This window comes from Pseudomonas sp. UBA7500, from assembly GCF_002478435.1.
GTDB lineage: Bacteria > Pseudomonadota > Gammaproteobacteria > Pseudomonadales > Pseudomonadaceae > Aquipseudomonas > Aquipseudomonas palmensis.
The window spans coordinates 113,883-171,553 of record NZ_DLNW01000047.1; the positions used below are offsets into that span (position 1 = coordinate 113,883).

Below are 57,671 nucleotides of genomic sequence, written 5' to 3' on the forward strand. Positions count from 1 at the left end.
CGTGGACCTGTTCATCGGCGCTACCCTGCAAGTGGACGGCGACGGCCATTCCTCCACCGTCACCCGCGGCCGCCTGGCCGGCTTTGGCGGTGCGCCGAACATGGGCCACGACCCGCGTGGCCGGCGGCATGCCACCCCAGCCTGGCTGGACATGCGCCTTGAGCAGGATGGCGCCCCGCAAGCACTGCTGGAGCGCGGCAGAAAGCTGGTGGTACAGATGGTCGAAACCTACCAGGAGGGGGGCAAGCCGACCTTCGTGCCGACCCTGGACGCCATCGACGTCGCCAGAAAATGCGGCATGCCGCTGGCGCCGATCATGATCTACGGCGACGACGTCACCCACCTGCTTACCGAAGAAGGCATCGCCTACCTGTACAAGGCGCGTTCGCTGCAGGAGCGCCAGGCCATGATTGCCGCCGTGGCCGGGGTGACCGCCATTGGCCAGCAACACGACCCCAAGGACACCCAGCGCATGCGCCGCGAAGGGCTGATCGCCTGGCCCGAAGACCTGGGCATCCGGCGCACCGATGCCACCCGCGAGCTGCTGGCGGCCAAGAGCGTCGCCGACCTGGTGCAATGGTCGGGCGGCCTGTACGCCCCGCCCGCCAAATTCAGGAGCTGGTAATGCACGCACTCAATCTGAACACCCGCCCGGTGTCGCTCAGCGAACAATTGGCCGACTTTGCCGTTGATGCGCTGATCGACGAAGCGGACCTGTCACCCAAGCCGGCCCTGGTGGACCGGCGCGGCAGTGGCGCGCACAGCGACCTTGACCTGGGCCTGATGCACGCGTCGGCGCTGACGCTGTGGCCGGCCTTCAAGGCCATGGCCGATGCAGCCCAGGGCCTGGGCGAGATCGGCCTGGCGCTGCGTGAGGCCATCGGCGCCGTGGGCCGCGAAGGCGAACAGGCGATGCTGGCAACCACCGCCGGCGTCAATACCCACCGTGGCGGCATCTGGGCGCTGGGCCTGCTGGTGACTGCAGCCGCCCTGGCGCCAGGCCAACTGGGCGCCTCGGCGGTGTGCACCCGTGCCGCGCGCCTGGCCTTGCTCGATGATCGCCATGCCCCTTGCGTTGCCAGTCACGGCCGGCAGGTCAGCCAGCGGTACGGCACCGGTGGGGCCCGTGAACAGGCGCAACAGGGGTTTCCAGCGGTGCTGCTGCACGGTTTGCCGCAACTCAAGCGCAGCCGCGCTGCAGGCCATGGCGAGCAGAACGCCCGGCTCGATGCCTTGCTGGCGATCATGGCCCGGCTGCAGGACACCTGCGTGCTGTACCGCGCTGGCCTGCACGGCCTGGCACTGATGCAGGACGGTGCCCAGGCCGTGCTGGATGCCGGGGGCAGCGCAAGCCTGGCCGGGCGGCGGCGTCTGCTGGCGCTGGACCGGCAACTGCTGCAGTGCAATGCCTCGCCCGGTGGCGCCGCCGATCTGCTCGCGGCGTGCCTGTTGATCGATCGCCTGGAGCAGGGCGAGCTGAATGTTCAGGGAGCATGCTGATGGAAACCTTGAGTTTTGAATTCCCCGCCGGCCAGCCTGGCCGCGGGCGCACGTTGGTGGGCTGTGTCGGCTCCGGGGACCTGGAAGTGCTGATAGAGCCTGGCCCTGCCGGCACCTTGAGCATCGCCGTGCAGACATCCGTCGATGGCAGCGCGACGCGCTGGCAGCAGGTGTTTGCGCGAATTTTCGAAGGGCGTACGCCACCGGCGCTGCGCATCGATATCCATGACTTCGGCGCCACCCCCGGTGTGGTTCGCCTGCGTCTGGAGCAGGGCCTGGAGGAGATCGACCATGACTGACCCTACCCAGTTGCTGCACAAGCGCAGCTTCGTCGAGCTGAGTGCTCGCCAGCGCGCTCGAGCGCTGCTCGACAGTGGCAGCTTTCGCGAGCTGATCGACCCGTTCGAACGGCTGATGTCGCCCTGGCTGGCCAAGCAGGGGGTGGTGCCCCAGGCCGATGACGGGGTGGTGATTGCCAAGGGCCTGGTCGACGGCCTGCCGGTGGTGGTTGCGGCCATCGAAGGTGCTTTTCAGGGCGGTAGCCTGGGCGAGGTGGGGGGCGCCAAGATCGCCGGCGCGCTGGAGCTGGCTGCCGACGACAACCGCAAAGGCATTGCCACCCGCGCCCTGCTGTTGCTGGAGACCGGCGGCGTGCGCCTGCAGGAAGCCAACCTCGGCCTGGCGGCGATTGCCGAGATTCATGCCGCCATCGTCGACCTGCGCCAGTACCAGCCGGTGATCGGCGTGATTGCCGGCAGTGTCGGCTGCTTTGGCGGCATGTCGATTGCCGCCGGCCTGTGCAGTTACCTGGTGGTTACCCAGGAGGCACGCCTGGGCCTGAACGGGCCGCTGGTGATCGAGCAGGAGGCGGGTGTGGAGGAGTACGACTCCCGAGACCGGCCGTTCATCTGGAGCCTGACCGGAGGCGAACAACGTGTTGCCTGCCAGTTGGCCGACCGCTATGTGGCCGACGAGGTCAGCCAGATTCGCAGCGAGGTCAGTGCGCTGTTGCAGCAAGGCCTGCCGCCTGTGCCGCGCAGTCAGCAGTCTGGCTATTACCTGCAGCGCCTGAAAGCGCTGGACACCACGGCGCCAATCGACCCGGCGACGGTTCGCCACCTGTATCAAGGAGAACGCTGATGACTGCCTGTTCACTGCGTGGCCTGCACTGGTTCCAGGCCCTGGGCCGCGACGCCGTCGAGGCCAACGACGTACCGCCTTCGTTGAGGGTCGCCGATGGTCGGCTGGGGGAGTGGCCGGTGCGCTATCTGGCCGTGGTGGCCGATGCGCATAACCGCTTTGTTCGCGCACGCCAGGGCGAAGTCGGCCTGGTGGAAGGCTGGGGCCTGGCCCAGGCGGTGGAGCAGGCCATCGCCGCTGACCGCGACCAGTCTTGCAAGCGGGTGCTGGTCGCGATTGTCGATGTGCCGAGCCAGGCCTATGGTCGGCGCGAAGAAGCGCTAGGCATTCATCAGGCCCTGGCCGCTGCCGCCGACAGCTATGCCCGTGCTCGCCTGGCCGGGCACCCGGTGATCGCGCTGCTGGTAGGCAAGGCGATGTCCGGGGCGTTTCTGGCCCATGGCTACCAAGCCAATCGGCTGATCGCGCTGGCCGATGACGGAGTCATGGTGCATGCCATGGGCAAGGCCTCGGCGGCGCGGGTCACGCTGCGCAGTGTCGAGGAACTCGAAGCCCTGGCTGCCAGCGTGCCGCCGATGGCCTATGACATCGACAGTTACGCAAGCCTGGGGCTGTTGTGGCGAACCCTGACTGTCAGCGATGCCGAGCACCCTTCGATGGCCGATCTCGGGCGGGTGGTGGAATGCCTGATCGAGGCGGTCAAGGACATCCAGCACAGCGGCCCCGACCTCAGTTGCCGGCTTGGTGCCAGCAATCGCGCCGCGTCGAGCCGGGTGCGCGAATTGTTGCGCGCCCAGTGGTAACGGCCATGAACCCGTATTTGCCTCACGACCTGCTCTGGACCACCTGCCTGGACGGGTTGCCGGCCGATGCGCCGGTCTGGGCGGTGAACGTGCTGCAGCAGGGGCGACCGGTGGTGGTGCGGCGGGCCGAGGGTGCGCCGGGCCAGGTGGCCGTGGGCCTGCGTGGCAGCAACCGCGAACAGCGTTACGCGAGCTGGATACCGGCAAGCAGCGTGCAGCGTCAGGTGAGCCCTGAACAGCTCGCGGCGTACCCGACAGGCACCCGGCAATGGCCGGCGCTGCAGGCCCTGGCGCAACTGAGGCCGGTGCTCGACGCGACGGGGCTGGTGTGGGGCGTCAGCGGTAGCGCGGGTTATGAGCTCGCCTGCGGGGTGGCGGTTCTGCATCAGCACAGTGACCTCGACCTGATTCTGCGTACCCCCGCGCCGATGTCGCGGCTGGCGGCGCGGCAACTGCTGGAGCGTCTGCGGACTCCGCTGTGCCGCATCGATGTTCAACTGCAGACACCCGGCGGCGCCGTAGCCCTGGGCGAGTGGGCCGGCGATGCGCGCCAGGTACTGCTCAAGGCCAGCACCGGCGCCTGCCTGGCGGCTGACCCGTGGCAGATAACGGAGCGCCGGGCATGAGCTGCTGGCTGGTGTTCCCGGGGCAGGGCGCGCAGAAGCCGGGGATGCTGCATGGCTTGGCCGATGAACCGCTGGTGCGCGAGAGCATCGCCGAGGCCTCGGCGGTACTCGGCGAGGACGTGATGCAGCTGGATTCGGCAGCGGCGCTGGCGTCTACCCGTGCAGTGCAGCTGTGCCTGCTGGTGGCCGGGGTGGCCTGTGCCCGATTGCTGTTGCAACAGGCACCCGCACCAGCCTATGTGGCGGGGCTGTCGATCGGGGCGTATCCGGCGGCTGTGGTGGCGGGTGCGTTGAGTTTTGCCGATGCCCTGAAGCTGGTCAGCCTGCGCGCAGAATTGATGCAGCAGGCCTGGCCCTATGGCTATGGCATGACCGCCCTCATCGGCCTGGAGCCTGCGCGCGTCGAAGCGTTGCTGGCGCAGGTGCACAGCGCGGCGACACCGGTTTACCTGGCCAACATCAATGCCGATAACCAGGTGGTGATCGCCGGCAGCGATGCGGCCATGGCCGATGTTGTCGACCGCGCGCGCAGCGCCGGCGTGGTGGTCGGCAAGCGCCTGGCCGTGAGCGTGCCGTCGCATTGCCCGTTGCTGGAGTCCGCCGCACGGTTGCTGGCCGCAGCGTTCGAACAGGTGAACGTGCGCGCACCGCAGCTGGGTTACCTGAGCAGCAGTCGGGCCAGGCCGCTGTACAGCGGCGAAAGCATTCGCGATGAACTGGCCTTCAACATGTGCCGGATCGTCGACTGGCGCGCAACGCTGCAAGGCGCCTACGAACGCGGTGTACGCCTGCAGATCGAACTGCCGCCGGGGCAGGTCCTCACCGGTCTTGCCCGGCGCGTGTTCAGCCAGGGCACCACCCTGTGCTTTGAAGGTACCCGCCTGGATACCCTTGTTTCCCTCATGCAACGGGAGGGCCTGCGCCACCTCTGAACCTGCACTGTTTTGCCCGATACAAAAACAACAATTGAAGGCGGTACACCCTGGAGGACAACAACAATGATTATTTACGGTGTGGCTTTACTGGCGATCTGCACGCTGGTGGGCATTGTGGCAGGTGATCTGCTGGGCGCGTTGATGGGCGTGCAATCGAACGTCGGCGGGGTCGGTATCGCGATGCTGCTGCTGATCTTCGTGCGCCTGTACATGCATCGTCATGGTGGCCTGAGCAAGGAGTGCGAGCTGGGCGTGGGCTTCTGGGGCGCAATGTACATTCCGGTGGTGGTGGCCATGGCGGCGCAACAGAACGTTGTCACGGCCCTGCACGGCGGACCGATGGCGGTGCTGGCGGCCATCGGCTCGGTGCTGCTGTGCGGCGCGACCATCGCGCTGATCAGCCGCACCCACAAGGGCGAGCCGTTGCCGGCTGAACCGCTGGATGTACTGCCATCGACCAACGGGGGGCATTGATATGCTGGACGTCATCATCAAGGGCCTGGAACACAATGGCCTGATCACGGCCTTCGCGTTTGTCGGGGTCATCATGTGGGTCTCGGTGGTGCTGTCCAGGCGCCTGACCTTTGGCCGCGTTCACGGCTCGGCAATCGCCATCGTGATAGGCCTGGTGCTGGCCTGGGTGGGTGGCACCCTGACCGGTGGGCAGAAGGGCCTGGCGGACCTGGCGCTGTTTTCCGGCATCGGCCTGATGGGCGGCGCCATGCTGCGCGACTTCGCCATCGTGGCCACCGCGTTCGAGGTGCAGGCCACCGAGGCGCGCAAGGCCGGCATGGTCGGGGCGCTGGCCCTGGTGCTGGGCACCCTACTGCCCTTTATCGTCGGCGCCTGCGTTGCCTGGGCGTTCGGCTACCGTGATGCGGTGAGCATCTCGACCATCGGCGCCGGCGCGGTGACCTATATCGTGGGGCCGGTGACCGGTGCCGCGATTGGGGCCAGCTCCGAGGTGGTTGCGCTGTCGATTGCCACGGGGCTGATCAAGGCAATTCTGGTGATGGTCTGCACGCCCTTCGCGGCGCGCTGGATGGGGCTGGACAATCCACGCTCGGCCATGGTGTTCGGTGGCCTGGCGGGTACGGTCAGCGGTGTGACGGCGGGGCTGGCGGCGACGGATCGGCGGCTGGTGCCCTACGGCGCGCTGACAGCCACGTTCCATACCGGGCTGGGTTGTCTGCTGGGGCCATCGCTGCTGTATTTCGTGGTTCGCGGCCTGGTCGGGGCATGAGCCTGCGCCCCTTGCCCGACAGGGCAGGGGGTTCAACCCTGGGCGTGACGGCCAGCATACAGGCGGCATTCGGCCAACAGGGCCAGCAGGTTCGGATCACGCTCCTTGGCCTTGAGAAACACCACGCCGATTCGCTGCTGCAGGCTGTAGCGCGCCTGCAGCGGTATCAACTTCACCCGGTTCTCATACACCGCGGCAATCCGTCCTGGCAGCAGGGCATAGCCCACCCCGGAGCTGACCATGCTGAGCAAGGTGAAGATATCGTTCACCTGCATCGCCACCTTCGGCGCGAATCCCGCCTGATCGAACACCCTGACGCCATCGCGGTGCGTGGCAAAGCCCTGGGTCAGGGTAATGAAGGTCGAGTCGCGCAGCTCGGCCAGGTCGACATCGGCGTGGGAAGCGAAGGGCGAGTCGACCGGGGTGGCGAGAAAGATATCGTCGCTGAACAGCTCGATCGACTCGCAGTCCGGGTCATGGGTGGTTTCGTCCAGTGAAACCAGAATCGCATCGGCCTCCATGTTCTTGAGCTTGTACAGCAGGTCGAAGTTGGAGCCCAGGATCAGGTCGATGTTGAGCTCGCTACGGCGGATCTTCAGGCCCATGATCAGCTGCGGCACCGTCTTGACCGTCAAGGAGTACAACGAGCCCAGCTTGAATCGTTCAGCGGAAAAGCCTGCGGCCTCGCGGGTCAGGCGCACCGTATCGACCACATCCTGCACCAGCTTTTGCGTACGTTCCTCGAGCACATAGGCGCTTTCCAGCGGCGTGAGGTTGCGCCCCTCATGCTTGAACAGCGGGCAGCGCAGGGCGCTTTCCAGCGAATGGATGGCCCTGTGTACGCTCACATTGCTGGTTTGCAGCTCGGCCGCTGCCCGGGACAGGTTGCCAGTGCGCATGAATGCGAGAAACACTTCGAGCTTTTTCAGGGTGAGCTCTTCATCGATCAGCATGATCGGGCCCCTAGCGAAAGTTGAACCACAGGCTGTGAGTGGAATAGCCCGCGCATGATGGATGGGCGGGCACACAGTAATCAATGTTCGGATGGTTAATGCCAGCGTAACGAATCGAGCCTTGGGTTGAATGATGGGCGGGGTTGTTCGTTGCAGGAATATGCGTGCCGCCCACGTGTCAGCGATTCGAGACGATAGCCCGTACCCGTTAGCAATCAACATAACCATCTGTGTACCGTGACTGTACCGGCAGTAACTTCTGACTGCTCCCGCCCAGTGGAGATTCATGAGATTTTTACTTTGGTCAAGGTGCAGGTATTAGCGATCATGCTGATTTGACACGTAATGAGAGGTGGGGATACTTCGGGCAAGGCTCCGCTGTAGCCCTGAACACTGAACTACCAAGGATTCGCGCAATGTTGACGGCAGTACTGCATGGCAAGGCAGGGAGGGTCGAGGTGGAAGGGAGGGCCATTGGTTGGCGTGAGCTCTTTCGTCAGCGTGAAGACTTGCTCACGGGTGTATTGTTCGGGAGGTTGCCTTACCTGAGCGATGGCGCGCAGGAGCAGTTCCTGACGCTCCTGCTAGGCGCTGAGATCGCCAGTGAGCTGGGCACCCTCCAGGAAATCACGTTCTGGCCCAAGTTGCGCGCTGGAAAGTATCGCGGGTTTGTAGAGCCTGATGTGCTCATGGATTATCCCAACCACCAGTTGCTGGTGGAGGTTAAACCACCGTATTCAGGCTCCCAGCGACTCGAACAATGGCGAGCAGAGGTTAGAGCACTTCAACAAGAGGATGGAGACCCCAAACCCATTGTTTTGCTTGCTCTGGGCAGAAACCCCAATCACTCAAGTGACATGGCAACGAGTCTGCAGAGTGAGTTTTCTGCGGTACGTCTGCGGGTGGTGTGTAGGGAGTGGCAGGAGGTAATGAAAGGATTGACAGCGATTCTTGCGAGCGCCGATACCAGGGATGCGCACATTATCGAAGATTGGCTGCAGGCGTTTGGGTTGTTCGGCATGACGAATGAATGCGCTCCATTCATCGACCTGCTTCCTCTCGCTGAATCGAATGGAAGACTTCTTTCCGCCCTTGATTCACTCAAGGGCTGGCGCTCTGTGAGCGCTGTCAAAGCAGATAGAAAACCGATTGACTGGCATTCTTTGATGCCGTTGGTGAAGGCATTTGAAAAGGACGAAAATCAATGGAACTGAACCGTGAACAAGCGAATCAGCTGGTTGAACAGGTACAACGATCACATCGTTTATTGGCGGGCTTCTACAAACGGATTCTTCCTGCGATTGACGAAGTGGCAGCAAAATTTGGCGCAATCTTCTGGTCCTGGGACCCCATCGACCTTGGGCGTCCACCACGCGCAGCTACAAAGCCGTCCCGCAATTGGGCCTGGGACTACTTGCCGCTCATGAATGCCCAGTTCCTGTACATCCGCACCGAAGGCGTGCAGCACGCCTTTTTCGAATTTCATCTCAACACCGAGCCTGCGGTACTCAGAAGGCATCGCGTGGGTAATACGCAGCCGGATCCGCTCGAGCTTGAAGAAACAACGCCGAGCATAAGAATTTATGTTTACTGGCTCGTCGGCGAACCGCGTACTGATATCGATCAAGAGTGGAGGAATGCCGATTACCCGGGCGGTGACGCTTTTTCGGTATCGTCACTTACGGATGTGCTTTTAGGCACGTGGTGGGAGGTCGATCTGGCGGAATTCATTGCTGCGCCGCAGAAAACCATCGAACAGCTGAATGGGTTTGTATGTTACCCGCAATCCTGAACTGCGCCAGGCATGTTCGAAGTTGGGTAGGGTCGCAGAGGGCATCAGGCGGGTAGTGTGGGGAGTGCCGCTGACTAACGAAAAGTGCGCAAACTGTTCGCCATTCTGGCGTTATGTCTTAAGATGGCCGGTTGCCGAAAGAACCGTCATGGCAATCGCCATGAAGGGCTTTCATCCTTTGCATATCAAGTGTGGTGAAGATGAACAGGCCTTTCATTTCGCTGTGCCCTGAAATTACCCGGGCACATGCGCTGACGTTGATGGACTGGTTGGAAGACGAACGTGTTACCTGCTATCTGAGTGATTCGCGTGATGTTTCTCGCTCCATCGAACAAGCCATCGATCGGACTCAATTGCCGATCCTGACCCATCTATTCAATCGGGGCGGCCGATTCTTCATGGCCTATGACCGACATGACGCCCCCGTCGGCTTTGTCCGCCTCGTCAAGACTGGCTCCAACTGCGAGATCGTCCTGGTCATCGGAGACAGCGACAAGTGGGGCCGAAACCTTGGCGCCCGTACGATTCGCGAAGGCATGAAACTGGCCTTCCTCGACATGCGGGCCAAGAAGCTCATCGCCAAGATCCACCCCGACAACACGCGCTCGCTGAAAGCCTTTGTACGCAGCGGCTTTGTGCTGGAGAGCGAAACCCCGACATTGAAGTCATTTGCCATGACGATGGGGCGCTACCTCACGTTCTTGCGCGAAGGTGCCGTGGGCGACTCCACCGGGATCTACATCACAGAAATCGACAAGGCCAGGCTCGAGGGCCTGATCGCGCTAGAGGAAGGCCCGACCGTGGTGGAACTCGAGCATGAGCTCGAGCGGGCCATCGTCGTGAAGCCGCAGCAGGTGGCGCGCAATGTCGTCACGATGAACTCCAGGGCCTTGTTGCAGCTGGACGACGAGGAGATCGAAGTGGCGTTGGTCTACCCCGAAGACGCGGACAGCAGCACCGGCAAGCATTCGGTGTGTTCCGACATCGGCGCCGCCATCCTCGGCTATCAGGAGGGGGACGCCATCGACTGGCGAATCGCTGATCGAACCCGCCGGATCGAGATCCGGAAGGTGCTCTATCAGCCCGAGGCTGCGGGGCATTTCCACCTGTAGCTGCACTTTCAGTGGATGGTGGCGATAGAGTGGCTATGCTAGGCGTTTCGCAACCCGGCTCCACGAGCCACCTGATGCTCGATTCCAAGGACGGACCATGCACGCTGAAAGGGATAGTACAAACATAACCGGTGTGATTCGAGCCTACGGCGCAAGGTCTCTTGAGACCGAGCCTGCCTGGGCTGCATTGAATGACACTGGCGGTGCGAGCGCCGCGATTGGCGATGACGGGAATGAGGCTGCTGAAAGTACCGACAAGGACGCTTTCGGCCGCGCCATGAAGATGAAGGCTGCCCTTGACCCGTTCAGAGGCTTTGCGTGAGTGCGCAAGTCTGGATGGCGAAATATGGTGCCCTGCGCACCACGCCAGAAGCTGCAGGCAATGGCTGCGCGCAGCAGACCGTATCGGTGCTGCTGGAGGAAGGCTGTACCCTGTGCGATCAGGGCGAGTTCGATGCCGCACAGGCATGCTTTCGTGCCGTAGTGCAGCAATGTCCTGACTGGGCTGTTGGCCATAACAACCTGGGTTGGGCCTTGCAGCAATCGGGGCGCAATGAGGACGCAATTTCGAGCTACAAGGCTGCGATCAGCCTGCAGCCTGCCTTCGACCTGGCCAGGGCCAACCTGGCCTTTTTGCTGGCCACGCTGTATGGCCACATGGGCCAGCACGATTCGGCCCGTGGCATGTGGAAGGTCCTCGGCGAACTGTACCCGCGCGATCCAGAGATCCTGGAGCAACTCGTCAGCACTTCATTGCGTACTCACGACCTTGACGCTGCGGGCCTGTGGGCTTCGCACTATGCCTCTGTAGTTCGTGGTGACGAGCGCAGCCTGTCTCAACCCGGTGCCTGCGAAGGGCGTGGTGCTGTACCGAGGGCTTCGCGGGCGAAGCTGGCCCACGACCTGGAGCAGTTACGCTATCTGCGAGACCACCAGCTGATTGGTCCGCGTCTTGAGGCGGAGATTGCTAGCTATGAGGCAGCTCTCCAACCATTCGAACAGCCCAACAGTTTGGCAACACCCCCGGCCAACGTCGCTGCGCTGCCCCCGAGCTACGGGCGTAATGTGCACCAGTTGCAGGCTCCGCGACTGCAAGAAGGGGCCTTGAAGATGAGCCAGGCGCTGCTGCGAGCTGAACGCGATTACCTGGAGAGCCCCCTGGGCCTGGTCGTGATCGACGACTTCCTGTCTGCTGATGCACTGGCGCTTGTGCAGGCGTTCTGTTTGCAGTCCACCATCTGGCATACCGACCGATATGCTCATGGTCGGCTCGGCGCGTTCTTCAGGGAGGGTTTCAATTGCCCGCTTCTGCTGCAGGTTGCCGATGAGATTCGGCGTTGCTTCCCCCAGCTTATCGGCAAGCATCACCCATTGCTTCAGATGTGGGGGTTCAAGTACCAGCATGACCAGCCTGCGACACACCCCCATGCAGACTTTGCCGCTGTGAACGTGAACTTCTGGATCACGCCGGACGAGGCAAACCTTGACCGCGACTCGGGAGGGCTTGTGGTCTACGACGTCGAGGCACCCTCTGACTGGGATTTCGAAACCTACAATCGCCAAGGTGATCGAATTGCCGCCTTTCTGAAGGAGGCTGGAGCCCGGCGCACAGTCATCCCTTACAGGTGCAATCGCGCTGTGATTTTCAACTCAGATCTGTTCCATGCCACCGCGCCACTGGCTTTCCGGCCGGGCTACCTCAATCAACGGGTCAATGTGACGCTGCTCTTCGGGGAGCGTGGCAGCGCGCCGGGGCAATGAGACTGCCAGCCCGGTGAGGTAGCCACCGGGCTGGCAGCATCGGCTATTCGCCTTGCGTGCGGATGTCTACCTGCATGCTACCGACGTTGTCCGTCAGGCCCGCACCATAAATCCCGTTGAGGTCATCGTTGATGCACAGTTGCAAGGCCCCCGACTGTCCTGCCGGCACCTTGACCTGAGGCCCAACCAGAAACGGTGCGTTGTCGCCAATGCGGCCGATCAGGGCCCCCTCGAACTGGCCTGGCAGGGTATAGCCTTGCTTGGCGCGATAGTTCGTGTTGCCGGCCGGGCCTGTTTTCCCTGTTGCCGGGTTGGAAGTCCAGGAGCCTTGCGCTGCAATCAGGGTGACCTGGCGGCCAGTCACTGTCAGGCCGCTTTGCTGCCAGGCTTGATTGGCCTGAATGGTCACGGTAACCGGATACAGGATGTTCACTGCATCACTGACGCTGGAGGCGTCGAAACCCGCCTTGCCAAGGGCTTCATTCATCTCGGTGGCCGGTGTGGCTGGCAGCACTTTCGGGTTGAGAATGGTTTTCCCGACGTCAAGCGCGGTCAGGTCCGGATAGGTGGTGTGCAGGATGATTGCGAGTTGGGTCGCGGTCAGGGGCGAGAAAACCTCGATCACGGCTTCGGCCACTGCGGTGTTGTCGGTGGTAGCCCCTCGGGCACGTGACTGGAGCTGGGCCAGTGCCTCTTTGACCGCCTCAAGGGGGCTCAGCCCTTGTTGCTTAAGAGACTGCAGGATGCTGATCAGGGTTTCGGTGCTCATGCTGTTTACCTCTCGTAGTCGCTGTTTGTAATGGGGTGAATGACGCAGTTGAACGGTGGATCTTCTTGCTCGGCATGGCGGCGTCACTGATAAGCGAGCACCAGCGCAGTTGATAGCTCCACAGGCGAGATGGCGGGGTACGCCACTTTGAGGCCTGTCGCGGTGTCCGTTGCGGGGTAACCTGCCTTTGCCATGGCGCGCGCCATCTCTGATACGCCAAGCTGTGGGAATGCCTTCAACAGATTGACTGCGCACAGCTCTCCAGGCACGCCCTGGTCACGCTGGGAGGCGGCAAACTGCAACGGATCGGGATACGCCAGGGCAAGTACGGTCGCCAGCTCAAGAGGTGGGGTATCAGGCCACACAGCAAGCAGGCCATTGCTGGTCTCAATGGCCGGGTAGCCGCCTTGCGCCATGGCGATGGCCAAAGTGTCCGGTGTCAGGTTCGGGAATGCCGCTATCAACTGTGTACCGCACGCGCTCCCCTCGATAGTGAGGGCATGCAGCGCGGTGGCCATTTCTGATGCGGTTGCATAGGGCGTAATCGTCACCTCGACGACGGCCGACGGCACGCCCGCTACGTAGTTCACCTGGTCGGCGCCAGGCAGCGCCCAGACCTGCACCTGGTAAACGGAAGGCGAATGCGAAGGGCAGGGTAGAGCGAAGTCTGCATGCTCGACGCCGCTTTCCTCCCGGGCATGCAGCTCAATAACCAGAGGGGCAGCCCCTTTCTTCTGCGCCAATGCCTGGTAGCGCAATGCACCGGCAACCGAACGCCAGCGCAACGCAACATTGCTGCCGATACTGCTGGCCTGGAAGTCCTGGGGCTGGCCTGGACGTACAAGCGTCAGCGGCTCGCTGTCTGGACTCGCTACGGATGCATGCCCACCCTTGGCCGTTACGCTGAAGCGATAATCCCCCGCTGGGGAAGCCTCTTCGAAAATGAATGCGTATGTCGCAGGTGGGAGCGACTGATCTGCGCCGGGCTCGATCTGGACCCTATCGGTCGCACTCCCGGGCAGGCGGGTAGAGAGCTCGTACGAGGAGGCCCCGGCAATCGGTGGCCAACTCACCTGCACTCCATATGCTGGCGCCGGGACCGTGGTGTCTGCTTGAGCGCTGGGTTGGGCCGGCGCTGTCAGCCGGTTGAAGGGAGCCGCCGCCCAGCGGGTGGCCGATTGTTCATGAACACCCTGGACCTGGGCCGTGTAAGGGCCTGAAGGCCACTCTGGGCCAAACTCGAACTGGGTCTGCCGGGCCGCACCCGCCAGGTCCGGGTTGTTCAGCAGGATGGTCGCGGCACTGTCGAGCAATTGCGCGTGATAGCGCGCATTGCCCTGGCCACCCCCCCAGGTCAGAGTGACCACACGGTTGGTGATGGTGACTCGCGGATCAACAGGCGGGCTCTGTGTCGCGGTTCCTGTTCCTGTTCCTGTGCCGCCAGTGCCAGTGCCAGTCCCTGTGCCTGTGCCTGTGCCAGCAAAGAAATCTGCAACCGCGACTACGGCCCCGGCGACCAGGGCCCCAGCAGCGCCGGCCCCCGCCTCTGCGGCCGTGGCTGCGGCAAGGGTCTCTGCAGCTGTCGCAACAACAGCATCTGCTGCTACACCGTCGATCAAGGCCTGGCAGGCAAGAGTAGCGGCATAGGAGGCCGCGGCTTTTCCCGCGGTGAGACCAATGACGGCAGCAATGGCCTCTCGGTTTTTCACCAGGGCTTTGACAAATGACTCAGCTGCTGCAGCCAGAGCACGTTCGATGTAGTTGCCCAACTCGGAAAAGCTGATCGAGTTGGGTAGGGGGATCGACACCAACCCTGGAAATGGAATCGCTACCGCGGTGAGGGAGGTCTGCGCGACGCAGAGCGTATAGGACCCATCGAGGACCAGCGTTACCCCCTCATCATTTTCCTGGGTACCAAACGAGACACTCACGCGGAATTTCGACTGTAGAAGCTTCTCGAAGGCGAACCCGACGAGTTTGCCGCACCCGGCGCTGCCCTGGTCGGAGAGTTTCTGCAGTGTCTTGATGAAATCGATGGCGTTGGTCAGATACTCGAAACTTGGCCAGTTCGTCACCTGGAAGCCACCGTCCTTGCTGTACCGAAGCCCCAGGGATGTGCCAGCGGGCAGGAACGGTGGGTAGTTCGATAGCGCCGTGAGCGTACCGTCGACCTGGGTGTTTCCCTTCGCGTTTCTGGTGGCTTTCACGCGGACGTCGACGCCAAATTGTTCCTGCATGAACCATAGGCTGCCAACGAAACCCATAGAGGATTTCTTCTCGACGGTAGACAGCTCGAACGCAGGCCCGCCGATGGGCTGTGAGGCGCGTGATGCCGCGATGGTCACGATGAAGAGGTCGATGGGCTTGCCCAGGCTGATATCGGCAGTGACGCCATCCTCGGCAATCTGGATCGTGCCGACCACTTCCAGGGTCTTGACGAGTGTCAGGTCGAACAGCGCCCTTATGTTGAACCCATTCTGGTAGTCGAGGCTGGCGCTAAGTTGACGATCGAGCAGGTCCCCCTCGGCAGGGCATGAGAATGTCTCCAGTCTTGCGAGTTGGCTTCCAGCGGCCGAGCGGTAATACAGCTCGCTGCCTGCCTTGAAGGTGATGTCGATGAGCGAGGTCGGCCACGGGGCCCCCGGGATGCATTGGTTGAACACATCACCGATCGACAGTGCCTTGTCGACTTTTATGCTGGCCACCTGGGGTTTGCCGTTGTGCAGGTAGATGTACCCGGTCAGCTGGGCTGAGCCGACTCTGACCGTACCCTGGACCTGGAATGTTCGTTGATCTTCGTTGTCGCCATAGCGAGCGAATATCCCGAACACCAGGCGCTGGAAGGTAATGCCACGCATCTGGTCGCCGAAGAGCCTGGTAACGCTTTGATCGGGTTCGGCACTTTTCAAGCAGGCTGAGAAGGTTCTGTTGACCTCGTCCGAGTTCAGTACCCCTTCGAACAGATACTGCTTCTCATCAAAAAGGGACACACGCAGCTTGCCTTTGACATTGAGCTGTCTGGCTTCCTTGAAGCGATATCGAACCTCGACCTCTTCAAAGCCGAACAGCTTGAACAAGCGGAAGCTCGGCAAGCTGGCCAAGTAGATCGCGTCACTCACCGCCTTGCCGGCGACAGTCCCTCTAGCCAGCACCGCGGAGAGTGAAAGTTTGTCACCGTCGCCAGAGGGCGAGGCGTACCCTATTTCAATCAGGCTGCCGAACAGCTTGATATCGTCGAGGCTTACCGTCAGCCAAAACCCCGCTGTGTTGGTCATCGGCTCGGTGGCCCTGGAGACACTGAGTGGAACCGGCGATTGCGGGAAAATCTTGTCCAAAGAGGTGTTCGGGGGGACCGCCCCGTTGCCGAAATGACTGAATGTGAAGAACCCGGCATCCATCACCCTCAGATATTCGGCCGGAAGCTCGATATCGAAGGCTTTGTTGAGTTCAGCGAGAACATTCCACCCCTGTGCATCCTCTGTTCCCAGGTCTGCATAGATCAGGCTGTACTGGCGTGACAGGTCCAGCTGGCACTTGCTTCGGGCGGCGATCTTGCGACCAAAAATCTCCGACCAGGCAAAGTGCGCCGTAACGCGGATATCCATGGGCGAGGGGCCCTCCCGCAGGCAGGTACATCAATGCGGTGGGGCATAGTGACATGCCCCACCGTGGAGGAGTCAGGCCTAGGCTTCGAATTTCCCGTCTTTGTATTTGCCTTCGGAGACTTCAACGTTGAGCGCCTGGACGACCTTGGCGTCACCACCAATGGCGTCGGAGATCAGGTCCATGGGGGGTGCAACTGCAACGTATACCTGGTCGGTAGCGCCGACAGCGACTTCGAGAAGTGTCTGCAGTACCGCGTCTGCGGCTTCGCCTTTGGAGGTGACAGTGAAGATGAACGGCTTATCGGCAGTCGGTGCGGAGTTGGGGATGTTGAGCGAAGCTTTGTAGGTCTTGTTGTCGATCAAAAACTCAGCATTTACTTTGGCACTGATACCCATTCTGAGAGCTCCTTGCTGCATGGACTGGGGGGGGAGGTGGCCACCTTCCTGGTGACGCGACGGTGGCGCTTGGAAAAGTAGTAGGCACTCGGCGATATAGCAAATGGCCACAATCTTTTTTTGCCTCGCTGCAGGTGCGTTGCGGGCGCGGCATTGCTTCGCTCGTGGGCTACCGGGGGCGGCCACGCAGGTAAAGAAGGTGTCTGCAGCATCCGTGGCGATTCAATCCTTCTGGAAAAATCTGGGAGCACAACGCTGTGCGTCGATCTGCGTCGCGATTTCATGGGCTGCGAAGTTTCGGCCAACTGCCGCAATTGCCCATATTGCCTGCTTGATCAGGTTGCTCACTGCCATGTTCTTGAGTTCAGGTGCTCTGCATGAAAAACAAGAAAACTCAATTGATCGCTTCGTACTGGACACTGGCTGGGAACACGTTTCCTGGCGCGCCCAGTGAGGTCGCCACTTTTAGCCTTCAGGATCGTGTATCTGCAGCAAGTAAGGCCGGTTGGAGTGGGCTGGGGTTCACCTATGCTGATTTGCTTCACTTGGAGCAGACCATTGGTATTCGAGAAGTCGCCAATCTGCTCAAAGAGCATGGCCTGGAGTACGCTGAAGTCGAATTCCTGACCGATTGGCACTTGCAAGGAAGCAAAAAGCAAGCTTCCGACTACAAGCGAAAGCAGCTTCTGGAGTTCGCGGCGGCTATCGGGGCCCAGCGACTCAAATGTGGGGCTGGTGTGTTGGAGCAGGGCGACCTTGATGTAGCGGGCATGCGGGCCTCTTTGCTGGCCTTGTGCGAAGTCGCAGCTGAATTCTCCATCGACGTAGCTATCGAGTTCATGCCGTTCTCCAAAGTATCGACTATCGACAAGGCCATGGCAGTCACCCAAGGCTTGCACGATAACGCAGGCATGGTCATCGACAGTTGGCACGTAGCTTATGGTGGCATGGAGATGTCCGAGATTGCCAAGATCCCAGCACCTTTGATCAAGGGCGTGGAGCTGAGTGACGCCATGTTCGTGATGTCGGATAACCTGATAGAGCAGTCCAACCACCAGAGGTTGCTCATCGGCGACGGAGAGATCGATATCTGCGGGTTCATTCACAATGTGAGGCAGACGGGCTTTGACGGGCCCTGGGGCGTCGAGATCATATCGGGCATTCATCGTGGGCTTGCGGTGGATCAGATGGCTGAACTCGCTTACCAATCTGCGATGCAGTTCTTCGAACCCCCCTACGCCTGACAGACTGAGTTCCGATGTTTTTCATCGGGCTTCATCTTGTGGAGCTTGGGCTCAAGCGTGGGTGAGCCCGAACGTGTGCGTCTCATTGCGTCGATTTTTCAAGGGGTGCGAAATGGAGATCTCGCCTGATGGGAAAAATAATCTTCGGTCCTGGAAGTGTTCCCTGCAGCAGGCTCGCACCTCGTCATCGGCGTTCAACAAGAAGGTATTCCAATGAAGCTCACTGGGGGCCAGATTCTGGCAAAAGCGCTAAAAGCCCACGGGGTACAGTACGTTGCTGGCATTCCCGGCTACGGTTCTTGGGCCATGGTGGATGCCTTCCTTGAGCCTGGATCCGAGATTCCCTTCATCCAGGTCATGCAGGAACAGAGCGCCGTTCATCTGGCCGATGGTTTCTTTCGAGCCTGCGGACGGCCGATGGCAGCGTTACTGCCAGCCGTTCTGGAAACGTCTAAAGCTGTCTGTGCGTTGGCTACGGCGTCAGCGAATTCTTCTGCCGTACTGGTTCTGAGCGGGGATAAGGAAAGGTCGTTGGTTGACGCTGCGAAAACCGCGTCTCGAGGCGATAGAGCAACACTTTGCAAGGTCGATTGCTACGTGAACGAGGTCGACGCAATTCCGGAGGTTCTGAGGCAGGCATTCGTTAGCATGCTATCGGGTCGGCCTGGCCCGGCCAGCCTTGCATTGTCGGTCAGTGCGCAGATCGGCACGTCAGAAGCCAAACTCGATTTCTCGGTTCAGCGGCAGGCCAATCTCAAGTCATGTCCGGATGCGCAGGTGGTGTCGAATGCTGCTGCGCTGCTTTGTGATGCCCAGCGCCCGGTGATTCTGGTGGGGGGTGGCGTCATCAATGCTGACGTCACTGATGAATTGGTGAAACTGGCCGAGTACCTGCACGCTCCGGTCGTCAGTACATCCGGTGGCAAGGGCGCATTCCCTGATGATCATGCCCTCAATGGCGGCGCTATCGGCCGTCTAGGCAGTACTTGTGGCAACTGTCTTTTGAGTAGTGCAGACCTGATCCTGGCTGTTGGCACCCGGCTGGAGAATGTGTTGGACCTGGGGTGGGGCGGGGGACGAGATTCTGCCCTTGCTCATGCGTGTCTGGTGCACATCGATATCGATGCAAAGCAAATTGGCAAGCGCCATGACGTCGACCTGGCAATCGTTGCAGATGCGAAGCTGGCCCTGGATGCAATTGGATCGGCAATCACCGCGGCTCAACGTACGCAGTTGGCCACCAGGCGGGCGCCCTATCTGAAGGAAATTATTGCCCTGAGACAGCAGTGGGATGAGCAGGTCGAGTTGCTGAGTAACAGTGACTGTGCTCCTTTCAACCTGCAGCGACCGCTGCTGGAGCTTCGCAACTGGATCGAAAGCGACGCAATCATCGTTGTAGGCTCAGGCGGCGTCAAAGGGGCGGTGCACCAGATGTTTCCCATCTACCACCCGCGCACTCACCTCACGTGTGGTGACTCGTCATCGCTCGGTTGGGCAGTTCCTGCTGCAATCGGCGCCAGGCTCGCCATGCCCGCTCGCCAAGTCATCTGCCTGGTCGGTGATGGCGATTTCCTCCACTCGCTCCAGGAACTGGCGGTCTGCGTGATGCATACCATTCCTGTCCTGTTCGTCGTGTTCAACAACAGCGGATACATGTCGCTGCGCGACGGGCAGAACGGGGTGTTCGGGCGCCATTATGGTTGCGAGTTCAACTTTCCAGATGGCAAACCATATTCTCCACACTACGCAGAGGTTGCGAGGAATTTCGGGCTCGATGCCTGGCGTGTGGAGCACGCTTCGCAATTGAAGTCGGTGTATCAGAAGGCGCTGAAAAGCAATGGGCCGTCACTTGTTGAGGTGATCGTTGCGCGTGAGGGGGCAGGGCCGGTGCTACAGAATGACCTTTCTTTCCCGGCCCCGCAGTACGCACGCTGAAGCGCTCTTACCTGCGTCGCACGTCACACCTGACGCACGATGCAAGGTCTATGCGGCCTATCTCGATTTTCTGCCGTTGGTCTTGCCTGATCTCTGTGGCTACTACGCCGGGACTTGAGCCTGCCGTACGGGGACTGCTGGGTTTTTTCTCAAACTACGCCTGCAAATGCGTCACTGTGCGTCAATCAGGTTGGAGCTGCGAAATTGAGCGCGCTATGGACTCTTGGGAATACTTCGCTCATCGGATGGGAGAACCAAGCTCATTTTGAGCGCATCCGTCCTAGGCGAAGCAAATCAACAAAAGGGAACAACCCATGGCGTACTATCTGAAATCTTCAACCACTCAGCCAGCTGGAGAGGCGGACAGCGTACAAGTACGCCGAATCGTCGAGGAGATGATTTCCGACATCAGCAACCGCGGCGAAGTGGCAGTTCACCAATACTCGGCAACGTTTGATAAATGGGACCCCGCCAGCTTCCGCCTGACTCAAGCGCAAATCGACGAATGCCTGGCCGAGCTGACCCCGCAGCAGATTGATGACATCAAGTTTGCTCAGGCACAGGTTCGTAACTTCGCTCAGCATCAGCGCAACTCGATGAAAGACATCGAGGTCGAGACGCTGCCTGGCGTGATCCTGGGTCACAAGAACATCCCGGTTGAGACGGTTGGCTGTTACATCCCGAGTGGCAAGTACCCGCTGTTGGCCTCGGCTCACATGGGCATCATTACTGCCAAGGTTGCCGGTGCGAAGAAGGTTATCGCGACTTCCCCTCCCTTCGAAGGTCGTCCAAGCGCTCCGGTGATCGCTGCAATTCACTTGGCCGGCGCCGATGAGATCTACTGTATCGGTGGTGTGCAAGCCGTTGCTTCGATGGCCTTGGGTATCGGTGAATTCCCTGAGGTCGACATGATCGTTGGCCCAGGTAACGCCTACGTTGCAGAAGCCAAGCGTCAGCTGTTCGGCAAGATCGGTATCGACCTGATCGCTGGTCCTACCGAGACCCTGGTTGTTGCGGATGACTCGGTTGACGGCGAGCTGGTGGCAACCGACCTGCTAGGTCAGGCTGAGCATGGCCCGACCTCGCCGGCAGTGCTGATTACGACCTCGCGCAAGCTGGGTGAAGACACCCTGGCTGAGATCGAGCGTCTGCTGGGGCTGTTGGACACTGCTGAGATCGCGCGCAAGGCTTGGGACAACTACGGTGAGGTTATCATCTGCCAAAGCCAGGAAGAGATGATCGTGGAAGCGAACCGTCTGGCTTCCGAGCACGTCCAGGTGATGACTCGTGATCCGGACTACTTCCTGAACAACCTGCAGAATTACGGCGCGCTGTTCCTGGGCGCCCGCACAAACGTTGCGTATGGCGACAAGGTGATCGGTACCAACCACACGCTGCCTACTTCGCGTGCTGCTCGTTACACCGGCGGTCTGTGGGTTGGCAAGTTCCTGAAGACCTGTACGTATCAGCGCATCCTCACAGACGAGGCCTCGGCCATGATCGGTGAATACTGCTCCCGTCTGTGTATCCTGGAGAAATTCACTGGCCACGCCGAGCAGGCCAACATTCGTGTTCGCCGCTACGGCGGTAAGGATGTTCCGTTCGGTGCGGCTGCTGAGTAACACCGTGCGCTCATGAAAAAGGCTGGTCAGTGATGACCAGCCTTTTTTCGTTTGCCCGGTTTGCGAGTGGCGCGCGTGCTGATTCAGCCCTCACCACCCCACAGGATGGTCGAGCTATCCCCTGTCATGTACTCGCGCACTTCCAGCGGCACGGACAGGTCGCTGGGCAGTATCACAGTCGCGTTCCTGAGGTGCTCGCGGCGGATCAGCCCTTTGTCCACGTATCCAAGCGCCATGCGCGTAGAGAACGGCTGCCGGTAGGACGTGGACGCTACACCGGTTATCAGGCCGTAGAGGAAGCGAATGGGGCGTCGGTGCTGTGGCGTAAGGATCGAGCAGGTAATCTCGTTGCGCTGCTTGCTCTCAAAGTCGATCATGAAGATTCGGTCGCCCAGCAACAAGCAGAACCCGTGATAGGTGAACGAGCAGCCGATTTTTCCACTGCCATCCAGCAGCGGGAAGCGTTCCACGGTGACGTACTGCACCATCGACTCAGCGCGGTACAGGCAGGTGACCGAGCGAAGAATGCGACCCTTGTAAATTGACGAGTTGTGATAGCGGTAATAAACACCCAGATAATCGTTCAATTGCTCAGGCGAGTTTTTGGCCAGTGGCAAGAAGTGCGTGAACTCTTTTGATGAGCGGAGCCCCATCGGCAGTTCGTTTTCAAATCCTTCGTAGAAGCTTTTAAACTCAAGGGGCGATCGGAATAAGTCGTCAACCTCCATCATGAAATACCTGGAGATTTTCTGCAGGATTTTCTGAGAAGGCAGGTGCTGTCCCGCGAGATACTTGTTGAACTGTTGCCGATTGACATCAACTTTTCGACACAGGTCTGCAACAGAACGGCAGGACTCTACAAGCGTCATTAAGTTTTTCTGAAGATTGAGCTGCAAGTCGTACCGGTTTTGACTGCGTTCAACTAGATTGGGCGTAATCGTTACAGGCATTTCTTATAATCCTCCACTACGAATAGCGGCCCGCCCAAGCTGTAAGCTTCGGCAGTATCACTCCCAATACTGGAGGAAACTGGGGGCACACACTTCATCGAGCTACACGGTGATTGAAAACTCAAGCATGCTTCGTGCCATCTGAAGCAAGGCAGGGTTTTCAATGGCATTCTCCGATTTTTGAGTTTTGCTGTCTCAATCCTGTACATTCTGCGTCAGAATCGACGTTCGGTCTACTGTGTCGAGCAATGTATCCGCTCTGTTTCAGGTCTTTGAGGGTGGGCACGCCGCTGCATGTTCCGTAACTGGCTTATGACAAAATGGTGTTTTGAATGAGTGAAAGTAACACTGGCAGGATTAAGGGATCCTCCATCTCGCGCGTCATGGAGATTATCGAGGCTGTCGCGCTGGCCAAGGCGGCCCTGTCCCCGGCAGACCTGGCATTTATGTTGGATATTCCGAAGCCAAGTATTCATCGCTTGCTTCAACAGATTCAGGCTGATGGTTATCTCCAAACCAATATGCGTGGGCTGGTTGTGCCAACAGCGCGGCTTCATAAAATAGCCATGGGCGTCATTTACGCCAGTCGCTACAAGGCGCTCCGGCAATCAATTTTGCGTCGACTGTCAAGTGAGTTGGATGAGACTTGTGGCATCGCGATGCCCGACGGTATTGATATGGTGTATTACGACCGTGTTCAAAGTGACTGGCCGTTGCAGTTGCACCTTCCTGAGGGGGCGCATGTTCCCATGTGGTGCACGGCCAGTGGGAAGTTGTACTTGAGCACGTTCTCTAAGTCTCGCCGTCAGCAAATACTTCAAAATCTCGCCCTCAAGCGGCTCTCGAAAAATACTATTACCAGTGCTGAGCAACTGGAGCTTGAGCTGTTGAAGATCAGGTCGACAGAGATCGGTATCGATAACGAGGAGTTTGTAGAGGGCATGGTGGCTTGCGCGGTGCCTATCAAGGATGCAAGTGGGCGCCTCATGGCGTGCCTTTACGCGCATGCACCGACGGTGAGGAAGAGCCTGGCGGATCTGCTCCGATTCCAGCCAAACCTTCAGCAGGCGGCGGCGGAACTGTCGAGCCTGGTGGAGGAACCCTTGGGGGAGGAGTAGGGCGTCCTGATAACGCATAAACCAGGGAGCCCCTGGTTTATGCGGGTGGTGCTGTGACCTGGCGAGCCGGCGCTTAACGCACGGCGAGATTTCCGGGGGTGGTGCACGCCTGGTTAGCTGCCTTGGCGCGTACGCTCAGCGGGGCGATGACGGTGACGATCGCCATGAGTACCAGCGGCAGGTAGAAGAGTGCTTCGATTCCGTAGGTGGTAATGATCAGCGAGTAGATAGCTGGGCCGCCGAGCATGCCGAAGAAACCGATGCCGTTGACGATGCCCACGTTTCGGCCTGCGTTCGCAGGATCCTTCTGGCCGGCAGCACCCAGCATCAGAGGAGCGATGCAAGCCAGACCTGCACCCAGTAGCGCACAGCCGACGACGCTCATGAGCGGCTCTTTGCTAAGGGTGGCACAGAGCATGCCGACGATCGATACGACGCAGCTCAGGAACAGCATGCTTGCGCGGCCAATTCGCGCCGCCAGCCAGTCACCGGTCAGGCGAGCAATGAAGCCGGCACCAGTGTAAAGGCTGATGGCCATGCCTGCGGTGGTGATGCTCATGCCGCGCTCGCGGTGCATGAATTCCTGTCCCCAGTCGCTGACAGAGCTCTCACCAATCATGCCGGCGATCAGGATGAGGCCGAATACGACCATCAGAGACAGTACGCGCCAATCCATCTGGCTGGTCGAGGCAGCAGCACCGGTTGGTGTTGGTACAGGCAGAAGGTCATCTTTGCCGAGCATGAATTTGCTGGTAATCAGACCCAGGATGGCAAGTGACACGCCTGCGGTTGTGAAAGGAATAATGGCACTGTCGGTGGAGAAGCCGGCCAGGTAGCTGGCGATGAAGCCGAACAGGAAGCCACCCAGTGAGAAGAAGGCGTGGAAAGAGGACATGATGGGGCGTTGATAGTACCTCTCTACCTCCACACCATGCGCGTTCAGGGCTGTGTCTGTGGCGCCGCGCAAGAAACCGAGCATGCAGGCGAACACCATGGCGAACCAGTATTCAGGGGCCACCGCCAAGCAAATGAACGAGACCGGATAGGCGCAGAGGAGTACTCGCAATACAGCTCGCGGACTGAAGTAGTCGACCGCGTAGCCGACCAGGAAAGCGCCGAACGCAGCACCCACGGCGATACCCAGTGCCAGCATGCCGAAGTCCATGTCGCCCAGGCTCCCGGAGAGGCCAAGGTGATTGCGAAATGCAGTGACGCCGACAGACCACGTGTAGAAGAGGGCGCCCAGAAGCATGAAGCCAGAGAAGGTTGCCATGCGCGCATTGCGGATTTTGGGTGTCACGAGAGAACTGTTTTGATTGTTGGATTGCATTTTATCACCTGCCCGGAAGTAGCTTGGGATTGCTCTTCCTTGATTGGATTGTTATTGCCTAAGGCTTTTAGACAGTGATGAATCTTGACGTCTACTGCTTGTTGTTTTGGCTGTTATCGCCACTGTTAGCTTGCGCGCTTGATTCGCAACGGTGCTGCTCGCTCTATCTTGCACCTGGTTGATTCCTCAGGCTCGATCTGCTGGTCGAGTGACCAGGCAGCTCCAGCTTCCCGGGTTCTCCGTGCGCTCTACGCATCCCTGCAAAGAACCGGTGACTCGATTTTTAACTGACGGAGTCACTGCCTCACAATTTCGCATCGCGATCCTGATAGACGCACTCTGAAGCAACCTCGACGCACTCCGCGAACAATCCCGCAGCACAGTCGCAGCGCATGGTTCGGTGTGAATCGCCGCATCGCCGAACATCTGAGCCGTGCATCAAATCCTGAGAGCCCTGTAGCAGATGGGTTTGAAGCTTTTTTGCCCTTCGCAATCGAGAGTGCCGGCCTTGCAGGCACGAAAAAAATCACCAAGACACCCTCGACATAAAAAGCCAATAGCGATACGTTTTGTCTCGTTATATAAAAATATTGGCTTCTGAAAAGCCTGGAGGTGTGATCCATGTCGGTACAAGCCATCCTGCCGCGAATCATGGAAATCGGAGGCGATGCCAGCCTCAAATTGCCAGATGTGCTCAACTCGCTGGGCTGCCGGCGACCTTTGATCATCACGGACAAGGTGATGGTCAAGCTGGGCTATGCCGAGCGCCTGACCTCGTTGCTGTCGGAGCGGGATATCCCTTCCGAGGTGTTCGACGACACCGTGCCAGAGCCCACCGCTGCTTCCATCGCTGCCGGCGTAGCCCGGGTGCGAGAGGGGAGCTTCGACTCGATTGTCGCGCTTGGAGGCGGTAGCCCAATCGATAGCGCCAAGGCGATTGCCATCCTGGGCAAGTTCGGCGGCGAGATTCAGGACTATCGTTTCCCCCGCCAGGTCAACGAGGCAGGCCTGCCGATCGTCGCTGTTCCTACAACGGCAGGCACCGGGTCGGAAGTGACGCGCTTTACGATCATCACCAATGAAAAGACTGACGAGAAGTTGCTCTGCGCAGGTGTCGGCTTCATGCCTGTCGCCGCGTTGATCGACTACAAGCTCACGCTGACTCTGCCTGTTCGAACAACGGCCGATACCGGCATCGATGCGCTGACTCATGCCATCGAGGCATACGTCAGTCGTAAGGCCAACCCTTACAGCGATACGCAAGCACTGGCAGCAATGCGCTTGATCGGGCCGAACCTTCGCCGGGTTTACGAAAACGGATCTGATGAGGAGGCGCGCGAAGCCATGATGATCGGCTCAACGCTGGCCGGTATCGCGTTCTCCAACGCTTCCGTTGCCCTGGTGCATGGCATGAGTCGTCCCATCGGCGCTTTCTTCCATGTGCCTCACGGTCTGTCGAACGCCATGCTCCTGCCGTCCGTGACGGCGTACTCAATCTCGTTTGCGCCGGAGCGCTATGCCCAATGCTCGCGTTCCATTGGGGCGGCAAGCCCAAGCGATCCGGATGCGGTTGCCAATGCACGGCTTGTCAGCTTCCTGGAAGCGATCAATCGCGACCTGTCGGTGCCAACTCTCCAAGAGTTTGGTGTGACCCGCGAGCGCTTTGATGAAGTGGTGACGACCATGGCCGAACAGGCACTGGCTTCGGGCTCTCCAGGCAACAATCCGCGAGTACCGAGCGTAGAAGAGATGGTGGAGCTGTACCAGGCTCTCTGGCGGTGAACTGTCCCGTTTGTGCTTAACGCTGGTGTCGCGACTAACCGTAGTTATCGCATTTTTTGAATTCGAAGTAGGAGATTACTAGATGAACACGATCGGGCATTTGATCAACGGCGAAGTTCGCCTGGATGACAACCGTACTCAGGATGTCTTCAACCCGGCTACCGGCAAGGTAGAGAAATGGGTCGCCCTGGCCAGCAAGGCCACTGTTGAGGAGGCGATTGCCGCGGCAGAGGCTGCATTCCCCGCCTGGCGGGATACCCCGCCGATGAAACGGGCCCGCGTCATGTACCGCTTCAAGGAATTGCTGGAGCAGCATGCTGAGCGTATCTGCACTCTCATTGGTGAGGAGCACGGCAAAATCTCCCACGACGCCGCTGGCGAACTGCAGCGCGGTATTGAGAACGTCGAGTATGCGTGTGGTGCTCCTGAACTGCTCAAAGGTGAGCACAGCAAGAACGTAGGCCCGAACATCGATTCCTGGAGCGAGTTCCAGCCTCTGGGTGTTGTGGCGGGCATTACCCCGTTCAACTTCCCCGTGATGGTACCGTTGTGGATGTTGCCCATGGCCCTGGTCTGCGGCAACTGTTTCATCCTCAAGCCTTCCGAACGCGATCCTAGCTCAACCCTGCTGATCGCTCAGCTGCTGCATGAAGCTGGCCTGCCAAAGGGTGTGCTGAACGTGGTTAACGGTGACAAGGAGGCAGTTGATACCCTGCTGCATGATCCTCGTATCCAGGCCGTCAGCTTCGTGGGCTCGACCCCGATCGCGGAGTACATCTACTCCACCGCCACTGCGAATGGCAAGCGCTGCCAGGCCCTTGGCGGTGCGAAGAATCATGCGATCGTGATGCCCGATGCAGACCTTGATAACGCGGTGAACTCCCTGCTTGGTGCGGCCTTTGGCTCGTCCGGTGAGCGCTGCATGGCATTGTCGGTCGCTGTCGCCGTTGGTGATGCAGTAGCAGACGCGCTGGTCGAAAAGCTGCAGGTGGCAATGAAGCCTCTGAAGGTCGGTAATCACACCGAGCGTAGCAATGACTTCGGGCCGGTTATCACTCGCCAGCACCAAGAAAAGGTTGTCGGCTTCATCTCCAGCGCCGAGGCTCAGGGGGCCAGCGTGGTCGTTGATGGTCGTGACGTCATCGTCCCTGGCTTTGAAGATGGCTTCTTTGTTGGTGCAACTTTGATCGACAAGGTCACCGCCGACATGTCCAGCTACAAAGCCGAAATTTTCGGCCCTGTTCTGCAGGTCATCCGTGTGAACACCATGCAAGAAGCCATGCAACTGATCAACGCTCATGAGTACGGCAATGGCACCTGCATCTACACCCGCGATGGCGAAGCCGCCCGTTACTTCAGCGACAACATCCAGGTGGGCATGGTTGGAATCAACGTGCCGCTGCCGGTACCGGTGGCTTCACACAGCTTCGGCGGTTGGAAGCGCTCTCTGTTTGGCGACCTGCACGCCTATGGCCCGGATGGCGTCCGGTTCTACACCCGTCGTAAAACCATCACGCAGCGCTGGCCGTCGGCAAGTGTTCGTGAAGGCGCAGAGTTCTCGATGCCAACCATGAAGTAGTGATCGAGTCGCAGAATAACCACCGCCTGGTGCGGTGGTTTTTTTTGCCCCAACCAAAGTGCTTCACTTCGCGTCGATGTGGGCCGGGCTGCGAAATGGTTCGCATCGGGTGGGCTGATCAATACTCTTCAAGGCGTGGTGAGCACTGCAATGGCCGCTGTCAGCGGAGTTTACGGAGGATGGTGTGAGTTCCATTGATATTGCGGTTGAGAGAGCTCCAGAGGGGCTAATTGACGCCACGATTTACAAGCGCCGTCGAGCGCTTTTTTCGCTGTTTTTCATCATCGGTCTTTGCATGGCGACATGGGTGTCCCGCACACCAGATATTCGGGACAGCCTCTCTGCCACAACCGCAGAAATGGGGATGGTGCTGTTCGGGCTTTCCTTGGGCTCGATCATTGGCGTGTTAAGCGCTGCGGTACTGGTTCGGCACTTCGGAACCAAACCCATCGTATCGTTTGGGGTGTCATCAGTTGTTTTGAGTTTATCGATCATGGCAGTGGGTGCGTCACTTTCCATTGCCCTGGTTGTGGCGGCAGGCTTGTTTGCCTTCGGGCTCGGCATGGCAACCGCCGAAATTGCTCTCAACATAGAGGGAGCGAATGTCGAGCAGATCATTCGACGATCAGTGCTGACGCAACTGCACGGCTTTTTCAGCTTCGGGACGTTTCTAGGGGCTGTATGCGGAATAGCGCTCACTGCAATGAAGTTTCCCGTGGCCCTGCATCTGCTTTGCGCGGTGGGAGTGGGCATGGTGATCGCGGCTACTGCCTTGGGACACATCCGACCGGGACTTGGCAGGCGACCGGTGGCGGGGCAGGGGAACTCGACGGCTGAATCACCCAGCCTGGCTTTGCACTTGAAAGATGTTCGGCTGCTGTTGATCTGCATCCTTGTGCTCGCAATTGCACTGGCTGAAGGGGCGGCGAGCGACTGGCTGCCGCTGTTGATGGTGGATGGCCATGGCTACAGCGGCGCTGCCAGCTCGATCGTCTATGCCGGTTTTACCGCCGTGATGACCATAGGGCGATTTGCTGGAAGCTACTTCATCGAGCGTTTTGGTCGTGATCGCGTGTTGCGGGCCTGCCTGGGGCTAGGCGTGGCGGGCCTGGCAGGTGTGATCTTCATCAACCACCCGATACTTGCCGGGCTTGCAGCGTTGCTCTGGGGGCTTGGCGTCTCCATCGGATTCCCGATTGGTATTTCTGTCGCGGGTGATACGCCCAATGATCCGGAGGCTCGCGTGTCGATTGCCTCAACGGCGGCCTATTTCGCGTTTCTGGTCGGTCCCCCGATGCTTGGTTTTTTGGGAGAGCACTTCGGGTTGCGAATGGCGATGACTCCGGTTCTTGCGATGTTGACGATCGTGTTCTTCCTGGTTCCAGCGGTTCGTTCCCGCAGCCGTACATAGTGTTCGGTGTCATCCGGTTTGTTGAGGTGCAAAAGTGCGTGTAAGTCTGAATGGAGAAAACTTCAATCTCCCCTTGGATGCGACGGTTGAGAGACTGATCGAGCTTCTTGGGCTTTCCAATCGGCGCATAGCTGTCGAGCTCAATCAGGATATCGTTCCTCGAAGCCTTTATTCGATTACCGAGATTTGCGAAGGCGACAGGCTTGAGGTGGTGCACGCCATCGGCGGGGGTTGAGCGAGCGTGCAACTGTTCAGGCGATTAGTCGAGGCGAGCGAGCAGATGGCTGCTATACCCGCTGCAGCTGGCCGCAGCCATGAAGCATGCGGTGATAGACGCTTGACTGGCCCATCTGGCAGACCGGATGCCTCGAAATCCGTACACCAGTGCGTCACCTGCGATGAACATGCCAATCACTGACCGGGGCTTGTGCTCCGTAGTCGACGCGTTCCAGCGTTAAAGCACAGTTAGGCGTGTGCCAATCACGTCATGGGCGGCTCCAGCAACGTTGCTAAATCACACGCAACCCCTCTAGTTCGGGGGGCTGCGGCGTGCCGTGCTGGGGGACTCACTTAGTGCGTCAGTGTGCGTCGCCTTTGGAGGGGGCTGCGAAATTGAGCTCGAAAGCCGTAGTGCAAATACTGGCACCACTAGCGTTGCTTCATGGGCCCGAGATGAGCCTGTGGGTAGAGGTTGGAGGTTCAGCCCTGTGACGCATCAGTTAGCTGCCTGTTACGTGATTAGTGAGGCTAAGAACAAGATGGAAACAAAACCTGATGTCATTGTAATAGGCAGCGGGGTCGGTGGCGGGGCCACTGCCCGTCGTCTGGCTGAGAATGGTGTGAATGTGCTCATCCTTGAGCGCGGCGACTGGGTTCCTCGCGAGCAGGACAACTGGAGTGTGTCTTCGGTCTTCTTCGAAAAGAAGTACACCGCGCACGACACCTGGCTGGACGCCAAGGGCGAAGCGTTTCGCCCGAGCATCTATTACAACGTAGGGGGTTGCACCAAGTTCTATGGTGCATCGCTGATCCGTTTCCGTGAGAAAGATTTCGACGACCTGCTTCACGTTGAAGGCCTGTCGCCAGCCTGGCCCTATCGCTACAAGGACATCGAGCCTTACTACCAGGAAGCCGAGGAGATCTTCAACGTTCACGGCGACGACACGGACGATCCAAGCGCGCCCTGGCGTAGCCAGGCCTACCCGTACCCTGCGATGGCCACCGAGCCCGTCGTCGCCAAGATGGCGAAATCGATGCGCGAGTACGGCGCACGCACTTCGGCACTTCCGTTGGGCCTGAATCACTTTGAAGGTGGCAATTGCATACGCTGCAAGACCTGTGACGGCTTTCCTTGCCGCGTAGGTGCCAAGAGCGAAGCTGAGACGGCCTTGATTCAGCCAGCTTTGGCCACCGGGCGAGTGACACTGTCGACCAATACGCTTGTTCAACGCCTGCTGCTTTCCGAGGACGGCAAGCAGGTGACAGGCGTTGAGGTCATGCGTAGCGGCAAGGTCGAGGTGCTGACTGCGAAACTGATCGTCGTGGCATGCGGTGCGATCAACAGTGCTGCGCTTTTGCTCAGGTCGGCCTGTGCCCAGGCGCCAGACGGTGTGGCGAACAGCTCTGGGGTGGTAGGCCGCAACTACATGGCGCACAACCAGACGGCGCTCATGGGCCTCTCGTTGAAAGAGAACGACACGGTGTTCCAAAAGACGCTTCAGATGAACGAGTTCTACTTTGGCGCTGATGACTACTCGTTCCCGTTGGGACACGCCCAGATGCTGGGCAAGCTTCAAGGTGGGATGCTCTCCGCCAATGTGCCATACCTGCCGAAGATCGTGGGCGTGACAATGGCGAAGCACAGTATCGATTGGATTGCATTTACTGAAGATCTGCCTGATCCAAACAACCGGGTGCTGTGGAAGGATGGAAAGGTCCAGCTCGACATCCGTCGTAACAATCTCAAGCCGCATAAAGTCCTGGTTAAGAAGTTGGCGTCGCTGATTAGGTTGAGTGGCTATCCGGTTGTACTGACCAAGCCGTTGTTGAAGCACTCCACTTCGCACCAGTGCGGAACTGTGAAGTTTGGCAATGACCCGGCGACGTCGGCGTTGGACCAATATTGCCGCAGCCACGATCAAGACAATCTTTTCGTGATTGATGCTTCGTTCATGCCGTCGTCTGCCGCTGTCAACCCGGCGTTGACCATCGCAGCGAATGCCTTCCGGGCTGCCGATCACATGCTGAAAAAAGATTTCGGCATCGATGTCACCAAACAGCCCGCAGAAGCCAAGGCCAAGGCCTTGATCTATGGAGCCGCCGTGAGGCGTTAAGCGTTCCGCCAGCGCCGCTCTGGCGTGAATGCAGAACTGATGTGTGCGACCAGCTCGCAGTAGCTTTTATTTAATAATGAGGAACAGCAAATGGCTGATACAAAAAAGAAAATGACCGGCGGCGAAATCATTGTCGAATACTTGATCCGCGAAAAAGTGCCTTACGTATTCGGCATTCCTGGTCATGGTAATACTGCGCTGCTCGACGCTTTTGTTGATCGCAAAGACGAAATCACACTTGTTCCTGCTATGCACGAGCAAGGCGCTTCGCACATGGCCGACGGCTACTACCGTGCGACCGGCCAGATCGCCGCAGTCTGCGCATCGATCGGCCCAGGTGCCACCAACACACTGACCGGCATCGCCACAGCGTTCGCCGACTCCCTGCCGCAATTGGTCATCAGCGGCGGTGTGCACACCTACATGATGGGTAAAGGCGTTCTACAGGAGCTGGATCGTCCGCATCCGGACAACTTCCCACGTATGGCCGAGCCGGTGGTCAAGCGCTGGTGGCAGCCAAGCCATGTTGATCAGATCCCTGGTGTAATGACCCAGGCCTTCAACGTCATGCTGGAAGGTCGTCGTGGCCCGGCGCTGATCAACATGCCGCAGGATCTGCAAGCCGAAGAGGCCGCAATTGATCTGCCAGCACCCCAGACTCACCGTTCTCACGGTCGTCTGCATGGCGACCCCGTCGACATCGCAAACGCGGTCAAGCTGTTGCTTTGCGCCCAGCGCCCGGTGATTGTCGCCGGTGGGGGGGTAATTGCTGCCAATGCCAGCCCTGACCTGGTTGCCATTGCAGAACACGTCGGCGCCGCTGTAACCACTTCCTTCATGGGTAAAGGCTCCATCCCTGAAGACCACCCGCTGTACGCGTGGCCGTGTGGTGACCTGGGTTCGATCCCGGGTAATGCCATGACCCGTGAAGCGGACGTCATTCTGGCCGTTGGCTGCCGCTTCAGCGACCGTATCACCTCGTCGTATCGTCCAGGTGTGACCTTCGATATTCCGAAGACCAAGTTGATTCAGATCGACATCGATGGCTTCGAGATCGGCAAGAACTACCCAGCTGAAATCGGTATCGTGGGCGATGCCGGTGCCATCCTGAACGCCTTGCTGGCAGGCCTGCGTGAGGCTGCACCGGCCAAGGACTACACCAGCGATCCTCAGTTCCTGCGCCTGCAGGAACTGAAGGCGAAGTGGGAAGAGCACCTGCATCCGCTGCGTACCTGCAACCACTCGCCGATGAGCGTATCCCAGGTGCTTTTCGAGGCACGCAAGGTACTGCCACGCGATACTGTGGTCGTTACCGACTCCAGCAACCCGCAAAACCAGGTCTTCAACGAGTTTCCGGTATATGGGCCTAAGCAGCACATCACCCCGGGTGGTTTCTCCGGTATCGGCTTCGCTGTACCAGCCGCAATCGGCGCCCAGATGGGCCTGCCAAACCAGCACGTTGTAGCGGTGTGCGGTGATGGTGCCTTCCTGCAGACCGGGCAGGAGCTGGCGACTGCAGTGATGATGGGGGTTCCGGCGATCTTCCTCATCATCAACAACGGCGGTTGGGGTGCTATTCGCAACCTGCAGCTGAACATGTTCGGTGAGGACCGCGAAATCATCACCAACTTCAGCAAGCCAGACGGCAGCAGCTACATGGCCAACATCGCAGATTTCGCCAAGTCGCTCGGTGCACAAGCCGAACGCGTTGAAGATCCTGCACAAATCGGCGCTGCGCTCAAGCGCGCCATGGCATCCGGTCAGCCGTACCTGGTTGAGGCCATTTGTTCCATCGAGCGTCCGTACAGCAACATGCACCCGACTGGCTGGTGGGACATTACTGTTCCCGCCTACCTGGGTGACCTGCGCGACGAGTACGTCAAGAACCGCGGCTTCTAAGCCGTCTTGTAGTACGGGCCGGGCCGCTTCGGCGGCCTGTGTCTTATCACCGTCAGAATCCATAAAGATTAGAACTTCGCTTTTATGACGCGCGCAATGCGTGTCACGTGCTGCCAATCCGAATTAATGACAAGAAAAAAGGAAATGGTATGAATCTCGGTAAGCGTATTTGCTTGGCCGTTCCGGTCTTATTCAGTGTGTCTGCGGCGTCAGAAGCAGTGCAGTTTAGCGGCTATATGCGTAGTGGGGTAGGTGGGGCAACGTCGGGGGGCACGCAATCCTGTTTTCAATTGCCCGGCGCACCTTCAAAGTATCGTTTGGGTAACGAATGTGAACAGTATATAGAACTTGATTTGCGGCAAGATGTCCTGACGCTCGATGACGGTTCTGTTGTCAGTCTTGAGGGCATGGCTCAGTTATACAATGCGTATGGACATTCACTGGATTTTACCGGCGACTACGGCTATGCCAGGATGAACCAGATGTACACCGAGTGGAGCAATGTCAGTTTCTTGAACGGTGGTTCGCTCTGGGCGGGTCGTCGTTTCTATAAGCGCAATGATATCCATATCTCGGACTTCTATTATTGGGATCAAAGCGCTACCGGCGCAGGTCTCGAAAACTTCGAATACGACGGCTTGAAATACAGCTACGCATTCTCGCGAAAAGACAGCGTGTTCCAGAAGAACGATGTCAGTCGGCACGACTTCAACGTAAGTGGCTTTCGCTCCAACCCCAATGGTCACCTTGAGTTCGGCGTCAGCTTTCTTGACAAGCCGAGCAGAGACGACAGCAACAGTGGTTGGGCCGTGACCGCGCAGCACAAGCAGGATGCGTTTCTGGGTGGGGTCAATACCGTCGCGTTGCAATACGGTGAAGGGCCAGGAACCGGCTTGGGCAACACCGGTGACGTCACCCTGGATCGTACTAATCGCAGTTGGCGGGCGGTCGAGTACTTTGACTGGAAAATGTCAGAAAAGTGGAGCGGGCAGGTTCAGGCGGTATATCAGAAAGATATCCGGGAAGATGGTGGAAGCCAAGAGTGGACATCCGTGGGTGTGCGCCCCATCTATGCAATCACGAACCAATTCAAAATTGTTACAGAAATCGGGCGAGATCAGATAGAGGCTTCGGATGGCACCCGCAAGCTGACGAAATTCACTGTCGCGCCGACCTGGTCGCCTAAAGGCCCAGGCTTCTGGGATCGACCTGAAATCAGATTCTATTACACCTACGCCTGGTGGAACGATGTTGCCCAGCGTGCAGCTGATGCCATTGCAGAAGGATCAGCCTTGTCTACCACGGGGCCGTTTGGAGGTGCTAATCATGGTAGTAACTTTGGTGCGCAAGTAGAATATTGGTGGGAATGATGATGGTGTGGCCGCTGGCTAGTTGGTAAACGGCCGCGAGCAGACTGCATGTTTATAACCCATTTGCTTTTGAAGATTGAGGATGACCACATGGAAACTAACATTCAGCGCCCATTGCAGTTCTCGGACGAGTTTGTAGAAAGTTATCTTGTTGAGAACGTCAGGAATTTTACCGTGGCAGGGGGTGTCGTGGTGAACCTCGACCATGAGCCCATGCACATCGGCGGCCCGGTACCGAGTGTAATCCCAGGGTGGAAGTCGGCCACCTTGTTCAACGGCATCATTACCAGCGCCAAGCGCGTCGCGGTCTTGCGTGTTCAATCCGAAACCAATCTGGGCGGGCTGGTTTTTGGAGAATGGGATTGGTTCGGCAACCGCTTTGCCAAATTCCCTCGTACGACTCCGCTGTACATCTCTCGTTATGACCACGTGGGGTCGGTGAAGCTTGATCCGTTCGTCTTCGCCAATCAGCGTGAAGAGGCATCTGATGTCCGGGATTACAACGTTCGCATCAACCTGTGGTGGGCGCCGACAGGTACTGATTGCTACATGCATAACGAGCACCCCTTTCTGGAAATCCATACTCAGATCCATGGGGTAGGGCGCATCCAGAAGTTTGTGGACCGTGACGAGAGCACGCTCTACGAGCAGATCGTCATGGCGCCTGGCTACACCCATGACCCGTTCTCTCATGTTGAAGAGAACGGCCTTCCGACGTACCCATGGCACCGTTACTACTCCGATTCGGACTGCATCTGGCTGGCTATCGAGTTCCACCCGGAGTGTTGATCAGGTTTGGATCGTGTGCACCTGACTGTTGATTCAGATGAGATCTCCCCATGAGAAGGCGCCGGCGACTGGCATGGTGTGGGGAGGAGCAAGGAGCCTACATCGGTGCAGCGCATCGATGCAGGACCGGCTGAGCGACCGTGTTGAGCTCCAAGGCAATCGCCAGGCCGAATGATGAGCATGTCTAGGTCATGAAGCAGTATGCCGGCAGTACGAAACATCACGAGACATCACATACATGAACTTACCAACGCTACACATGATTTAACATAATATACATTATGCGTACTACCGTATCCTCCGCTCAAGACTACGCCAGGCCAGATTTCAACCCTGAGCCCCCCGTGCTTTCCCACCACGAATCGCTTTGCGGCATACTCACAAGCTTTGTACCGCTTGCACGCACTTCAAGGGACGACATGGTAAGAACATTTAGTACGCCGAACCAACCTTGACCCCAAACCTGGAAGTAATCGCGTTTTCTTGAGGTCTAGGCTCCATAGGGTTCACTTTACTTCTCGCTTCATACGTTTTTCTCGGAATCACTTCGGCACGCTTGTCAACCGTTCAATGTCTCTGCGTGACCATCCTAGATTTGAATCATCCTGAGAAAGCGCTTGGATACGTTGAGAAAGTCATTCAGGAATCGACGCTTGTAAATTTGCTTCCATGTTTCATGAAACCACGCTTCGTTAAACATGCCGAAGAAATCGGACAAATGGTTCTAAAAGTTTGCTGGAAGCGAACATGGATGCTTGGCATCAAGGAAGTAATCTGAGATGCATGGCATCAAATCTGAGGCGCAGTACCTTTAATATTTAATGCGTCAAACTCCAATATAGCCCTTAATTACCGCATGCCGAGTTCAGGTGGATAATCAGGTCATCGAGGATACATTTTTTGCCATCCCACCAAGCGGATCGACGCCATTGGGTAGGCTGGACACCCCTCGCACCTTTCGATTTAGCTTGCCGATATCGCCGCCACTGCGGTCTAGCCGTCCTGCGTCCTAGATTCTGAGCAGAGCCCACGCCAACATCGATTACAGCAGCCATTTGGAGATTTCTACCGCTATTAAATGGCTCCTTACAGAATTCATCGTCCAGGTTTCCGTTATCCTTCGCCGCTGCATCGTACTAACATGGGGTTCAAAGCATGGCCTCCATATAACTCGACTAAATATTCATTTAGTTGAGTTGGGCGATAATGCTTCATTGAGATAGATCTCAAGGTTTCATCTGAGGCTCAGACCCCACCGGCTCTGATCTTTCTATCACGCCCTCTTTGTCCTCCGCATTCAGCAGCGCAATGATTTCGCTCGGACTAAACCCGTACTGAAGTGCTAAGTGATCGAGCTCCCCAAGAAACCTTAAGCAATCCGCCACTCCCGGATCCTCCATCAGCTCGCAGGACAAACGATAACGCAGCCCGATGTCCTGATTCAGCTCGATCAGCCGGCCTAGCTTCTGATGGATCGTTTTGCCTTGGCTCTCACCCATCTTCATGCCCCCCTCTCTACCCGGGCCTCACCCTCGATCAGGCTGAAGATGTGCCTCAGACGCGATACGGTTAGGTTCGGTGCAAGCTCTAGATCTCCCCTCAACATCAGCAGCTCCACCACATCCTGAGAGGTAAATCCGAATTTTTGCATCAGCCCCTGAAGCTTTCCGTAGAATTCCACGTCCTGCGCATAGCCTGGATCCTGCTGGAGCGTATCAATCCGTTGCTTGAGCGTTTCGATCTGCTTTTCTGCGAGGCGGATGCCGACTAAACCGTGTGGTGAGGGGCTCATAAGGACTCCGATGCTTGACCTTCGTGATCCGATAGGGAGAGTGTACTGCGCCACCCTCCCCCCTAGTACCGCCCGTCCGATTCAAAATCCAGATTGTTGCAACCTTGGTAACTCAGACCTGGCGTTAAAACGGGGCTGCAATAGATTTTTACAGATCTCGGTACAATGCCGAAAATCCGTAGGCGCCCTGCAATATTTGTGGCTCCAACCAAGGACTGCTTTAAGCATATATTGAAAGAGAAAAACTGCTCAGAAATTGGCCCCAGGTGCCGGGGGGCCGAAAATTCAGCTCCCTCAGCGATGACACCCCACCAGGCCTGAGCCGCATGTCTTGATCGCTCGCAGACCCGTGCGGTTGCGAGAGATCGTCTATGCCAATGATTGACCTTTGACGTTCTTGGTTGCTATGCCGAGCCATCGTTGCACCGGTCAAGCGCGACAGTTTGGGTGTCTAGCCGCCCGTCCTGCACAGTTTCAAATGCCCAGTCAGCCATACCTTCACAGCCAAGAGCCATCAGGACGTTAACGCATCGGCGCTTCAAGCCTGATTTCGCAGGGGAGAACTGCTACGCCAGGCGGTCATCAATCCGAGTGGGAGAATGGGCGCTAATGGGTAGCGGCCCCTGCTACTCAGCCTTATCCGCTTACCCACTGAAGCCAGCCTGCGCTTAACGCCAACTATTTGTCAGGTAATGGAAAGCACCTGTAACGCTGCCCCCGAATGCGCCGCTCAGCTCCAGCGCAATGCTATTCGACTTAGGTCTAACATCAGATCTGAGTGCAGACATCTGTATTTACAAAAAGCCTATATAAGATCCCTCTGCACACCGACGAATTACACGCGTCGCATCTAGCCTAAGAACCTGCTCTATAGTAGCTTTCGGCTATCACTCCAGATGTGCCTCCCCGCATGCTGCAAGACTACCTCGATCGCGCAATTGCGGTCGCGCTGCTCTGGGGCGCGGGTTACAGGGCCCAGTGCTGGCAAGCCACTTTTTCATCCGATATGGATATCAAATGTCGAATTTGATTTTCGCTGCAGACGTTGACCGTTCTCTGATTGATCAATTCTCCTCCGAAGGCGCTGGCCTCCCTGACCAAACCATGCTGAACCCCAAGGGGGAGCGTGATCCGTCTGAGCTTGAGCGGATCATCGGCATGACTCGCGCGATCCGCCGGCGAGAGCAGGCAAATGTGAAGCCCGGATTGCGAGTGATGGACTTCCACGCCACGTCTTGCGGACGATTGAAGTTACTGCTTCAGGACTTGTTCAACGCTCAACAACGACTGCTTAAAAAATCAAAAAGTATTGCGGGGTTCCATAGCTGGGAGCGGGTGATCTTCAGCAAATTCGATGAGAGCTGGCACGATCCCAAAGGTGCAATCGCACAACGCTTCGATGCCTTGTCCCAGGAAGACCGCGATGCGCTGGACGGCTTGCTCGAAAAGCAACTCGCATGGGTAGAGACCGCTAAAAAATGGGATGCCGATTTACGCGAGTTCATTCAGGGGCGCACCTACATCAAGCAATTGGGCGGCATGGTTGCTCTGTTGCTGGATCAGTTGGCAAGGTGGGATGACCTCAGTGCGGATGAAAAGATCGCTGTTGCAGACGGTGCCTATGCAGTAGCAACGCCTTTTAGCAATGAGCTGCTCGGCATTTTCATCACCCGTCAGCCCGCGCTGATGGGGTATTACACTGCCCTGCTGGAAGATGAGCAGAAAACCAGGAGCGTCGGCGATCACGCCTTGTCAGATGACGCCCCTCAGGCGCAGCAGGTAGCCGAGCCGTCAACGTCAGATGAAAATCCAAGCGCTCCGTTGAGCTTGTTTGGCCTCTACAGTGAGCTGTTCCAGCTGGCTCAGCAGGCAAAGGCGGATGCAGGCAACCTTCACTATGCCGAGCAGATCGAAGCGCTGATCACCTCCAACCTTCCTCGGCTGAAGCAGGAGTACGCGCTGAGCGAGGACTCGGTTCGAAAAATCCTCGCAGAGTGCATCGATGTCTTGATCAAAATCGGCCAAGAATTGGCCCTTCAAGACTTCCTGGACGTCGAGTTCCTGAAGGCGTTCAAGACAGCTTGGCTGGAGTATTTCAATGAACAGCTGCAGGAGGAAGTGTCAGAAACCTTCCTGACCGACCTGACGGAGGAGCGCGAGACAGGATCGACTGAAATCAAGGAGAGACTGCTTCAAGCCGAAGCGGTTACGGTTCGCATCGAAAGCGACCTCACAGGCTTCAATGAAAAGCTCAAAGTCGCAAATTTCCGCGAGAAGTCCGAGCTGCGCAACAGTATTGCTGAAGCCGAAGAGTCCCGAGTCAGAATCAAGCGACAGCTTCAGGAGGTCGAACAGGAAGGCTGCGATCTTTTGCTACCTCCAGGTCACCGACTTGAATCCCTGGACGCCGACGACCGAGACGTCGCTCTTACACCTGATGACTACCATCCGACGGCACGCTCGGCGCTCAAGGCTTGGGAGGCAATGGGTTATACCCCCGAACAGCCACCTACCCCTACCCTGTCTGATGTGGCTCCTATGCCGTCACCCTCTCAGCCGATCGTGGAACAGGTCAGTGAGCCCGGTACAGCGCATATGCCGCTGGTGGCAGATGTAGATCCAGACAGTGTGATGGATGAAGAACCCAACCTTGACGAGGTGCCAAAGCCGATAGCCGACTGTGAGCCGGCAGATGAAATCACCTCTGAGTCAGAGCCTGATCTGCCTGGACACGCTGCGTTAGATGAGACAATCGCTACGGGTCTGGCCACCGTCGTAGTAGCTGAGCCAGAGGAACTCCCCCCGTCTGATCCGGCTGAAGAAGAAGTCAATGTCTCGCAGTTTTACACCACCCCTACTGCGGCCCGTGAGCGCCTGGAGGACTGCAGACAAACGATGGATGTCGTTCCTGCAATCGCAGTCGAAAACATCGCATTGTTGTGGATCAAGAGCGGCCAACTGCCGTTGGCCAGCAAGACATTAGAAATCTCAGGACGCATGCATCTGGCCGGCGATCTGTTGTCGCTGCCGTTGGTGCAGTCAGCCTACCACGGCATGCACGTGTGGCGTGGCGACACAGCAACGGTAATTCGGGTTCAGCAAAACCTGCATCAGCTGTCCTCCGAGATCATCGAGAGCTGGATCTATCGACGCCCAGGTGGACGCATCGTCCCCTACCTCGTGTTAGCCGCCACTCTGCAGCCCACCCTGTTCTGCGGCGTAATGACCAATGCGTCACGCTTGCTCGCATCCGTTGCGGGCTACTTCGACGGCCCTGTTGCCAAGTTGATCGACGAGGTCGTCAGCTTCTCTAGCCATAACATCCGACTGGATGTGGATGCGCTACGCGAGCAACCTACAAGCAACGATAAGGAATTGCGCGACAAGCTGGCCGCGCGCCTCGTCGAGTGGCAAGACCGCATTCTGAACAAACAGACGGGTTGGGCCCCAGCCCGTAAAGCGATGAAAGAGTGCTTGGGGCGCGACGATTTCGAGCTCACCTACCAGAGCATCGTCAAGGACGATGCATCTCGAATCAATGAAGTGCGCGCGTTCGTCGATCAGTACCGAGACAAAGACGAGCAGTTCCGACTGATGGCCGCTGAAATTCACAAGATGATGAATGAAAGCACTGCTGCCCCTCAGATCGAGGGTAACGCCAGAAATTGGTTCCTGCGATCGATTGACGAAATCGTTGAGGTTGCAGATCAGTGGGTCGAGGGTCATACGCTCCTGGGCCAGCGTACCAGTGAGGTTACCAGGTTCGCGCCTCGCTTCCTTACGATGCTCAGTGCGGCCATCACTCACTTGTCGCAACGTTTCCAAAGCACAGAAGATCCGGAGCACCAGGCAGGTCTACACCTTGCCATGACCGTGCTCCAACGCTTGAGCAAAGTCGGCGAGCGGCATGATGAAACCATCTGGGAGGTCTCTCGAATCACGGGCTGGCTCCAATGGCCGACGGAATGGTTGGCCACGTCGGCAGATGACACGCCCGCCCATCAATTGACGCTGCTCACCCATCTGCTTGAGCAGGGAATGGACGATTCGACGCTCGCGAGCGAAGCTCTTGAGAACAAGAACTTCCGACATGCGCTATTGCTGACGCTCAATGCTCAGGACAGCAAGAAGGGCTCAAAGGCGCAGAGCATCGAAGCGATCAAGCGCTTGTTCCTGGAGGAGGTTCACCGTTGCAATATCCGCAGTGACCAGATGAGAGGCCTGCTGGATAACGCAAACATTGCTTCGCTGATTGACGATGAGCGGCACTATCAGTTGCGCGGTGAATTGGAGCACCTTCAGGATCAGCTCAAAAACCTGCGAGTGCTGGATGACCTAAGCGAGATTCACAGCAGCCTGGATGACCTCGAATCCAGCATCGTCAACAAGTTCACGGCCAAAAAGGTGGAGCTTGAGGCGTCTCTGGAGGCACTTGTCAATCAAGCCCTGGTCGACCGCGGGGTTGACTGGATACCTGCTGCCTGGATGGAGCAAATTCGCTCGGCCCTCAATACGCATGACACTACCGTCGCAGAAGAGATGCTGGAGCACCTCAAGCACTCTCTGGACAAAGGCGAGCCGCTGCAGAGCGAGACAGAGACGGGAACTGAGCTGTTAAAGCGTTTCCTCTCGCTTGAACCTCAGCTCCATGCTCTGCTGAGCGAGAACCATAATCCTCGTGAAGTGGTTCGCCACCTCTCCGGTTCGACTGTGAGCGGGCTGTCTTTGGACAGCTTGCCTACCCACTTCAAGCAGGCTCTTGAAGGGTTGATCAACCTGCGTCGCCGGATCAAGACGCTGGATAAAACAACCTATGACGAGCTTGTGCATATTCTGGCAGCGTTGGGCCTGGAGGCTGTAACACCATCCTTCAGCGCAGCAACGGCACAGCGCACAGCCTTCTCCGCGCGAAGCCGCATTGCACATCTCACCTTGAACGTGAGGCGATGCGACACCGGGCGAGGCATTGTGTTCTTCAACCAGAAATCCGAAGAACAAGCCATCAACGTATTGCTGGCTAACGGCGATTGGGCGCTCTCGGAGCTGAAGGTGCTGCTCACCGAGCAGACCCAGTTCCTGCATGATCGTACGGTGCTCATCTCAGCCAAGGAGCTTTCGAACGATGATCGCAACGAGCTGGCCAAATTCTCCAAGCAGCAACGACATGCTCTGCTCCATATAGACCCCGTCATGCTGACCATGCTTGCCGGGCTTGGAACTCCGGATCACCAGCGTCTTAAAACGTTCCTGCAGCTCAGCTTGCCATGGACATTCAGCAATCCGTACACCGGCAACCAGATGCAGCCCGCTCCGCCGGAGATGCGCTACGGGCGTCAGAGCGACGTCAAATCGCTGATCACCATGCGCAATGGCGCCGCCATGATTTTCGGTGGCCGCCAGCTGGGTAAAACGACGCTCTTAAACGAGACGCAGCGACGTTTCCACAACCCGTCACAACGCCACCACGCCTTCCTCTACCAAATGGATGGAGACCTTGACCGCGCGAATCTGTCTGGCAACGAGCTGGAAAAGCATCGCAAGCGCGTCTGGCAGATGATCTATCAGTCGGCTGTCAGTGGCCAGCTGATCAAGAACTCCTATCCCGTAGACGCTGACGCAATGATCGCTGAGCTGCGCGAGTACTTCGCCAAAGACAATCCTGACGCGCTGATGGTCTGTCTCGACGAAATTGACCCTATCCTGGGGCTCGATGCTGCCAACGGCTTCCGCATCTTCCGTGATCTCACTGGATTGGTGAACAACAGCAATGGCCGGTTCAAAGTGGTCATTGCAGGCTTGGAGAACGTCCGACGGTTCGCTGATGCGCCAAACTACCCGCTTCATCAGCTCGGCAGCGCAATCCAGGTTTCGATCATGAGCCCGGCAGAGGCACTGCAACTGATTCGCGAACCATTGGGGCACCTGGGCTACGAGTTCGAATCCCCGTTGCTGATGAACAGGATTCTGGTCGAAACAAACCGCCATCCTGGCCTGATTCACATCGTCTGCCATGAACTGATCCTGGCCTTGAACGCACGCCCAAATCGCCGCGTGGGCTCCGTCATGATTACGGCTGATGACATTGAGCAGATCCGTAAGGATCCGAACATCCGTCAGCTCATTTGCGACCGTTTTGACATCACGCTCAACCTCGACTTGCGCTACAAGCTGATCGCCTACAGTCTGATTTCGCAGAGCACCAGCAGCTTCTCCCCCAACCGTGCGAAATCCATCGTCCAGGAGTGGGCCCCGCACATCTTTGAGCCGATGACCGATGCACAGTTTGAAGCTTTCCTGGATGAGCTGTGCGGGCTCGGCGTTCTCCAATACATGCGTCGTACCGAGGGCGGCAAAGAGTATGCCCTTCGCAACGCCAACATCATGAACCTCGTGGGAGGACAGCCCAATATCGAGGACAAGTTGTTGGCGGCGGTTGAAGCAATCAATGAGAACGATCCATTGTCAGCACATGCGTTCCCGATCGACGCTATGCGCCCTTCCCCGCTTACGTTGCGAGACGAAAAGCTGCTCATCAGCGAGGAAGTGCGTGACAAGCCCATGCTGGGCGTGATTGAGGCCCGTTCCTCGAACTACTCCGTTGGCATTATCGCAGGCTCGGAAGCGTTGGGCCTTGATCCTCAGTGGATGGTCGAATCGCTTTTGGCCATTGGGGAAGAAGAGCCAGCGCTCAACAGAAATCAGAAGCCTGGTCGCTATTCGCCTGTCCACAAGCGTGACACGGATCTGAGTTCCGCCAGTGAGTTCAAGAAGCTGCTGGTAGATGTGATCATTGATGTCCAGGCCGTTCGCAAAAACGTGATGTTCTTTGTGGAAATCACCGGTAATCAGCCTGTTGGCATGATGCTGGATCTGCTCGATGTTGCGCACGAGGCGCGGCTGAACACCAATGCTAAACGCCACCGCGTTCGTGTCATCTTCCTAATGTCGCCGCGTGCCCTATGGCAATGGGAGTCGAATCCGCAGCTCACCCAAGGGCGCGAGACGATGCAGCCTTTCATTGCCTTGGACATCTGGAAGAAGACAGCGTTGGCTCACCTGCTGAACAAGCTCAACCTTGAGAACACTTCGACCTCCACCGACATCCTGGAAGAGTACAGCCAAGGCTGGTACTTCTCTCTAGACAGACTGCTGGCCGCCAAGAACAAAAAGACCGAAGTGGTCAAAGTGAACGCTTTCGGTGCGGCTTATACCTCGTTACTGCAGGCCAAACCCAAGAGCATGGACGAGTTCCTGAGCAAGGCTGGCGTTACCGCAGTGAGCTGGGGGCGTCCCGTACTGAGCGCACTTTGCGAGGAGGAACGCTTCGATGAAGAAGACCTTGAGATACGGCTCATGGATGACTACGGCGATGTTGACCCACAGCAAGCGCTGCGTTGGCTGACTCGCTTGCGCATTGTTGTTCCGTGCCGCGGGGCGATGAAGAAAAATTACTACCGCATTCCGCTGAGCATCAAGGCTGCACTGCTCATCAAGGCCCCTCAAGAGTCCAAGGCCTGATCATGACCCAGCAAACAACACCACCAATTGGCTGGGTGCAGGTCATGCAGGGTGCGTGGGGAGCTGTTCCAGCAAGTGAACTGCTCCAGCCCGGCGCCGATGCCTGGTCATCGATCAAGTTGCAGGCCCCCGACGCTGCGGAATGCGCGAGTATGGCGCTGGTTGGGCGTGCGCTGAAGTACGGTCAGTCCGTGGCGATAGCCTTGCCGCTGATGAGCGGTGAAGGGCTCACCCGTTTGATGGTGTACCTGCACCGAATCCGCTGGGATGCCTTACAGGGTGGTATACGCTCGCCGTGGCTCAACCCAGCCAATATGGAAACATGCCCAGACATCGTGTTTATCTCCCGTCCCCGGGTCGGTTACCAGGATCTGTCGAGGGTAGCTGCCTTGCGCGCGCGAGTACTCCGAGCAGCAGACCTGAAGCGCCATAAGAAGTCCGCTTCAGAAACCCTGGTGGTTGACGGCTCCGCCGATGTAATGGAAATGGTCGAAACGATCAGCAAAGCCAGCAAGCCTTTCGTCCTGGTCATCGACGGTACGCGTGGCGGTAATGACAATGCCGCTGCCGTGGACAGCGCACTGTCTGAGTCCTTCCCTGAGATTCCCCGGATCACGCTCCTGTCCCTCGGTGATGGTGAGTCCCTGGACAAAATGCGATCCAACGGGACGATGAGTCATCTATGGCTGATGAGGCTGGGCGATAAAGCTGCACTGGCCAAGGCGCCTGCGGCCAATAGCCAGTTCCAGCTGTCGGTCATTCAGGATCGTAGGGCGAATCACGAATTGGGGCAGATAGCCGACCGGTTCTTCGCCCTTCGCCGCGACCTCGATCGTAAAGACTCCGTGCTGAAGGATCGACTGGCCATCGTGGGAAAGGTCTTTCGGAGCCTGAACGAACTGCCCGTGCCACTCCCTTTCCTAGAAGGTGCATTACAGGCAGCGACACGCCCGGGGCTGTTTCCTGTTCGCTGCCTGGAACGATGGCTTGAGATCGCTAAAAAAGGCAGCGGTCTGTACGGAGAGTCAGACGTCGCGTCACTCAACCTGATTCAACAACTGGATGATATCCACGCGCTCTTTTTGCAATCGGTTGCCGGCAAAGCCGGATGGTTGCTCAATCACCTGTCCAGTTCGTGCGCGGCCAACCGACAAACCCTAGTTCTATGCGGCAGCCAGCATGAAGTCGCAGCGCTGGAAGCCTGGTTTGACAACGAGCTTGTCGAAGGATGGAGCAGTACTGTTCAGATTACGGCCATGGACGGCGTTAAAGCATATCGCCAGTTCCGCTCTGCTGTAGACGAAGTCATCATCACCGGCATGCTCTGGCCAAGTCGTCAGCACTGGTTAGCTACACCCTGCAGCCGTCTGATTGTACCGGCGTACGAGTATGAGCAGCCGTTTGTGGAGCGCATGCTCCACCTATGGTGGGCAAAGCACGGTGTAGAAAGCTGCCCCATGGGTGACAAACTGACACACTGGCAGCTCGGATGGAATAAGCACAGGTGCGAGGATTTACGCACCTTGGATCAATCGCTGGCCCTTGAAAGGCTGACCCCTGCTGATTCCAGCGTCTATCCCCCCAAGGAACGCCATGTTTCCGTACCACTGGACATGGCATTCGATAACTGGCTGGAGTTGCTGTTGGAGGAGCCGGTTGAACCATGTGCACCTGCTCAGAACGGTGATGCACTCGCACCGGATCTGATCTGGATCACACTTGAAGGGGCTCACACTGAACTGCCTTGGAGCAAGACCCGCCCGGTGCTCGTCCTGCGAGATGACGAAATTCATCCAACACCGGCAGAAGAGTTGACTGAGGGCGATCAGATCATCCTACTCCGCCATGTCTATGAGCGAATCGCCACGCAAGAAAAGCTTTTTGAGATGGTGGCCCTTTCAGAAGGTATGCAACAGTTTCTCCGAGCTGCCAACCGTTGGAAAACCATGGTCGATAGCGTTTCCGCTCGAATGACTGTGGCGCAGGTGCAGATCCAGCTTCGCAAGGAAAAGGTAAAGGTGTGCGACGCAACGGTCGGCAACTGGTTCCGACACAAGGTCTATGGCCCCCGCGATCGGGCGGCGATATCCGTGTTCGCACGACTTTCTGGCGCCAAGACCCCCGAGCGATCAGCCCATTACGTCGCCAACGGCATTGAGCAAGTGCGCGTTGCTCACCAGCAAGTTGGTAAGCAGCTTCGCAAAGCAATTCTAGAGCGCGGCAAGGGTGCAACCACCGTCGAGATTGGCGAACTGACAATCGACGGAAAGGCGTTTGACGACATGATTGAGGTAGGGACTGTCACCTCAATCCGAGCTGCGGCCACTCAGGTAATTTCGGCGAGAACGGACAATTTGATCGACATCGCCAATCAAGTCGCAAGCGCCCACCCAGGGCGCCTTTGCATGACCAATCCAGCCATCAAGTCGATGCGTGATTCGGTGTACCGGGATTACGGCAAATTCCGTTCTTGCCTGTCACTAATGGCCACCAAGCTCTACGAGCACTACAGCGAGCGAAATGGGCGGCTGCATGATGTGCTTGAGCACTTCAAGCAGGAGAACATCAGCTTCGAGCCCAAGATGTCTGCCGTGACAATGGGGATGTTCGCAGACAACCGGCAGTACAAAGGTAAGCCCGCAGACTTGAACAGGCACTTCCGTCTTGGCCGGGCCCGTGACCCTGCACTTACATTGCGCATTCATTTCGATTGGGATGCGGAGGACAAGCTCTTGGTGATCCACCACGCCGGCAAACACCTGGAAACAACACAATCTTAAGGACGAACCATGTCTCTAAACTACCGGGAAGAAATGAGCCTGACGGCTGCGTTTCTTGAAGAGATGCGCCTGCGACTGAGTGACAAGGACGTGGATGTGCTTCCGCCTGAAGGCAAGCTGTATGACGGGCTTGAGCCCAGCCGCGTCAGCCTGGTTGGTTGCCTGGGCGCTGCTCCCGACCCAGCTTATACCGGCCCGCAGCCGCCAAACTCAATCGGTATCGTGCTCTTGGTATCGCCCAATGAAGAGGGCTGCATCAAATGCGAGTTGAGCGGGCAGTTCGATGTGGTGCATCGCTATACGCCGGAACTTCGCAGCGTGGTAGAAAATCTGGTGCTTGATGCAGGCTCCCCCAAAAGAGCCCAGACCTTGCCTTTGGCATTCAAACGGTACACGGTGAGTTTCTCATCGATCCTGCTTGATCTTGATCCTCGCAAACCCAATGAATGGGTCTCAGGGCAAGCCGCGATCTCCAAGGTACTCACGATTGAGCAACAGCGCTGGCTCAGCGATCCCCGTGTCATGCGACGCTGCCATACGAATGGGAATGGCAACGCAAGATTCGGGTTCAACTGGAGCGATACCGCTCTTGCTGATCAGGCGAGCCTGAACCGCACGGTGCTTGAACAAATCGCCAGTGACCGAACTGCGATCCTCAATTACACGGTTAACCTGAGGGCACGACTGCGCCCTACTCCATCAGCCTTCGGTACCAACGCCCACGGCAGCTTCCTGCTGGAAGTTTTCCTGGAGAACCAGACCACCACCGAATATGCCCGGGCATTCGGTGTCGACTCACCTTACTTACTGGACGCCCGTTTGGTCACCCGGCTTGTTGCCGGCCAGAACTACAAGGTTCCCCATCGCCTGCAGCCGGAAGAGTATCGTTACCGGGATGATGACGGCCTCCCAGGCTATGGCATCAGTTGCGCGGTTGTAGAGGTGGCAGAAAAGCTATTCATGACAGACGGCATGCCTACTTCCGCGCAACCACGGGTTGATGCCCCCTCTCCTGCCGAAGTGGGAATGGACTACGCCCCAAGTTATGAAATGCTCGCGCGCGATCCGCTGCTAGTGTGTGACAGCTTTCTGAGGACGCAAGAACGCTACCTTGATGAGTGGGCGTTGCGTATCAATACGCTTGAGTCAGCGGGCCTGATGGCGGACAGAGATGTGGCCATCGCTGACCGACTTGCCTTTCAGGAGGAAACCAGCCGCATTCGCGATGGTGTAGAACTACTGCGCAACCATGACGACCTGCGGCGGTGCTTCCAGTGGATGAACGAAGCAATGGGCGCCGCCATCAAAGTCCAGGGGAAAAGGTTTACCGGATGGCACCTGTTCCAGCTCGGATTCATTCTTTCCCAGATCCGCTCAATCTACGAAAGGCACGCCACCTCGGCAGAGATACGAGGCAGCATGGAAACAGCGGATGTTCTCTGGTTCGCCACAGGTGGCGGGAAGACCGAGGCCTACCTCGGGATCATCAGCATGGCTTTGCTTTATGGTCGGCTGAAAGGACGCGATTTCGGCACGACTGCATGGCTCAGGTTTCCGTTGCGGATGCTGTCGGTTCAGCAGTTCCAACGCCTTTCCTATGTGCTAGCCCAGACCAACATGTTGCGCCAGCGGGAGCGCCTTGGTGGCTGGCCATTCACGATTGGCTACTACACAGGAGAAGGTACGCCAAACCGTGTCAGTAGCACCTATGGCGAAGACGTACAGAAAGGGTTCCTGCCATCCTTCAGTGACGAGCGCCTAAAATCCTACCAATTCATCTCTGATTGCCCCTACTGCGGCACCGCCGGATCCATCAGCATTGCGACCGATATGGCGCGGGCCCGTATCAAACATGTCTGCGGCAATTCGCAATGCTGGTCAAATTCAGCAGCTGAACCAGGAGAACACGGACAGGGTATTCAAGGCGAAATCGGTATCTACGTCTCGGACGAGGAGTGCTACCGATACCTGCCTTCGGTACTGGTAGGAACGGTGGACAAACTCGCGGTCATCGGCCACAACCAACGCTTCGTGAACTTCTTTGGGGGGGCGCGGTTCTTCTGTCCGGAGCACGGATTTTCCCAGAAATCCAAATGCCAGCATCGACGGATAGAGCGACGGGCTGACAAATGGGAGGCGCTCGACTGCGGCAACAACACCCGCACCAGCATCGTCAGGGTAGTGCCCCTCCCCGCCATGAAAGACCCAGGCTTCTCACTGCTGGTACAAGATGAGCTGCACTTGCTGCGTGAATCTTTGGGCAACTTTGACGCTCACTACGAGACACTGCTTAGCACCCTGCAGATCAGTCACGGCGGCAGAGCGCCCAAGGTGCTCTCCGCAACAGCGACCATCAAGGATTTTGAAGACCACATCCATCACCTCTATTTGCGTAACGCGGCTCGGTTTCCTGCGCCAGGTGTGAATCAAGGTGAGTCGTTCTATGCCCGAAAGGCGAAGGATCAAGAAACAGGATCACCTCTGATTCGGCGTTGGTTTGCTGGGATTCTTCCTATTGGTCGTGGCCGTGTCGCTATGAAAGCGGTGGCCGAAGCCAGCTCCCGTTTCCTGGATCAGGTAGATGACTGGCGAGCCAGACTTGCGAGCGGTGACGCACAGCTGCTCCAGGCGATCGGCCTGACCGCAAGCCAGACACAGGACGCCCTGCGCTATATCGAGAAAAACCTGAATACCGACCTGGTGTACGCGAACAGCAAGCGCAGCATCACCGAAATCATGCGGTATATGGAAGAGGTCAATGGCAAGTCCACCGCGGAACGCAAAGCACGGCTACTGGACGGTGAAACGCGTCTGGACATGATCCTCGATGCCATTCGCCATGTTGAAACCAAGCATGCCGATGACACCTGTCGGCACATCATTGCAACCAGCGTGGTGTCGCACGGCGTCGACATCGCAGAACTGAACTTCATGATCGTCGCTGGCTGGCCAAAATCGACAGCTGAGTACATCCAGGCTTCGGCTCGAAGTGGACGTGTGCACCCGGGAATCGTGCTCTGCGTTTTGTCATCACATCAGCTGTTCGAGTCTGGTGTCTTCATGAACTTCGGTGACTATCACACCTTCCTTGATCGGCTGGTGGACTCGGTACCCATCAACCGGTTCGCCCCGAACATCATCGACAGGACGTTGCCCGGGGTCATGTCGGCGGTTTTGCTCAACTGGGCTCCTCAACAAAAATGGGGCGGTGACTTGAGCCACAGGGTGAACGACCTGGTCGCGCTGCTGCGCAGCGACATCGGCAAGGTCGCAGCCGCGGAAATCAAGAACGTTGTAATCAATGCGCTGCGTATCCCAGCAGCGCTGAACAACTCCTTCGATTCGCGAGTCATTGCAGGCTTCGACGCCGCGTTGCACTCGCGAGTCGAGAACGCGCTCTTCGAGCTGGGTCGGTGGCCAGGAAGCAAGAACGACCAGACATTGGGCGAGGCGTTGGGCGATATCTTCGGGTATGCCCCGTTCCGCTCGTTCCGCGACATCGAAAACCAGATCCTGATAAAGCCAGTCAACAGCTCGGCTGATCAGATATTCATGGCATTGGCCAGGTAAGGAAGGAAAAATGGACAAGGAATATGTGAGCCGCAGCCGCCTCTTCAGGGAAGCCTTCCTCCCTGGCGCCTTTACACGCCTTCGAAATCAGGCCTACGGGCGCGTCATGGGTATCCTCAACAACAGCGGGTCAGTGTTGGAGGGCGTTGATAAGGAACAGCTGCGCGAAGCCGTTCTGACATTCGTACATGACTGGGAGAGCGCAGGCGGTCAGGTAGACCCTACGTTTCTGACCGCGGCGGAAAAAAAGCGGCTGGAAATTCAGTCTCCTTCCGAGATTTTCGTCTCTCCGGCGCCGCTGATCCTCACCTGCAAACGGTGTCGGGTGCTTGATTTTTACGACTCCCGTGAAGCCGATGACCGGACGCTCGCCAAAATGCAGGCCCGGATCAAGACGCACAATGGCCGGGATTTCATCCCTTGCAAGCGCCCAAGCTGCTCAGGCGAGATGATCCAGTTGCCTTACGTTTCGGTACACCGCTGCGGGTACGTGAATCCGGTCTACATCCCACACGCTGCGCGCCGATCGACCAACATTGGTTACCGAGATGCCGGCTCATTCTTCCATTCATCGTTCATCGACGTAGAAACGGGAGACAAGCTTTCTAGCTCACATCAAGACGATTGCCCGGCGTGCAGCGCAGCATTTGGCACTGAAATCCAGAAGCGTGGAACACCGTTGACCAGTGGTGAGTCTTTCTACGCGCAGAGCACTCAGTACATTGCGCTTAGCGAAGACAGAGGCAAGCTGATCGCGAGTCTTCTTCAATGCTTGCAGGGCGCCCTAGAAGGCGCGGAAGGCATGGCCACGGATATTGCTGAAGGCGTGGCTCTGACATTGCTAAAAAGAATGTCTGGGCGGGAGCTTGAGCAAAGACTCTCAATGATGCTCTCAGCCAACGTGGGGGATGCAGATGAACAAGCAGCGCTGCGGACGCTGTTGGAGAGAAAGAAAGCCAGTATTGCCAAGCTTGAAGTGATGGCCGAAGACAATGAAGACCTGGCCCTTGTTCTCGACTCTGCCCGCAAGGAGGTGGCCCAGATCGAAGGTAAGCTCGCAGCGTCTTCCGGCAGCTTCAGTGCCGTGCGCGACTTGATACCAGAGCTCACCACACTGATCGAACTGGTCAGCAATCGGCGCAGCCTCGAAGCCGTGTTGTTGCCCCATGATGTGCAAGGCAGAACAATCGAGCAGGAGATCCAGGACACGACGGATATCGCGCAAAAGGATCTGCTGGCAGCTAAATGGCAGAGTGTTCAGCAGCGATACGGCATCGATTCGATCACCCACATACCCGACTTGCGCGTGGTGTTGGCCACGCTGGGCTATTCGCGCGAGCGAAGTGCACCGTCGATTATCCCGGACGCGCCTCCGGTCATGCTCAACGCCTTTGCCGATCGCGTCGACGAAGCGATGAAAGGTAAAACGTCCATTTACGCAATGTCTGCAAAAACCGAAGCCTTGTGGATACGCCTCGATCCCCGCAAGGTGCTGCGTTGGTGTATCGACTCGGCATTCCTGGACTCACCAGGTGATACTGTGCTTGCCGATAAAGCACGCAGTCATGCTTATCTGCTAAGCCGCTACCATGTATTGGCCATGCACCCTGGCAAGGCAGCACGGGAGATTCCGGCACGCTCACCTGAAGAGGGTGCACCCTTCAACCTGCTGCACTCGATCAGCCACGCACTCATGCTGACAGCGCGCCGCCATACCGGTTACGACTCCAAGAGCATCCAGGAATACCTGATCCCCATGGATCTGTCGGTCATCTTGTATGTGTCTTCCGTGCAAAATTACACCGCGGGCGGACTGCTGACTCTATTCCAGCACTACCTGAAACCCTGGTTTGATGACGCGAGCATGTTTGCCTTCAACTGCGCATTCGACCCGGTGTGCTCAGACGTCGGTAATGCATGCAGCGGCTGCGTCCAGATAGAGATTGGTTGCGAGACGTTCAACCAAGGCTTGTCCCGGGCGTACATTCACGGCGGCCCGGCTAACCGAGAGGGCTCGTTGATCATTCGCAAAGGCTACTGGGACAAGCATTAATCGATGCCCAAGAAGATTCGCAGTGTATTAACACGAAACCAACCACCCCATGTGTCTCTGAGCTAGGTAACCACAATGCCTGCAATCAAAAAGCTGGTGCTGCAAAATTTTAAAAAGTTCGGCACGCTGACGCTTGAGTTTGACAGCGGCGTTAACGTTCTGATTGGCGACAACGAGACCGGCAAAAGCAGCGTTCTGCTCGCGCTGGATCTTGCCCTGAGTGCCAGCCGAAGCCGTGCGGAAACGCTCGGCTTCGAATCACTGATTGCCCAGAGCGCAGTGCAAAAATTCCAGCAAGGGGCGAAAACGCTAGAGCTGCTTCCAACACTGATCGTCGATGTGTACCTGGAGGAAGGTGAAGATCCGGCTCTTTACGGAACCCAGAACCTCACTGGCACCATGACCGACGGCATCCGCATGGAAGTAGCGCCGCTACTGGAAGAGTTCGGCCCCACGATTCTCCAGCTGCTGAAAGATGATCCGGACAACTTCCCTTACGAGTATTACACGGTGAAGTTTTCCACCTTCTCAGGCGCACCGCACGTAAGCTACCGTCGCCCGCTAAAACACCTGTTGCTCGACAGCTCCCGCATCGACAGCGAGTACGCCGCCCGGGAATACACTCGAACCGTCTTCAGCTTCAACGCCGAGCCGCCCGAACGCTACAGCCTTGAAAACCGCTACCGCCGCGGCAAGGAAGCGTTTCGCGACCAAGAGCTTGCAGCGCTCAATGCGGGCCTGGGTGCTTACCAGTTCGGCGTGCGGAGCAGTATCCGGTCGAACCTCGAAACCGACCTGATCATCACGAAGGAAGGCATCCCGATCGAGAATCGCGGCAAGGGCGAACAATGCTTCATCAAGACGGAGTTCGCGTTACGTAAACATGAGGCCAGAGGCGAACTCAATGCCCTCCTCCTTGAAGAACCGGAGAACCACCTCAGTCACACCAAGATGAAAATGTTGGTGGAAAAGCTGGCCAACACTGCCGGTACCCAGCTGTTCATCGCTACCCACAGCAGCCACATAAGCTCTCGCCTTGACCTGCGCCATGCGCTGTTGCTGGGTGAGGGACAGAAAACCGGGCGGCTTAAAGCCTTGTCAGATGGAACGGCCAATTTCTTCATGAAAGCCCCGGACAACAATGTCCTTGAGTTTGCACTTTCAAAAAAAGTCATCCTGGTCGAGGGCGATGCAGAGTTCATTCTGATCGAGGAGATGTACAAGCAGCACACCGACGGAAGAACGCCTCAGTCTGATGAAGTGCACATCATCTCGATCGGCGGTACCAGCTTCAAGCGCTACCTGGAACTCGGCAAGCTACTCGGCATCAAGGTGGCGGCGATCCGCGACAACGATGGCAACCACCAGCAACACTGCGTAGACAATTACGACGGGTGCCTGTACGACCGCGCCTGTATCTTCGCCGACTCCGACAACGATCGCTCAACCTTTGAGATTGGTTTGTACCTGGACAACAAGGCTACCTGTGATGCCCTGTTTGCCGCGGGGCGGAAGAAGCTCACGGTTCAGGAATACATGCTCAAAAACAAGGCTGATGCAGCCTTCGAACTGCTGACGAAAAAGGCAGCTGAGCTCGTCGCCCCTCAGTACATTCAGGATGCGATCGCATGGATAAGAGAGTAATTTTTGCGGTCGCCGGGTCGGGCAAGACTACGCACCTGATCAAGAGCCTCAACCTTGAGCAGCGCGCGTTGATCATCACCTACACGGAGAACAACCATAAGCATCTGCGTAATAGCATCATCAAGAAGTTCGGCTCCCTACCCAAGAACATCAGCTTGATGACCTATTTCACCTTCCTCCATGGGTTCTGCTTCCGCCCCCACATGCAGATGCAAATGGGTACCCGGGGCTTGAGTTTCAGGCGGCCACCGCAGCGCAGCTACCCGTTGACCGACCCAAGGCGGTTTCGGGACAGCAGTGGTCGGCTTTATCACAACCGCCTGGCCAAGCTGATCGAAACGAAGGGCCTGCTCCCCGCGGTAAAAGCAAGGATCGAACGGTTCTATGACGCCGTCTATGTCGACGAGGTACAAGACTTCGCAGGCCATGATTTCAACCTGCTACTGGCCGTCTCAGCAGCAAATGCAGACATGCTATTCGTGGGGGACTTCTACCAGCATACCTTTGATACCAGCCGTGACGGTTCGGTGAACAGCACGCTGCATGACGACATCACACGCTACGAGAAGCGATTCAAGGACGCGAAGATCACCGTCGACAAGGTGACTTTGAGCAAGAGTTGGCGGTGCGGCGTGACAGTCTGTGACTTCATCCGTGTGCAGCTGCAGATCAACATGGACGCCCATGAAGAACGGATCACCGACATCGTCAATGTCGAAACCCAGGCGCATGCTGACGAGCTTCACAGCAATCACACCGTGGTTAAGCTGTTCTACGAGCAGCATCACAAATACGGTTGCTACTCCCAGAACTGGGGCGCCAGTAAGGGTGAAGACCATTACAACGATGTCTGCGTGATCCTAGGTGCCAAGGCCTGGAAGCAGTACCAGGAGGGCAAGCTGCACGAGTCGGTAGCCAAGACCAAGAACAAGCTGTATGTGGCATTCTCACGCGCCCACGGAAGCGTTTATGTAGCTCCCGACAGGCTGTTCAAGCATTACAAGTCGTAGTTGCCAACACGTCGCGCTGACCATCCTGTCCTACCCAGAAAGGAGTTGAGGTCTTGGCCACCGCTGAGCCTCAACCCGTAGGCCCCACCAAACCGACAAAAAAGCCCGCGGTAAAGAGCGGGCGGGAATTATCGAAGGCCTGAATGGCGAAAGCCCTGATTAGCGCGTACTGCTGAACGCACTGCTTGCGTGTAACTCATAGACGCGACGAGTGCACAAATGCCAACATTCAGGAGCAAATGTGAACACCGCAGCGAGGTATGACAAGTGATCAGGCTTCTCCGGGTTGAGAAGATCACCTGCTTTGACTGCCCATTTACGCTGTCCAAACTCGCGTCGCACCACTGACTCGGCTACGGTTGCAAAGCGCTGCACATCCTCTTCATCAATGACCGACGCCAGCAAATCTCGGTTGGCCTGGATGCGCGCCTTTGGATAGCTCTCTTCAAAATATAGCCTGAAAGGCATGAAGCTTTTGTAAGCAGGCCAGGCCTGGAGCGCATCTGCTGCGTTCGGGTGCTCAGTCACATTGCAACGATGCAGGTGAGCCATTCAGCCAGGACACTCGCCTTCCTGTGGGAGATTCGCCCACCCAAGCAGACGGTTTACTGGGAAAGCACAGCGAATCTGGCATTGTGCCATCGTTTTTGTGGTAAATGACTTCAAGAAGGTCGACATGCTGCCGATGGCCAGATTGGAGTGCCACACAGTAGCTCCAGCGTGCCTTAACGGTGGCCTACATGAAGGACGAGATTACATGGAATCGAAAGAAACCCTGGAGCAGGGTTTTCGTACTGCCTTGGGCGGCTTTAACCAGCTGCAGAACCAATTTCTGAACGACGCGTTGGATCAATACTCAGTGCTGATCAAGCAATCGATCACCACTGATGCCGGGGCCATTACCAAGCAGTCGCTGGCCGTTCAGCAAGGCTTTGCCGCCGAAGCGCACCATACCGGCTCTTACAACATTGAGGCCGCTGGCAAGGGGGCCAACAACCACCGAGCGACCATGGACGTTGGCAGGCGCAATGACCCTGTCACCGACATCCGCATCAACACCCCCGACGGCTCAAAGGACTATCAACTTAAGTTCTATAAGGATGCCGAAAGTAGCGCAAAGGCCATCAACCATGGCGACTACCAGGATGTCGGCAAGATCGTTCCTGAGGAGCAACTGGCCGATGCGCAGGCCACTGCACGCAAGGAAGCCGCTCGCAATACCGAGACTCGTCCAGAAGTCAGCGAGAACTACAAGAAAACAGCCGAGACCCTAGACGACTCCATTCACTCGGATGATCGCCCGGATA

41 protein-coding genes and 1 pseudogene (2 of these 42 cut by a window edge) are annotated in these 57,671 nt (G+C 57.7%); 32 read left to right on the forward strand and 10 right to left on the reverse strand.

Annotated features, from left to right (window positions below; all coding sequences use genetic code 11):
* The 9 genes from mdcA to madM form a co-directional block, all read left to right on the forward strand.
* Positions 1–625: the 3' end of a malonate decarboxylase subunit alpha gene (gene mdcA, locus B4I46_RS19680; protein WP_255000827.1), read on the forward strand. The gene continues 1,052 nt to the left of window position 1, outside the view; only the last 625 of its 1,677 coding nucleotides appear in the window; its start codon lies beyond the left edge, outside the window; the stop codon is at positions 623–625.
* The gene (locus tag B4I46_RS19685; protein WP_043861252.1) at positions 625–1,500 is read left to right on the forward strand and encodes a triphosphoribosyl-dephospho-CoA synthase; all 876 of its coding nucleotides are present in this window, start codon (positions 625–627) and stop codon (positions 1,498–1,500) included. The genes mdcA and B4I46_RS19685 overlap by 1 nt, the downstream gene beginning before the upstream one ends.
* Positions 1,500–1,799 (forward strand): malonate decarboxylase subunit delta, encoded by a 300-nt coding sequence (locus B4I46_RS19690; protein WP_088515130.1) that lies wholly within the window; start codon positions 1,500–1,502, stop codon positions 1,797–1,799. The genes B4I46_RS19685 and B4I46_RS19690 overlap by 1 nt, the downstream gene beginning before the upstream one ends.
* Positions 1,792–2,640, forward strand: coding sequence for a biotin-independent malonate decarboxylase subunit beta (locus tag B4I46_RS19695; RefSeq protein WP_043861253.1), 849 nt, complete (start codon positions 1,792–1,794; stop codon positions 2,638–2,640). Before B4I46_RS19690 ends, B4I46_RS19695 begins: the two co-directional genes overlap by 8 nt.
* Complete coding sequence (mdcE, locus tag B4I46_RS19700) at positions 2,640–3,443, forward strand: biotin-independent malonate decarboxylase subunit gamma (protein WP_286901430.1); 804 nt, start codon at positions 2,640–2,642, stop codon at positions 3,441–3,443. Before B4I46_RS19695 ends, mdcE begins: the two co-directional genes overlap by 1 nt.
* A gap of 5 nt (positions 3,444–3,448) precedes the next feature.
* On the forward strand, positions 3,449–4,069 hold the full coding sequence (locus B4I46_RS19705) for a malonate decarboxylase holo-ACP synthase (protein WP_286901431.1): 621 nt from the start codon (positions 3,449–3,451) through the stop codon (positions 4,067–4,069).
* On the forward strand, positions 4,066–5,001 hold the full coding sequence (mdcH, locus tag B4I46_RS19710) for a malonate decarboxylase subunit epsilon (RefSeq protein ID WP_286901433.1): 936 nt from the start codon (positions 4,066–4,068) through the stop codon (positions 4,999–5,001). Before B4I46_RS19705 ends, mdcH begins: the two co-directional genes overlap by 4 nt.
* A gap of 66 nt (positions 5,002–5,067) precedes the next feature.
* Complete coding sequence (madL, locus tag B4I46_RS19715; RefSeq protein WP_088515031.1) at positions 5,068–5,478, forward strand: malonate transporter subunit MadL; 411 nt, start codon at positions 5,068–5,070, stop codon at positions 5,476–5,478.
* A gap of 1 nt (position 5,479) precedes the next feature.
* Positions 5,480–6,247 (forward strand): malonate transporter subunit MadM, encoded by a 768-nt coding sequence (gene madM / locus B4I46_RS19720; RefSeq protein WP_088515030.1) that lies wholly within the window; start codon positions 5,480–5,482, stop codon positions 6,245–6,247.
* Positions 6,248–6,279: 32 nt separating this feature from the next.
* On the opposite strand, the gene B4I46_RS19725 is transcribed toward madM, so the two are convergent.
* On the reverse strand, positions 6,280–7,200 hold the full coding sequence (locus tag B4I46_RS19725; RefSeq protein WP_043861259.1) for a LysR family transcriptional regulator: 921 nt from the start codon (positions 7,198–7,200) through the stop codon (positions 6,280–6,282).
* A gap of 416 nt (positions 7,201–7,616) precedes the next feature.
* Between B4I46_RS19725 and B4I46_RS19730 the strand changes: the two genes are divergently transcribed.
* The 4 genes and pseudogenes from B4I46_RS19730 to B4I46_RS19745 all read left to right on the forward strand — a co-directional run bounded on the left by B4I46_RS19730 (position 7,617) and on the right by B4I46_RS19745 (position 11,865).
* A complete protein-coding gene (locus B4I46_RS19730; RefSeq protein WP_275731967.1) occupies positions 7,617–8,414 on the forward strand; it encodes a hypothetical protein in 798 nt (265 codons plus the stop codon).
* Positions 8,405–8,992, forward strand: a complete 588-nt coding sequence (locus B4I46_RS19735) for a hypothetical protein (RefSeq protein ID WP_275731969.1) — start codon at positions 8,405–8,407, stop codon at positions 8,990–8,992. The genes B4I46_RS19730 and B4I46_RS19735 overlap by 10 nt, the downstream gene beginning before the upstream one ends.
* 148 nt (positions 8,993–9,140) lie before the next feature.
* A pseudogene (locus tag B4I46_RS19740) lies at positions 9,141–10,104 on the forward strand (GNAT family N-acetyltransferase).
* Between the two features lie 318 nt (positions 10,105–10,422).
* Positions 10,423–11,865: a tetratricopeptide repeat protein gene (locus B4I46_RS19745; protein WP_286901438.1), complete on the forward strand. Its 1,443-nt coding sequence runs from the start codon at positions 10,423–10,425 to the stop codon at positions 11,863–11,865.
* A gap of 43 nt (positions 11,866–11,908) precedes the next feature.
* Here the strand turns inward: B4I46_RS19745 and B4I46_RS19750 are convergent, their stop codons facing one another.
* From B4I46_RS19750 to B4I46_RS19765, 4 genes are all read right to left on the reverse strand, one after another.
* A complete protein-coding gene (locus B4I46_RS19750) occupies positions 11,909–12,634 on the reverse strand; it encodes a hypothetical protein (protein WP_054914499.1) in 726 nt (241 codons plus the stop codon).
* Positions 12,635–12,717: 83 nt separating this feature from the next.
* On the reverse strand, positions 12,718–16,239 hold the full coding sequence (locus tag B4I46_RS19755; RefSeq protein WP_286901441.1) for a hypothetical protein: 3,522 nt from the start codon (positions 16,237–16,239) through the stop codon (positions 12,718–12,720).
* Positions 16,240–16,317: 78 nt separating this feature from the next.
* Positions 16,318–16,635 (reverse strand): hypothetical protein, encoded by a 318-nt coding sequence (locus tag B4I46_RS19760; protein WP_043861263.1) that lies wholly within the window; start codon positions 16,633–16,635, stop codon positions 16,318–16,320.
* A gap of 222 nt (positions 16,636–16,857) precedes the next feature.
* Entirely contained in the window at positions 16,858–16,983 is a 126-nt protein-coding gene (locus B4I46_RS19765) for a hypothetical protein (RefSeq protein WP_263010523.1), read from the reverse strand.
* Positions 16,984–17,012: 29 nt separating this feature from the next.
* On the opposite strand from B4I46_RS19765, the gene B4I46_RS19770 reads away from it, so the two are divergent.
* From B4I46_RS19770 to hisD, 3 genes are all read left to right on the forward strand, one after another.
* Complete coding sequence (locus B4I46_RS19770; protein WP_123753041.1) at positions 17,013–17,879, forward strand: sugar phosphate isomerase/epimerase family protein; 867 nt, start codon at positions 17,013–17,015, stop codon at positions 17,877–17,879.
* 213 nt (positions 17,880–18,092) lie between these two features.
* On the forward strand, positions 18,093–19,814 hold the full coding sequence (locus B4I46_RS19775) for a thiamine pyrophosphate-binding protein (protein WP_286901447.1): 1,722 nt from the start codon (positions 18,093–18,095) through the stop codon (positions 19,812–19,814).
* Between the two features lie 314 nt (positions 19,815–20,128).
* Positions 20,129–21,436, forward strand: coding sequence for a histidinol dehydrogenase (gene hisD, locus B4I46_RS19780; protein ID WP_088515025.1), 1,308 nt, complete (start codon positions 20,129–20,131; stop codon positions 21,434–21,436).
* A gap of 83 nt (positions 21,437–21,519) precedes the next feature.
* On the opposite strand, the gene B4I46_RS19785 is transcribed toward hisD, so the two are convergent.
* Complete coding sequence (locus tag B4I46_RS19785; protein WP_043859788.1) at positions 21,520–22,386, reverse strand: helix-turn-helix transcriptional regulator; 867 nt, start codon at positions 22,384–22,386, stop codon at positions 21,520–21,522.
* 332 nt (positions 22,387–22,718) lie between these two features.
* On the opposite strand from B4I46_RS19785, the gene B4I46_RS19790 reads away from it, so the two are divergent.
* On the forward strand, positions 22,719–23,504 hold the full coding sequence (locus B4I46_RS19790) for an IclR family transcriptional regulator (RefSeq protein ID WP_043859787.1): 786 nt from the start codon (positions 22,719–22,721) through the stop codon (positions 23,502–23,504).
* Between the two features lie 73 nt (positions 23,505–23,577).
* Here B4I46_RS19790 and B4I46_RS19795 read toward each other — a convergent pair whose 3' ends face one another.
* Positions 23,578–24,834, reverse strand: a complete 1,257-nt coding sequence (locus B4I46_RS19795; protein WP_088515024.1) for an MFS transporter — start codon at positions 24,832–24,834, stop codon at positions 23,578–23,580.
* A gap of 621 nt (positions 24,835–25,455) precedes the next feature.
* Between B4I46_RS19795 and B4I46_RS19800 the strand changes: the two genes are divergently transcribed.
* From B4I46_RS19800 to B4I46_RS19835, 8 genes are all read left to right on the forward strand, one after another.
* Entirely contained in the window at positions 25,456–26,616 is a 1,161-nt protein-coding gene (locus B4I46_RS19800) for an iron-containing alcohol dehydrogenase (RefSeq protein ID WP_286901450.1), read from the forward strand.
* A gap of 82 nt (positions 26,617–26,698) precedes the next feature.
* Positions 26,699–28,195, forward strand: coding sequence for a CoA-acylating methylmalonate-semialdehyde dehydrogenase (locus B4I46_RS19805; protein ID WP_043859784.1), 1,497 nt, complete (start codon positions 26,699–26,701; stop codon positions 28,193–28,195).
* 184 nt (positions 28,196–28,379) lie between these two features.
* Positions 28,380–29,606: an MFS transporter gene (locus tag B4I46_RS19810; protein WP_286901452.1), complete on the forward strand. Its 1,227-nt coding sequence runs from the start codon at positions 28,380–28,382 to the stop codon at positions 29,604–29,606.
* Between the two features lie 34 nt (positions 29,607–29,640).
* Entirely contained in the window at positions 29,641–29,841 is a 201-nt protein-coding gene (gene thiS / locus B4I46_RS19815; RefSeq protein ID WP_116053986.1) for a sulfur carrier protein ThiS, read from the forward strand.
* 523 nt (positions 29,842–30,364) lie between these two features.
* The gene (locus tag B4I46_RS19820; protein WP_080922810.1) at positions 30,365–31,939 is read left to right on the forward strand and encodes a GMC family oxidoreductase; all 1,575 of its coding nucleotides are present in this window, start codon (positions 30,365–30,367) and stop codon (positions 31,937–31,939) included.
* Positions 31,940–32,029: 90 nt separating this feature from the next.
* The gene (locus B4I46_RS19825; RefSeq protein ID WP_168186847.1) at positions 32,030–33,838 is read left to right on the forward strand and encodes a thiamine pyrophosphate-binding protein; all 1,809 of its coding nucleotides are present in this window, start codon (positions 32,030–32,032) and stop codon (positions 33,836–33,838) included.
* A 236-nt stretch (positions 33,839–34,074) separates the two neighbouring features.
* Positions 34,075–35,208 (forward strand): maltoporin, encoded by a 1,134-nt coding sequence (locus tag B4I46_RS19830; RefSeq protein ID WP_286901610.1) that lies wholly within the window; start codon positions 34,075–34,077, stop codon positions 35,206–35,208.
* Positions 35,209–35,298: 90 nt separating this feature from the next.
* Positions 35,299–35,997, forward strand: a complete 699-nt coding sequence (locus B4I46_RS19835) for a hypothetical protein (RefSeq protein WP_286901456.1) — start codon at positions 35,299–35,301, stop codon at positions 35,995–35,997.
* Positions 35,998–37,223: 1,226 nt separating this feature from the next.
* Here B4I46_RS19835 and B4I46_RS19840 read toward each other — a convergent pair.
* Entirely contained in the window at positions 37,224–37,502 is a 279-nt protein-coding gene (locus tag B4I46_RS19840) for a hypothetical protein (protein ID WP_286901458.1), read from the reverse strand.
* A complete protein-coding gene (locus tag B4I46_RS19845) occupies positions 37,499–37,789 on the reverse strand; it encodes a hypothetical protein (RefSeq protein ID WP_076384741.1) in 291 nt (96 codons plus the stop codon). Before B4I46_RS19845 ends, B4I46_RS19840 begins: the two co-directional genes overlap by 4 nt.
* Positions 37,790–39,034: 1,245 nt before the next feature.
* Here B4I46_RS19845 and B4I46_RS19850 point away from each other — a divergent pair.
* The 6 genes from B4I46_RS19850 (at position 39,035) to B4I46_RS19875 (ending at position 56,364) form a co-directional block, all read left to right on the forward strand.
* Positions 39,035–45,307, forward strand: coding sequence for a hypothetical protein (locus tag B4I46_RS19850; RefSeq protein ID WP_376787182.1), 6,273 nt, complete (start codon positions 39,035–39,037; stop codon positions 45,305–45,307).
* 2 nt (positions 45,308–45,309) lie between these two features.
* On the forward strand, positions 45,310–48,087 hold the full coding sequence (locus tag B4I46_RS19855; protein WP_286901464.1) for a hypothetical protein: 2,778 nt from the start codon (positions 45,310–45,312) through the stop codon (positions 48,085–48,087).
* Positions 48,088–48,096: 9 nt separating this feature from the next.
* Positions 48,097–51,657, forward strand: coding sequence for a C-terminal helicase domain-containing protein (locus tag B4I46_RS19860; protein WP_286901466.1), 3,561 nt, complete (start codon positions 48,097–48,099; stop codon positions 51,655–51,657).
* A 10-nt stretch (positions 51,658–51,667) separates the two neighbouring features.
* Positions 51,668–53,710, forward strand: coding sequence for a hypothetical protein (locus B4I46_RS19865; RefSeq protein ID WP_286901467.1), 2,043 nt, complete (start codon positions 51,668–51,670; stop codon positions 53,708–53,710).
* A 75-nt stretch (positions 53,711–53,785) separates the two neighbouring features.
* The gene (locus tag B4I46_RS19870) at positions 53,786–55,354 is read left to right on the forward strand and encodes an ATP-dependent nuclease (protein ID WP_116549891.1); all 1,569 of its coding nucleotides are present in this window, start codon (positions 53,786–53,788) and stop codon (positions 55,352–55,354) included.
* On the forward strand, positions 55,339–56,364 hold the full coding sequence (locus B4I46_RS19875; protein WP_286901469.1) for an AAA family ATPase: 1,026 nt from the start codon (positions 55,339–55,341) through the stop codon (positions 56,362–56,364). The genes B4I46_RS19870 and B4I46_RS19875 overlap by 16 nt, the downstream gene beginning before the upstream one ends.
* A gap of 159 nt (positions 56,365–56,523) precedes the next feature.
* Here the strand turns inward: B4I46_RS19875 and B4I46_RS19880 are convergent, their stop codons facing one another.
* Positions 56,524–56,916 carry a hypothetical protein gene (locus B4I46_RS19880; RefSeq protein WP_286901470.1) on the reverse strand — a complete coding sequence of 131 codons (393 nt, stop codon included), beginning with the start codon at positions 56,914–56,916 and terminating at the stop codon, positions 56,524–56,526.
* A 205-nt stretch (positions 56,917–57,121) separates the two neighbouring features.
* On the opposite strand from B4I46_RS19880, the gene B4I46_RS19885 reads away from it, so the two are divergent.
* Positions 57,122–57,671, forward strand: partial view of a hypothetical protein gene (locus tag B4I46_RS19885; protein ID WP_286901472.1) — the start only. It continues 1,379 nt past the right edge of the window; 550 of the gene's 1,929 nt are visible here — the first part of the coding sequence; the start codon lies at positions 57,122–57,124; its stop codon lies beyond the right edge, outside the window.

What these genes read in the sequence shown, in the direction of transcription:
- B4I46_RS19685 (WP_043861252.1), top strand. Translation starts at nt 625, where the DNA reads ATGCACGCACTCAATCTGAACACCCGCCCGGTGTCGCTCAGCGAACAA.
- B4I46_RS19690 (WP_088515130.1), top strand. Translation starts at nt 1,500, where the DNA reads ATGGAAACCTTGAGTTTTGAATTCCCCGCCGGCCAGCCTGGCCGCGGG.
- B4I46_RS19695 (WP_043861253.1), top strand. Translation starts at nt 1,792, where the DNA reads ATGACTGACCCTACCCAGTTGCTGCACAAGCGCAGCTTCGTCGAGCTG.
- mdcE (WP_286901430.1), top strand. Translation starts at nt 2,640, where the DNA reads ATGACTGCCTGTTCACTGCGTGGCCTGCACTGGTTCCAGGCCCTGGGC.
- B4I46_RS19705 (WP_286901431.1), top strand. Translation starts at nt 3,449, where the DNA reads ATGAACCCGTATTTGCCTCACGACCTGCTCTGGACCACCTGCCTGGAC.
- mdcH (WP_286901433.1), top strand. Translation starts at nt 4,066, where the DNA reads ATGAGCTGCTGGCTGGTGTTCCCGGGGCAGGGCGCGCAGAAGCCGGGG.
- madL (WP_088515031.1), top strand. Translation starts at nt 5,068, where the DNA reads ATGATTATTTACGGTGTGGCTTTACTGGCGATCTGCACGCTGGTGGGC.
- madM (WP_088515030.1), top strand. Translation starts at nt 5,480, where the DNA reads ATGCTGGACGTCATCATCAAGGGCCTGGAACACAATGGCCTGATCACG.
- B4I46_RS19725 (WP_043861259.1), bottom strand. Translation starts at nt 7,200, where the DNA reads ATGCTGATCGATGAAGAGCTCACCCTGAAAAAGCTCGAAGTGTTTCTC.
- B4I46_RS19730 (WP_275731967.1), top strand. Translation starts at nt 7,617, where the DNA reads ATGTTGACGGCAGTACTGCATGGCAAGGCAGGGAGGGTCGAGGTGGAA.
- B4I46_RS19735 (WP_275731969.1), top strand. Translation starts at nt 8,405, where the DNA reads ATGGAACTGAACCGTGAACAAGCGAATCAGCTGGTTGAACAGGTACAA.
- B4I46_RS19750 (WP_054914499.1), bottom strand. Translation starts at nt 12,634, where the DNA reads ATGAGCACCGAAACCCTGATCAGCATCCTGCAGTCTCTTAAGCAACAA.
- B4I46_RS19755 (WP_286901441.1), bottom strand. Translation starts at nt 16,239, where the DNA reads ATGGATATCCGCGTTACGGCGCACTTTGCCTGGTCGGAGATTTTTGGT.
- B4I46_RS19760 (WP_043861263.1), bottom strand. Translation starts at nt 16,635, where the DNA reads ATGGGTATCAGTGCCAAAGTAAATGCTGAGTTTTTGATCGACAACAAG.
- B4I46_RS19770 (WP_123753041.1), top strand. Translation starts at nt 17,013, where the DNA reads ATGAAAAACAAGAAAACTCAATTGATCGCTTCGTACTGGACACTGGCT.
- B4I46_RS19775 (WP_286901447.1), top strand. Translation starts at nt 18,093, where the DNA reads ATGAAGCTCACTGGGGGCCAGATTCTGGCAAAAGCGCTAAAAGCCCAC.
- hisD (WP_088515025.1), top strand. Translation starts at nt 20,129, where the DNA reads ATGGCGTACTATCTGAAATCTTCAACCACTCAGCCAGCTGGAGAGGCG.
- B4I46_RS19785 (WP_043859788.1), bottom strand. Translation starts at nt 22,386, where the DNA reads ATGCCTGTAACGATTACGCCCAATCTAGTTGAACGCAGTCAAAACCGG.
- B4I46_RS19790 (WP_043859787.1), top strand. Translation starts at nt 22,719, where the DNA reads ATGAGTGAAAGTAACACTGGCAGGATTAAGGGATCCTCCATCTCGCGC.
- B4I46_RS19795 (WP_088515024.1), bottom strand. Translation starts at nt 24,834, where the DNA reads ATGCAATCCAACAATCAAAACAGTTCTCTCGTGACACCCAAAATCCGC.
- B4I46_RS19800 (WP_286901450.1), top strand. Translation starts at nt 25,456, where the DNA reads ATGTCGGTACAAGCCATCCTGCCGCGAATCATGGAAATCGGAGGCGAT.
- B4I46_RS19805 (WP_043859784.1), top strand. Translation starts at nt 26,699, where the DNA reads ATGAACACGATCGGGCATTTGATCAACGGCGAAGTTCGCCTGGATGAC.
- B4I46_RS19820 (WP_080922810.1), top strand. Translation starts at nt 30,365, where the DNA reads ATGGAAACAAAACCTGATGTCATTGTAATAGGCAGCGGGGTCGGTGGC.
- B4I46_RS19825 (WP_168186847.1), top strand. Translation starts at nt 32,030, where the DNA reads ATGGCTGATACAAAAAAGAAAATGACCGGCGGCGAAATCATTGTCGAA.
- B4I46_RS19830 (WP_286901610.1), top strand. Translation starts at nt 34,075, where the DNA reads ATGCGTAGTGGGGTAGGTGGGGCAACGTCGGGGGGCACGCAATCCTGT.
- B4I46_RS19835 (WP_286901456.1), top strand. Translation starts at nt 35,299, where the DNA reads ATGGAAACTAACATTCAGCGCCCATTGCAGTTCTCGGACGAGTTTGTA.
- B4I46_RS19840 (WP_286901458.1), bottom strand. Translation starts at nt 37,502, where the DNA reads ATGAAGATGGGTGAGAGCCAAGGCAAAACGATCCATCAGAAGCTAGGC.
- B4I46_RS19845 (WP_076384741.1), bottom strand. Translation starts at nt 37,789, where the DNA reads ATGAGCCCCTCACCACACGGTTTAGTCGGCATCCGCCTCGCAGAAAAG.
- B4I46_RS19855 (WP_286901464.1), top strand. Translation starts at nt 45,310, where the DNA reads ATGACCCAGCAAACAACACCACCAATTGGCTGGGTGCAGGTCATGCAG.
- B4I46_RS19860 (WP_286901466.1), top strand. Translation starts at nt 48,097, where the DNA reads ATGTCTCTAAACTACCGGGAAGAAATGAGCCTGACGGCTGCGTTTCTT.
- B4I46_RS19865 (WP_286901467.1), top strand. Translation starts at nt 51,668, where the DNA reads ATGGACAAGGAATATGTGAGCCGCAGCCGCCTCTTCAGGGAAGCCTTC.
- B4I46_RS19870 (WP_116549891.1), top strand. Translation starts at nt 53,786, where the DNA reads ATGCCTGCAATCAAAAAGCTGGTGCTGCAAAATTTTAAAAAGTTCGGC.
- B4I46_RS19875 (WP_286901469.1), top strand. Translation starts at nt 55,339, where the DNA reads ATGGATAAGAGAGTAATTTTTGCGGTCGCCGGGTCGGGCAAGACTACG.
- B4I46_RS19880 (WP_286901470.1), bottom strand. Translation starts at nt 56,916, where the DNA reads ATGGCTCACCTGCATCGTTGCAATGTGACTGAGCACCCGAACGCAGCA.